This is a genomic window from Paraburkholderia adhaesiva (genome assembly GCF_021390575.1).
GTDB lineage: Bacteria > Pseudomonadota > Gammaproteobacteria > Burkholderiales > Burkholderiaceae > Paraburkholderia > Paraburkholderia adhaesiva.
Map to the genome: position 1 here is coordinate 1,545,624 of NZ_JAJEJQ010000002.1, position 57,671 is coordinate 1,603,294.

The 57,671-nt window shown below is 61.5% G+C and carries 45 protein-coding genes and 2 pseudogenes (2 of these 47 cut by a window edge); 23 read left to right on the top strand and 24 right to left on the bottom strand.

Going from position 1 to position 57,671, the window contains the following annotated elements; genetic code table 11:
* Positions 1 to 1,469: the 5' portion of an NADP-dependent malic enzyme gene (locus tag L0U80_RS22585; protein WP_233870360.1), read on the bottom strand. It extends 817 nt beyond the left edge of the window; the window shows 1,469 of its 2,286 coding nt (coding positions 1-1,469); its start codon is at positions 1,467 to 1,469; the stop codon falls past the left edge of the window.
* 227 nt (positions 1,470 to 1,696) lie between these two features.
* Between L0U80_RS22585 and L0U80_RS22590 the strand changes: the two genes are divergently transcribed.
* A complete protein-coding gene (locus L0U80_RS22590) occupies positions 1,697 to 2,614 on the top strand; it encodes a LysR family transcriptional regulator (RefSeq protein WP_233871527.1) in 918 nt (305 codons plus the stop codon).
* A 244-nt stretch (positions 2,615 to 2,858) separates the two neighbouring features.
* Here the strand turns inward: L0U80_RS22590 and cyoD are convergent, their stop codons facing one another.
* From cyoD to L0U80_RS22610, 4 genes are read right to left on the bottom strand one after another with little or no spacing between them, the layout of a single operon-like run.
* Positions 2,859 to 3,239, bottom strand: coding sequence for a cytochrome o ubiquinol oxidase subunit IV (gene cyoD / locus L0U80_RS22595; RefSeq protein ID WP_233870363.1), 381 nt, complete (start codon positions 3,237 to 3,239; stop codon positions 2,859 to 2,861).
* Positions 3,236 to 3,844 carry a cytochrome o ubiquinol oxidase subunit III gene (cyoC, locus tag L0U80_RS22600; protein WP_233870366.1) on the bottom strand — a complete coding sequence of 203 codons (609 nt, stop codon included), beginning with the start codon at positions 3,842 to 3,844 and terminating at the stop codon, positions 3,236 to 3,238. The genes cyoD and cyoC overlap by 4 nt, the downstream gene beginning before the upstream one ends.
* 3 nt (positions 3,845 to 3,847) lie before the next feature.
* Positions 3,848 to 5,857, bottom strand: a complete 2,010-nt coding sequence (gene cyoB, locus L0U80_RS22605; protein WP_233870369.1) for a cytochrome o ubiquinol oxidase subunit I — start codon at positions 5,855 to 5,857, stop codon at positions 3,848 to 3,850.
* Positions 5,858 to 5,859: 2 nt separating this feature from the next.
* Positions 5,860 to 6,234 carry a COX aromatic rich motif-containing protein gene (locus tag L0U80_RS22610; RefSeq protein ID WP_373322255.1) on the bottom strand — a complete coding sequence of 125 codons (375 nt, stop codon included), beginning with the start codon at positions 6,232 to 6,234 and terminating at the stop codon, positions 5,860 to 5,862.
* Positions 6,235 to 6,346: 112 nt separating this feature from the next.
* Here L0U80_RS22610 and L0U80_RS22615 point away from each other — a divergent pair.
* Positions 6,347 to 7,434, top strand: a protein-coding gene (locus L0U80_RS22615) for an IS3 family transposase (protein WP_233862864.1) whose coding sequence is annotated in 2 segments (ribosomal slippage) — positions 6,347 to 6,596 and positions 6,596 to 7,434 — 1,089 coding nt in all. Because the reading frame shifts where the segments join, the coding sequence is not laid out codon by codon here.
* Positions 7,435 to 7,473: 39 nt separating this feature from the next.
* Here L0U80_RS22615 and L0U80_RS22620 read toward each other — a convergent pair.
* A pseudogene (locus L0U80_RS22620) lies at positions 7,474 to 7,938 on the bottom strand (cytochrome ubiquinol oxidase subunit II family protein); the annotation flags it as partial.
* Between the two features lie 353 nt (positions 7,939 to 8,291).
* On the opposite strand from L0U80_RS22620, the gene L0U80_RS22625 reads away from it, so the two are divergent.
* On the top strand, positions 8,292 to 9,650 hold the full coding sequence (locus L0U80_RS22625; RefSeq protein ID WP_233870372.1) for an aminotransferase-like domain-containing protein: 1,359 nt from the start codon (positions 8,292 to 8,294) through the stop codon (positions 9,648 to 9,650).
* A 32-nt stretch (positions 9,651 to 9,682) separates the two neighbouring features.
* Complete coding sequence (locus tag L0U80_RS22630; RefSeq protein ID WP_233870375.1) at positions 9,683 to 9,976, top strand: YciI family protein; 294 nt, start codon at positions 9,683 to 9,685, stop codon at positions 9,974 to 9,976.
* Positions 9,977 to 9,994: 18 nt separating this feature from the next.
* Here L0U80_RS22630 and L0U80_RS22635 read toward each other — a convergent pair whose 3' ends face one another.
* Both L0U80_RS22635 and L0U80_RS22640 read right to left on the bottom strand, forming a co-directional pair.
* A complete protein-coding gene (locus L0U80_RS22635) occupies positions 9,995 to 10,486 on the bottom strand; it encodes a flavodoxin family protein (RefSeq protein WP_233870378.1) in 492 nt (163 codons plus the stop codon).
* A gap of 947 nt (positions 10,487 to 11,433) precedes the next feature.
* Positions 11,434 to 12,321 carry a glycosyltransferase family 9 protein gene (locus L0U80_RS22640; protein WP_233870381.1) on the bottom strand — a complete coding sequence of 296 codons (888 nt, stop codon included), beginning with the start codon at positions 12,319 to 12,321 and terminating at the stop codon, positions 11,434 to 11,436.
* Between the two features lie 558 nt (positions 12,322 to 12,879).
* Here L0U80_RS22640 and L0U80_RS22645 point away from each other — a divergent pair.
* A complete protein-coding gene (locus tag L0U80_RS22645; RefSeq protein WP_233870384.1) occupies positions 12,880 to 13,302 on the top strand; it encodes a hemerythrin domain-containing protein in 423 nt (140 codons plus the stop codon).
* Between the two features lie 161 nt (positions 13,303 to 13,463).
* Positions 13,464 to 14,660, top strand: coding sequence for a 5-demethoxyubiquinol-8 5-hydroxylase UbiM (gene ubiM, locus L0U80_RS22650; protein WP_233870387.1), 1,197 nt, complete (start codon positions 13,464 to 13,466; stop codon positions 14,658 to 14,660).
* 137 nt (positions 14,661 to 14,797) lie between these two features.
* Here the strand turns inward: ubiM and L0U80_RS22655 are convergent, their stop codons facing one another.
* Both L0U80_RS22655 and L0U80_RS22660 read right to left on the bottom strand, forming a co-directional pair.
* A complete protein-coding gene (locus tag L0U80_RS22655; protein ID WP_233870390.1) occupies positions 14,798 to 15,259 on the bottom strand; it encodes a hypothetical protein in 462 nt (153 codons plus the stop codon).
* 414 nt (positions 15,260 to 15,673) lie between these two features.
* Positions 15,674 to 17,653 (bottom strand): sigma-54-dependent Fis family transcriptional regulator, encoded by a 1,980-nt coding sequence (locus L0U80_RS22660; protein ID WP_233870393.1) that lies wholly within the window; start codon positions 17,651 to 17,653, stop codon positions 15,674 to 15,676.
* Between the two features lie 636 nt (positions 17,654 to 18,289).
* Here L0U80_RS22660 and L0U80_RS22665 point away from each other — a divergent pair.
* The 8 genes from L0U80_RS22665 to L0U80_RS22700 all read left to right on the top strand — a co-directional run bounded on the left by L0U80_RS22665 (position 18,290) and on the right by L0U80_RS22700 (position 25,846).
* The gene (locus L0U80_RS22665; RefSeq protein WP_233870396.1) at positions 18,290 to 20,017 is read left to right on the top strand and encodes a methanol/ethanol family PQQ-dependent dehydrogenase; all 1,728 of its coding nucleotides are present in this window, start codon (positions 18,290 to 18,292) and stop codon (positions 20,015 to 20,017) included.
* An 83-nt stretch (positions 20,018 to 20,100) separates the two neighbouring features.
* Positions 20,101 to 21,351, top strand: coding sequence for a c-type cytochrome (locus L0U80_RS22670; protein ID WP_233870399.1), 1,251 nt, complete (start codon positions 20,101 to 20,103; stop codon positions 21,349 to 21,351).
* A 76-nt stretch (positions 21,352 to 21,427) separates the two neighbouring features.
* Positions 21,428 to 21,742: a high-potential iron-sulfur protein gene (locus L0U80_RS22675; protein ID WP_233870402.1), complete on the top strand. Its 315-nt coding sequence runs from the start codon at positions 21,428 to 21,430 to the stop codon at positions 21,740 to 21,742.
* A gap of 195 nt (positions 21,743 to 21,937) precedes the next feature.
* Positions 21,938 to 23,350: an MBL fold metallo-hydrolase RNA specificity domain-containing protein gene (locus L0U80_RS22680; protein WP_233870405.1), complete on the top strand. Its 1,413-nt coding sequence runs from the start codon at positions 21,938 to 21,940 to the stop codon at positions 23,348 to 23,350.
* Positions 23,351 to 23,490: 140 nt separating this feature from the next.
* Positions 23,491 to 24,327, top strand: a complete 837-nt coding sequence (locus L0U80_RS22685; RefSeq protein ID WP_233870409.1) for a universal stress protein — start codon at positions 23,491 to 23,493, stop codon at positions 24,325 to 24,327.
* Positions 24,328 to 24,438: 111 nt separating this feature from the next.
* Positions 24,439 to 24,921: a universal stress protein gene (locus L0U80_RS22690; protein ID WP_233870411.1), complete on the top strand. Its 483-nt coding sequence runs from the start codon at positions 24,439 to 24,441 to the stop codon at positions 24,919 to 24,921.
* Between the two features lie 130 nt (positions 24,922 to 25,051).
* Positions 25,052 to 25,444: a c-type cytochrome gene (locus L0U80_RS22695; RefSeq protein WP_373322275.1), complete on the top strand. Its 393-nt coding sequence runs from the start codon at positions 25,052 to 25,054 to the stop codon at positions 25,442 to 25,444.
* Between the two features lie 30 nt (positions 25,445 to 25,474).
* The gene (locus L0U80_RS22700) at positions 25,475 to 25,846 is read left to right on the top strand and encodes a DUF3564 family protein (protein WP_233870414.1); all 372 of its coding nucleotides are present in this window, start codon (positions 25,475 to 25,477) and stop codon (positions 25,844 to 25,846) included.
* Positions 25,847 to 25,889: 43 nt separating this feature from the next.
* Here the strand turns inward: L0U80_RS22700 and L0U80_RS22705 are convergent, their stop codons facing one another.
* Positions 25,890 to 26,129: a hypothetical protein gene (locus L0U80_RS22705; RefSeq protein ID WP_233870417.1), complete on the bottom strand. Its 240-nt coding sequence runs from the start codon at positions 26,127 to 26,129 to the stop codon at positions 25,890 to 25,892.
* A 254-nt stretch (positions 26,130 to 26,383) separates the two neighbouring features.
* Here L0U80_RS22705 and L0U80_RS22710 point away from each other — a divergent pair, with 254 nt between their 5' ends.
* The 3 genes from L0U80_RS22710 to L0U80_RS22720 all read left to right on the top strand — a co-directional run bounded on the left by L0U80_RS22710 (position 26,384) and on the right by L0U80_RS22720 (position 28,575).
* A complete protein-coding gene (locus L0U80_RS22710) occupies positions 26,384 to 26,839 on the top strand; it encodes a hypothetical protein (protein ID WP_233870420.1) in 456 nt (151 codons plus the stop codon).
* Positions 26,840 to 26,889: 50 nt separating this feature from the next.
* Positions 26,890 to 27,393, top strand: coding sequence for a hypothetical protein (locus L0U80_RS22715; protein ID WP_233870423.1), 504 nt, complete (start codon positions 26,890 to 26,892; stop codon positions 27,391 to 27,393).
* Between the two features lie 58 nt (positions 27,394 to 27,451).
* Positions 27,452 to 28,575, top strand: a protein-coding gene (locus L0U80_RS22720) for an IS3 family transposase (RefSeq protein WP_373322135.1) whose coding sequence is annotated in 2 segments (ribosomal slippage) — positions 27,452 to 27,710 and positions 27,710 to 28,575 — 1,125 coding nt in all. Because the reading frame shifts where the segments join, the coding sequence is not laid out codon by codon here.
* Positions 28,576 to 29,827: 1,252 nt separating this feature from the next.
* Here the strand turns inward: L0U80_RS22720 and L0U80_RS22725 are convergent.
* The 6 genes from L0U80_RS22725 to glcD form a co-directional block, all read right to left on the bottom strand.
* Positions 29,828 to 31,471 (bottom strand): L-lactate permease, encoded by a 1,644-nt coding sequence (locus tag L0U80_RS22725; RefSeq protein WP_233870425.1) that lies wholly within the window; start codon positions 31,469 to 31,471, stop codon positions 29,828 to 29,830.
* A 136-nt stretch (positions 31,472 to 31,607) separates the two neighbouring features.
* Complete coding sequence (locus tag L0U80_RS22730; protein WP_233870428.1) at positions 31,608 to 33,782, bottom strand: malate synthase G; 2,175 nt, start codon at positions 33,780 to 33,782, stop codon at positions 31,608 to 31,610.
* A gap of 38 nt (positions 33,783 to 33,820) precedes the next feature.
* Complete coding sequence (locus L0U80_RS22735) at positions 33,821 to 34,225, bottom strand: GlcG/HbpS family heme-binding protein (RefSeq protein WP_233870431.1); 405 nt, start codon at positions 34,223 to 34,225, stop codon at positions 33,821 to 33,823.
* Between the two features lies 1 nt (position 34,226).
* Positions 34,227 to 35,462 (bottom strand): glycolate oxidase subunit GlcF, encoded by a 1,236-nt coding sequence (glcF, locus tag L0U80_RS22740; RefSeq protein WP_233870434.1) that lies wholly within the window; start codon positions 35,460 to 35,462, stop codon positions 34,227 to 34,229.
* A gap of 18 nt (positions 35,463 to 35,480) precedes the next feature.
* Positions 35,481 to 36,548: a glycolate oxidase subunit GlcE gene (gene glcE / locus L0U80_RS22745; protein WP_233870437.1), complete on the bottom strand. Its 1,068-nt coding sequence runs from the start codon at positions 36,546 to 36,548 to the stop codon at positions 35,481 to 35,483.
* The gene (gene glcD, locus L0U80_RS22750) at positions 36,548 to 38,047 is read right to left on the bottom strand and encodes a glycolate oxidase subunit GlcD (protein WP_233870440.1); all 1,500 of its coding nucleotides are present in this window, start codon (positions 38,045 to 38,047) and stop codon (positions 36,548 to 36,550) included. The genes glcE and glcD overlap by 1 nt, the downstream gene beginning before the upstream one ends.
* Before the next feature lie 222 nt (positions 38,048 to 38,269).
* Here glcD and glcC point away from each other — a divergent pair, with 222 nt between their 5' ends.
* On the top strand, positions 38,270 to 39,034 hold the full coding sequence (gene glcC, locus L0U80_RS22755) for a transcriptional regulator GlcC (RefSeq protein WP_233870442.1): 765 nt from the start codon (positions 38,270 to 38,272) through the stop codon (positions 39,032 to 39,034).
* Positions 39,035 to 39,136: 102 nt separating this feature from the next.
* Here glcC and L0U80_RS22760 read toward each other — a convergent pair whose 3' ends face one another.
* The 4 genes from L0U80_RS22760 to L0U80_RS22775 form a co-directional block, all read right to left on the bottom strand.
* A complete protein-coding gene (locus L0U80_RS22760; protein ID WP_233870445.1) occupies positions 39,137 to 40,687 on the bottom strand; it encodes a methyl-accepting chemotaxis protein in 1,551 nt (516 codons plus the stop codon).
* A 491-nt stretch (positions 40,688 to 41,178) separates the two neighbouring features.
* Positions 41,179 to 41,487 carry a hypothetical protein gene (locus L0U80_RS22765; protein ID WP_233870448.1) on the bottom strand — a complete coding sequence of 103 codons (309 nt, stop codon included), beginning with the start codon at positions 41,485 to 41,487 and terminating at the stop codon, positions 41,179 to 41,181.
* 986 nt (positions 41,488 to 42,473) lie between these two features.
* The gene (locus L0U80_RS22770) at positions 42,474 to 42,866 is read right to left on the bottom strand and encodes a hypothetical protein (RefSeq protein ID WP_233870451.1); all 393 of its coding nucleotides are present in this window, start codon (positions 42,864 to 42,866) and stop codon (positions 42,474 to 42,476) included.
* A 461-nt stretch (positions 42,867 to 43,327) separates the two neighbouring features.
* A complete protein-coding gene (locus L0U80_RS22775; protein WP_233870454.1) occupies positions 43,328 to 46,447 on the bottom strand; it encodes a diguanylate cyclase in 3,120 nt (1,039 codons plus the stop codon).
* A gap of 852 nt (positions 46,448 to 47,299) precedes the next feature.
* Here L0U80_RS22775 and L0U80_RS22780 point away from each other — a divergent pair.
* The 3 genes and pseudogenes from L0U80_RS22780 to L0U80_RS22790 all read left to right on the top strand — a co-directional run.
* Complete coding sequence (locus tag L0U80_RS22780) at positions 47,300 to 48,865, top strand: c-type cytochrome (RefSeq protein ID WP_373322257.1); 1,566 nt, start codon at positions 47,300 to 47,302, stop codon at positions 48,863 to 48,865.
* 33 nt (positions 48,866 to 48,898) lie between these two features.
* Positions 48,899 to 50,034 (top strand): IS3 family transposase gene (locus tag L0U80_RS22785; protein ID WP_373322092.1). Its coding sequence is split into 2 segments (ribosomal slippage): positions 48,899 to 49,154 and positions 49,154 to 50,034, totalling 1,137 coding nucleotides; the frame shifts between segments, so codons are not numbered across the junction.
* Between the two features lie 64 nt (positions 50,035 to 50,098).
* A pseudogene (locus tag L0U80_RS22790) lies at positions 50,099 to 50,662 on the top strand (c-type cytochrome); the annotation flags it as partial.
* Between the two features lie 76 nt (positions 50,663 to 50,738).
* Here L0U80_RS22790 and L0U80_RS22795 read toward each other — a convergent pair.
* Positions 50,739 to 51,389 (bottom strand): BON domain-containing protein, encoded by a 651-nt coding sequence (locus L0U80_RS22795; protein ID WP_233870457.1) that lies wholly within the window; start codon positions 51,387 to 51,389, stop codon positions 50,739 to 50,741.
* Between the two features lie 390 nt (positions 51,390 to 51,779).
* Positions 51,780 to 52,361, bottom strand: a complete 582-nt coding sequence (locus L0U80_RS22800) for a hemerythrin domain-containing protein (RefSeq protein ID WP_233870460.1) — start codon at positions 52,359 to 52,361, stop codon at positions 51,780 to 51,782.
* 399 nt (positions 52,362 to 52,760) lie between these two features.
* Between L0U80_RS22800 and L0U80_RS22805 the strand changes: the two genes are divergently transcribed.
* Positions 52,761 to 55,310: an EAL domain-containing protein gene (locus tag L0U80_RS22805; RefSeq protein WP_233870463.1), complete on the top strand. Its 2,550-nt coding sequence runs from the start codon at positions 52,761 to 52,763 to the stop codon at positions 55,308 to 55,310.
* 197 nt (positions 55,311 to 55,507) lie between these two features.
* Here the strand turns inward: L0U80_RS22805 and L0U80_RS22810 are convergent, their stop codons facing one another.
* Complete coding sequence (locus L0U80_RS22810) at positions 55,508 to 56,107, bottom strand: tetratricopeptide repeat protein (RefSeq protein WP_233870466.1); 600 nt, start codon at positions 56,105 to 56,107, stop codon at positions 55,508 to 55,510.
* 1,224 nt (positions 56,108 to 57,331) lie between these two features.
* On the opposite strand from L0U80_RS22810, the gene L0U80_RS22815 reads away from it, so the two are divergent.
* Positions 57,332 to 57,671: the 5' end (the start) of an efflux RND transporter periplasmic adaptor subunit gene (locus L0U80_RS22815; RefSeq protein WP_233870468.1), read on the top strand. It continues 821 nt past the right edge of the window; the window shows 340 of its 1,161 coding nt (coding positions 1-340); its start codon is at positions 57,332 to 57,334; the stop codon falls past the right edge of the window.

Genomic DNA, 57,671 nt, shown 5'->3' on the forward strand with positions numbered 1-57,671 from the left:
AATTTCTCGATGCGCGCGAGCAGCACTTCGGGGCGGCCGATCAGGATCGGACGCGCGAGCTTTTCATCGACGATCACCTGAACCGCGCGCAGCACGCGCTCTTCTTCACCCTCGGCGAACACGATGCGCGACTTGCCGCCCTCACGAACGAACTGCTTCGCCGTCGAGTACACCGGCTTCATGAACGCGCCCGAGTGGTAGACGAACTGCTGCAGCTCGTTCGTGTAGGCCTCGAAGTCGTCGATGGCGCGCGTCGCCACGCCGTCTTCCATCGCGGCCTTCGCCACCGCCGGCGCGATGCGCAGAATAAGACGCGAATCGAAGGGCTTCGGAATCAGGTACGTCGGGCCGAAGCGCAGGTCGTACGCGCCATACGCGGCGGCAACCGAATCATTCGGCTCTTCTTGCGCGAGCTTCGCGATCGCGCGCACCGCCGCGATCTCCATGTTGCGCGTGATGGTCGTCGCGCCCACGTCCAGGGCGCCGCGGAAAATATACGGGAAGCACAGGACGTTGTTCACCTGGTTCGGGAAGTCCGAACGTCCCGTCGCCATGACGACGTCCTCGCGCGCGGCGAGCGCCACTTCCGGGAAGATCTCGGGCGTCGGGTTCGCGAGCGCGAGGATCAGCGGCTTGGCCGCCATCTTCTTCACCATCTCGGGCTTGAGCACGCCGCCCGCCGAGAGGCCGAGGAACACATCGGCACCTTCGATCACGTCGGACAGCGAGCGCGCGGACGTGTCCTGTGCGAAGCGTGCCTTGTCCGGGTCCATCAGTTCTTTGCGGCCCTTGTAGACCACGCCTTCGATGTCGGTGACCCAGACGTTTTCGATGGGCAGCCCCAGATCGAGCATCAGGTCGAGACACGCCAGCGCCGCGGCGCCCGCGCCCGAGGTCACAACCTTCACTTCGCGGATATCCTTCCCGACCACCGTCAGGCCGTTGAGGAACGCCGCCGACACGGTGATTGCCGTACCGTGCTGGTCATCGTGGAAGACGGGAATCTTCATGCGATCGCGCAGCTTGCGCTCGACCGTGAAGCAGTCCGGCGCCTTGATGTCTTCGAGGTTGATGCCGCCGAAGGTCGCTTCGAGGCTCGCGATGATTTCAACGAGCTTGTCCGGGTCGGACTCGGTGATTTCGATGTCGAAGACGTCGATGCCCGCGAACTTCTTGAACAGCACGGCCTTGCCTTCCATCACCGGCTTGGACGCCAGTGCGCCGATGTTGCCGAGGCCCAGCACCGCCGTGCCGTTCGTGATGACGCCCACCAGGTTGCCGCGGCTCGTGTACTTGAACGCGTTTTGCGGGTCCGTGACGATCTCGCCGCAGGCCTCCGCGACGCCCGGCGTATAGGCGAGCGCGAGGTCGCGCTGCGTAACGAGCGGCTTGCTCGCCGTCACCGAGATCTTTCCGGGGGTCGGGTACTGGTGGTAGTCGAGAGCGGCCTGGCGATCGATCTGGTTCATGTTTCTCACTCGTGTCGGGTGTTTCTGGCGCCGGGAGCGTCCCGGCGGGGTCGAATGAGGCGATTCTAGGCAGCCGCCATAATCCCATAATTTTGATTTAGTATAGGGGTATAACTTTCTTGTGATGTCGCAGCATGTCCGCAACCAAATATCCCGAAATTTGATCTGTCCCCGTGTCTACTTTAAGCACTGACGAAGTCACCCGGCGCCTGAGCACGCGCCTGAAAATGCGCCATCTGGTGCTATTGCTGCAGATCCGCGAGCATGGCTCGCTCACGCGCGTGGCCGGGCTCGTCGCCACGAGCCAGCCGGCCGTCACGAACGCGCTGGCGGAAATGGAGAGCATGTTCGGCGGCACGCTCTTCGAGCGTTCGTCGCGCGGCATGGTGCCTACGGTGCTCGGCAATGTTGTGCTCGCGCGCGCCGAGGCCATGCTGCACGACCTCGACCATCTCGCCCGCGATATCGAGGCGGTGGTCGCCGGCCACGCGACACGACTGCACATCGGCGTGATTCCGTTCATTTCCGGGCGCACGCTGGCCTCGGCGATCCAGCTCACGCAAGCGCGCCTGCCGCATCGGCTCACGATGACGATCCACGAAGGCACGAGCGACATGCTCATGCCGTTGTTGCGCGATCACACGCTCGATATCGTGATCGGGCGAGCATCGGCGACGGTCGATCTCGCGCAGTTGCGTTTCGAGGTGCTGCATCAGCAGAAGCCGCGGTTCATCGCGAGCCGGCGGCTAGCCGCGCGGCTCGCGCGCGCACGTCTCCCGTGGGACAAGCTCGTTGAACTCGACTGGATTCTTGGCGCCCCGCACACCCCCGTGCGCGAGCAGATCGCCGATATCTTTCTGCAGGCCGGCGTAGCGCCGCCTGTGCCGATCGTCGAGAGCTATTCGTCGCGTTTGATCGGCGAAATGATTGTCGCGAACGAAAACGCAGTGTCGATCGTGCCCGCGGATATCGCCGAGGAACTCGTGCATTTCGCGGGTGTGGCGATCGTGCCTTATACGCTCGACTGGACGTTGCCGCCCGTCGCCATGTTCACGCGCGCCGGCGTGACTCGTGACGTGGATGCCGCGTTTGGGCAGTCATTGCGGGATCTGTATTTGCAGGCGGAGAGTGGTCAGGTGGCGTGAATCGCCCTTTTGAATGGCAGTCCGGTATTCCGGACTCCCCCGGGGCAATTCACTCACTGCATGCTGCGCGTGAGTGCGCAGGCGCGAGTCACGACGCCGATGCTGATGTCGATTCAAACGGCAACGGCGTCGTAACTGGCCAGCGGCTTTATCAGTGGATTAATCAGCCGGACGCACCTTTGAAATCCGGATTCCCGATCCGGGCGTGCGCGCGAATTCCTTCACGTTCGGCTGATCCGCCCTGCTAGTCGTGCGCCATGGCGCGCTCGACGGACATGTGCGTCGGCATCATGTTCACGTTGGCGTTGTGCATGACCCAGAGCGAAAGCCCGACGATCACGACAATAAGAAACGCCGTGCAAAGAAAGATGCCGGTGTTCGAACGCTGATCGCGTGCCGTGCCGATATGCAGGAACCACACGAGCTGCACGATCAGTTGCGCCACGCACAGCACGACGATGACGACAAGCCTGACATCGTGCGGCAGGATATCGGCCATGACGGCGCCGAACGATGCGAGCGTCAGCAGCAGCGACAGCGCGAGACCGACCACATAGCTACGCAGACTGCCGTGCGCAGCCCCGTGCCCGGCCGTGTCGAGCGAATGAGAATGCGGCTTGCTCATAGAACCTCACGCAGATAAACGAAAGTAAATACACAGATCCAGACGAGATCGAGGAAGTGCCAGAAGAGGCTGAGGCACGCGAGCCGCCGGCGCACGAAGCCGTTCATGCCGAACTTCGAGACCTGATGGATCATGATCGCAATCCAGAGCAACCCGACCGTGACGTGCAGCCCGTGCGTTCCGACCAGCGTGAAGTACGCTGAAAGAAATGCGCTCGTACTGGGTCCCGCTCCATCGGCGATGAGCTTGGCGAATTCGTTCACTTCCATCGCAATGAAAGCGGCGCCGAAAAGGAACGTTACAGCGAGCCAGGCCATCACGTTGTTGCGCCGGTTGGCCTGCAACGAGAGCATCGCGAGGCCAAAGGTGAAGCTGCTCGCGAGCAGCAACAGCGTTTCGCCCAGCACGTACCGCAGATCGAATAGTTCGCGGCCGTTCGGGCCATTCGCCGTCGCATTGGCGAGTACGCCGAACGTCGCAAACAGCGTGGCGAAGATGAGGCAGTCGCTCATCAGGTAGATCCAGAACCCCAGCGTGGTTTTGGTTCCGCCATCGTCGTGGCCGTGATCGTGTGCGTGGTGGTGAGTAGTAGCAGCGTGAGCCATGGTTTAAGCCATCTCCTCGATTTGCTCGCGTTGTTCAACGCGCTTGATGCCGAGCAGCGCGAAGCGTGCGTTTTCGATCCGAGCGACCTCGGACGCCGGGACGTAGTAGTCGACATCGGTGTCATAGCTCCGTGCGATGAACGTCACGATCATGCCGACGAGACCGACCGCCGCGAACAGCCACATGTGCCAGACCAGCGCAAACGAGAACAGCAGGCCGAACGCCGAAATCACGAAGCCTGCGCCCGTATTGCGCGGCATGTGAATGTCCTCGTACGACTTGGGCTGAACATAGGCTCGGCCCGATTCCTTGTTCGTCCAGTGCTGCTCCATCGACGTGATGACGGGCAGGTGCGCGAAGTTGTAGAACGGCGCGGGCGATGCCGTCGACCATTCGAGGCTGCGCGCATCCCACGGATCGCCGGTCAGGTCGCGGTGTGCATCGCGCGCACGGACGCTGACCACGATCTGCACGACGAACGAGAGAATGCCGAGACCCACGAACACCGCGCCGATCAGCGCGACCACGAGCCACGGATGCCAGCTCGCCACGTCGTAATGGTTCATGCGGCGCGTCATGCCGTCGAAACCGAGGATGTAGAGCGGCGTGAAGGCGAGCCAGTAACCGATCAGCCAGCACCAGAACGAGACCTTGCCCCAGAATTCGTTGAGCGTGAAGCCGAACACCTTCGGGAACCAGAACGTGACGCCCGCAAGACAGCCGAACACCACACCGCCGATGATCACGTTGTGAAAGTGCGCGACGAGAAAGAGACTGTTGTGCAGCACGAAGTCCGCGCCGGGCACCGCGAGCAGCACGCCGGTCATGCCGCCCACCGCGAACGTGACCATGAAACCGATGGTCCAGAGCGTGGGCGTGGTGTAGCGGATCCGTCCGCGATACATCGTGAAGAGCCAGTTGAAGAGCTTCACGCCCGTCGGGATCGAAATCACCGACGTCATGATCCCGAAGAACGCATTGACGTTCGCGCCCGAGCCCATCGTGAAGAAGTGATGCAGCCACACGAAGAACGAGAGGATACCGATCGACGAAGTCGCGTAGACCATCGACTTGTAGCCGAAAAGCAGCTTGCCCGAGAACGTCGCGATGATCTCCGAGTACGCGCCGAACGCCGGCAGAATCAGGATGTACACCTCGGGGTGACCCCATACCCAGATGAGGTTGATGTACATCATCGCGTTGCCGCCGAGCTCGTTCGTGAAGAAGTGCATGTCGAGATAGCGGTCCATCGTGAGCAGCGCGAGCGTGCCCGTGAGGACGGGGAACACGGCGACGATCAGGATGTTCGTGATGAGCGCGGTCCAGACGAACACCGGCATCTTCATGAGATTCATGCCCGGCGCGCGCATGCGCAGGATCGTCACGATGAAGTTGATGCCGGAGAGCGTCGTGCCGAGACCCGACACCTGTAGCGCCCATATGTAGTAGTCCACACCGACTGTCGGGCTATAGCCGAGTTCGGACAGCGGCGGATACGCGACCCAGCCCACCGCCGCGAAATCGCCGACGAACATCGACGCCATCACGAGCACCGCGCCCACGACGGAGAGCCAGAAGCTCAGCGAGTTGACGAACGGATACGCAACGTCGCGCGCGCCGATCTGCAGCGGCACGACCACGTTCATCAGGCCGAGAATCAGCGGCGTGGCGACGAAGAAGATCATGATGACGCCGTGCGCCGTGAAGATCTGGTCGTAGTGATGCGGCGGCAGATAGCCGGCCGCGTCGCCGAACGCGATGGCCTGCTGGGCGCGCATCATGATGGCGTCTGCGAAACCGCGCAGCAGCATCACGATGGCGAGAATGATGTACATGACGCCGATGCGCTTGTGGTCGACCGACGTGATCCACTCGCGCCACAGATACGTCCACTTGCCTGCCAGCGTAATGGCGGCGAGCAGCACGAGGCCGCCGAGCGCCACCATTGCGCCGGTGCCCATGATGATCGGCTCGTGCCATGGAATGGCATCGAGGGTAAGTTTTCCAAACATGACTACTCCGCAGCCAGAGTGGCGGACGCTTGCCCGCCGGTAGATTCGAGAGAGAGTGCGGGCGCACGGGTCCCGCACATCGGATCGCGGGCGGTGCCGCGCATGTAGCGTTGAACGACGTCGTCGAAGAGATGAGGCGTTACGTCCGAATACAGCGTGACGGGCACTTTCGGGCCAGGCTGCGAGAGCGCCGCATACGTTGCGGTATCGAGCGTGCGCGGCGTGGCCTTCGCACGTGCGATCCACGCGTCGAAGTCGCTGCGGCTCGTGGCAAGCGTGTCGAAATGCATGTCCGCGAAGCCCGGGCCGCTGAACGCCGCTGAACGCCCCTCATACGTGCCAGGTGCGTTCGCGATCAGATGCAGTTGTGTCTCCATGGCGGGCATCGCGTAGACCTGACTGCCCAGTTGCGGGATGAAGAACGGTAATGCCCCCGCAAATCCATCGTCGGGAGAAGTAGAATTTTCTCGTTAAGAGGGAGTTCTGCAGATGAAGAAGTCGAGATTCACGGACAGCCAGATACTGGAGGCGCTCAAGCGCGCGGAGGCCGGACTGGCGGTGCCGGAGCTGTGCCGGGAGCTGGGCATCAGTTCGGCGACGTTTTATAAATGGCGCTCGAAGTACGGCGGCATGGACGCGTCGATGATGTCGCGCATGAAGGAACTGGAGGCGGAGAATGCCCGGCTTCGCAAGATGTACATCGAGGAGAAGCTCAAGGCTGAGATTGCCTCGGAGGCACTGCAAAAAAAGTTCTGAAGCCATCTCGTCGGCGCGAGATGGCAAAGCGGGTTGTGCAACAGCGGCGCGTGTCAATTCGTGTGGCGTGCGCGGCGTTTGGCATCAGCGAGTCGTGCTACCGGTACGAGGCGAAGTTGAACACGGAGAACGAAGAGATTGCCAACTGGCTGCTGCGTATCACGGGTTGCCATCGCAACTGGGGTTTTCTGCTGTGCTACTTCTACCTGCGTAACGTGAAGGGATTCGGCTGGAACCATAAGCGCATTTACCGGATTTACCGCGAGCTGGAGCTGAACCTGCGCATCAAGCCGAAAAAGCGGCTGGTGCGGGAAACGCCGCAGCCGCTATCGGTACCGGAGGCCATCAATGAAGTGTGGTCGATGGACTTCATGCATGACCAGCTGGTTGACGGGCGCAGTATCCGGACGCTGAACGTGATTGATGATTTCAACCGCGAGGCGCTGGGCATCGAGGTGGATTTCTCGTTGCCATCCGAGCGGGTGATTCGCACGCTGAAGCAGCATATGGAATGGCGAGGCAAGCCGAAGGTCATCCGGTGCGACAACGGCCCGGAATATCTGAGCGCGGCCATCGTGACGTGGACGCAGAAGCAAGGCATCCGGTTGGAATACATCGAGCCGGGCAAGCCGCAGCAGAATGCGTATATCGAACGGTTCAACCGGACTGCTCGGTACGAATGGTTGTCGCAGTATCTGTGGGAAGACCTGGAGCAGGTTCGCGAAGCGGCGGCCGACTGGATGTGGATTTACAATCACGAGCGCCCGAATATGGCATTGGGCGGTTTTACCCCGAAGCAGCGGCTGGCCATGGCCGCTTAGTTTCTACTTCTGCCCACCGTGGAAAACGGGGGCATTACCGAACGAGTTCATCAGCGATTCGGCGGTCAGCCGGAATTCGACCGGCGTATCGACGGGAATCGCAAGTTCGTTCACGGAGGCAACACCATAGTCGCGATAGATGAAGTGCCACTTCCAGTTCAGCGCGACCACGTCCACGCGCAGCGGTTTCTGCTGCGACTCGATCGGCTTGTACGGATCGAGCGTATGGGTTGTCTTCCAGATCAGCACGCCGAGCGTGATGATGATCACGCAGGGTATCGACCACACCACTACTTCGATCGCGGTGGAATGCGCCCACTTCGGCGCGTAGGTCGCGCGCGTGTTCGAAGCGCGGTAGCGCCACGCGAAGAAGAGCGTCAGCACGATCACGGGGATCACAACGAGCAGCATCAAGCCGAGCGCGACGAGGATGAGGTGCTTCTCCTGAGCGCCGATGTCACCCTTGGGGTCGAGCAACGCGGAACTGCAGCCGCCGAGCAGCATCAGCGCGCCAGTGGCGACGGTGCTTGCGACACGGCGCACACTACCGCGTGGTTGCGGTGAATCGGGTGGAATGGAGGAAAGCGGCCGCTTTAGCGAGGCGGCCAGAGTCTGAAATAGTGGATGGCGCATGTCGGGTTCCTGATGGGACAAGCGCATGAATCCATCCATACGACGAGGCACGCGGAAACTTCCCCGAACCACCCCAACCCGCCGCCCAGCCTACCCTGCGACGATATACATACAATTTACTTATGTATGGATTGATGCGCTTGGAGTGGCATGCTATTGTAAGACATCATCCATACAAGTGCGACAAAATGACACCGCAACGCACATCCAGCCCCGAGACCCAGATGGCCGCCTGGCAGTCGGCACTCAGCACGGAGTCAGGCCCGCGTTACATCCAGATCGCCGAGTTCATCGAACGCAGCGTCGCCGCCGGCAGCCTGCGCCCAGGCGACCGGTTGCCGGCGCAACGCCAACTCGCGGCGTGGCTGGGCGTCGATCTGACCACCATCACGCGCGGCCTGAACGAAGCGCGCCGGCGACGGCTGGTCGATGCGCGCGGTGCGCTCGGCACGTTCATCGCCGCGCCGGAAGCCGAACTGCGGCAGCGCGTGGACCTCAGCATGAACATTCCGCCGCCGCCCGCCGGCATCGACATGGAAGCGCTGCTGCGCGAGGGCATGTCGCAAGTGCTCATGCGCAGCAACGTCGATCTGCTGATGACGTATCACGTGGGCGGCGGCAGCCCCGCCGATTGCGAAGCGGGCGCGGCATGGCTGAACCCGATACTGGGACGCGTCGCTCAATCGCGCGTGGCCATGTGCCCCGGCGGGCAGGCAGCGCTCGCCGCGATGATCCTCGCGTTCACCGAACCCGGCGACGCGATCCTGAGCGAGCCGCTCACTTACCCAGGCCTGCTGCACGCTGCGCCGCAACTCGGACGGCGCGTCGAGGCCGTCGCAACCGACGCGGACGGCATGTGTCCCGACGCGCTCGACGAGGCGTGCCTCGCGCATGGATCCCGCTTCATCTATCTGAACCCGACGCTGAATAACCCGACGACCGTCACGATGCCCGAAGCCCGGCGGCGCGAGATCATTGCGGTCGCGGCGCGTCACGGCGCGCGCATCGTGGAGGACGATCCGTACTGGCTCTTTGCGCGCCACGCACCGCCGCCACTCGCGCGGCTCGCACCCACCGAGACCTGTTACATCGGCACGCTGTCGAAATGCCTGTCGCCGGGTCTGCGGACCGCGTTCGTCGCATTGCCCGACGAGGCATCGCGCGCGCGTTTCATCACTGCGTTGCGCTCGTTTTCGCTGATGACCGCGCCGATCGCGAACGCGCTCATCACCCAGTGGATCGGCGACGGAACCGCGGTGCGCCTTTTCGAAGAGGTGCGGACCGAAGCGAGAGAACGTCAGCGCATTGCGGCGCAGACGCTCGGCGTGTCGGCAGGCGACGGCATCCATCTCTGGTACGAGTTGCCGCGCTACTGGGCACCGGGCGAACTGGCCGCGGTCGCCAGCGCCGAAGGCCTGGCGGTCGCGCCATCTACGGCGTTCAAGGTCGGTGAACACGGCGGCGCCGCCATCCGGATTTCGCTCGGCACGACGACGAATCGTGGTCAACTGCAGGCGGCGTTGCGCAAACTCTCTGCCCTGCTGGCCGACGACCAGTCTGCGCGGCATGAGGTCCTCATCTGATCGACTCGCGCAAATTTATTCTGGAGTTCTGAATGTTTATCGTCCACCTCACTTACAAGGTATCGCTCGACCAGGTCGACGAGGCGCTCGAAGCCCACCGGCGTTTTCTCGACGAGCACTTCGCCGCCGGGATTTTCGTGGCCGCAGGACCGAAGGTACCGCGCGATGGCGGCGTGATCGTCGCGTCGAATGTCGAGCGCACGCAGCTCGACGCGATCCTCGCAAGTGACCCGTTTGCCACCCAGGGCATCGCGTCCTATGCCGTCACCGAGTTCAAAGTCACGCGCATCGGGCCGGGCATCAATCTGCATCCGCGCGTCGCGTAAGCACGCCGTGCGCTCACGTTAAAACACGCCGAGTGCAAGACCAGCAGCAAGGCCCGCGCCGAGTTCGGCGCAGCGCGCCAGATCGTCGGCGCCAATGGTCTTGTGCGCGAGGATCCGTTCCGGCGTTTGTGCGTGCGTGCAGACGATGATTCCCTGCGCCACGCTTTTGAGCCGCCAGCCTGTAGCGATGCGATCGATCTGGCGCAAGGCGTTTTGCCCGTCACTGCCGGCGCAGATCATCACCGCGTAGGGGCGCCCGTTTACGCGATCGAGCGCCGCGTAATAGGTGCGATCGAAAAAGTCCTTCATGATCCCGGACATCGCCGCGAGATTCTCGGGCGTCGCGAACAGATAGCCGTCTGCTGCGAGTACGTCATCGGGGCCCGTTGCGTCTGCGCGCTGCAACCGGACGTCGATTCCCGACTGCTCACGGGCCGCCTGCGCGGCCGCCTCGGCCATCTGCTGCGTTCCGCCGGTCATCGTGTGATAGACGATCAGCAGCGTCTTCATGTTTCAGTCTCTGTTTTCGCCAGGTACCGCAAAGATCTCAGCTGTGCGCTAAAACCGCTGTCTAATGGAGATTCTAACGGCTGTCTGATATATTGCCCGACGACAGGGCATTACGCCGACTTCTCGACCGGTACTGCAAGCCGCAGATTCGCCAATGACCCCTCGCGTTTCCCTCAGCTTTATTTCAGGAGCCGGTGCGTATCGAACAGCATTATCCGGCAGATAGATGTAGAACCCCGCTGTAACGCGCGCCCCAGGGGCCACGCTCAGTGCGAGAAATCCGGATTATTTTTTCTGAGAACCTGGGGCGAACGCGTGCAGTTCTAACGCGAGAGTTTCTGGCGCACCCCAGAAATCGCTCTCACTTTTCTATACTCGCCAGTGCTTCGCCAGTCGGCTCCAACTCGACCAGTTTTTGCACTTGATGTTTCCCTTCAGCGATACGCCGTAGACCAATCCTGGGTCGGATAAGTGGAATTCCAGTAGCCCGGATAGAGGCTCGATAGTAGACGTCCTCTCTGTCGCTTCCGTCTAAAGTCAGCGATAGTACAAGACCATCTTCGTCATCTGGTGACGCATTCCGAAGCCATCCACCGTGGTGACCTGTGGCAATTACGCGCTCAGCGATGACACGTTTCAGTCCTTTATCGAGTAGCGCAATTGCAAAAGACTCATTAAACGATTTACCACAAGACGTAATAAGAATAAAGAAAAGCCGCGTTTCGAACTGGTATCGAATTGAATTTCCGACTACGGCAAGACCAGTATCGCTATTGTCGATGAATAAGCGGGAGCGCTGCCGACCAGACACAACGTCCGAGTGATTCGGCTCCAGGTGGAAGCGCTCGATTGATCGCATCGTAGTTAAGAATATTTATGTAGTTGATATCCGTGAGCGCGGCGCTCACAGGTGGTAACGCACCGACCTCCCCGAGGACGGATCTGGCTCAAGAACTCTTTGCCGACGCACTCTCAGCCCGGAGAGCGTGGAACCTGGATAACACTCGACGGACCGATAGCAGCCGTTTCCACAGGAGCTCTTTCAGCGCGGAAGAAGGTACGAGATCAGGAGGCAGTGCCACTACTCCAGGCCCCCATCCCGGGCGCCAGGCGCGTGCCAGACCTCGCCGCATGAAGAGGCTAAGAGTCGGGACACCGATTGAAGACGCAATATGGCCGAGTCCGGAGTCGTTTCCGATAAACCAGCCGGATTCTGCAATAACCGTCGCTACATCGCTCAGGCTCGCGTGCGCTTTGATGTCGTGACCGGAGGCCGCGTGTTCGCTCCACGCGGACAACTCACCTGGAGCAACGAGAAAGCACGGTTGAAGGTTGGATGCAGAAAGCGATCGCGCCAGCGAAATAAATTTTCGCTGACTCCACATCTTTTCCGGATGGCTTCCCGTCGGGTGAATTGCAACTCGGTCCGGATAGCGACCGCGGCTGACACGCGACGGTATCGTGATCCCGTTTGATCGCGTGACGTCCCGAAGCTGGAAGAAGTTGCTTGCAACGTCCGCGACACGATCGATCATGTGCCTGGAGCGACCAAACTCGGCCAATTCGGGTATGCAGATCGTCCGGCCTGACTGGCTCAGCTCTTTCCCTTCACCGGTGGCCCTGAATTCGATCACCGTGTCGAACGACTTTCGATACGAGTCCAGTCGTCCAATCGTGACGTGCGGAAACCACTCCGACAATTGTTCTGCCACCCAACCGAAAACAATCGGATTGTGACCGTTCCGGATCAGATTGTTGACGAGAACCATGCCAATCAGGCTATCGCCAATAGGAGGGGCCAAAACCACCGCGATGGAATTCGTCTGCAATTTCATTTTCTTTACACTATTGGCTTTGCGCCTGAGCAACGGTGTCGGCTGGCAGGATGGGACAGTCCCCGAATCCTAATATTTTATGACAGTTCGTTACATGCAGCAATGCTCGTAAGGGCGGGCAAACGACAGAAAAGTGACCTTAAATCAAGCTGTTAGGGGCCAGAGCCCATGCCGTGGGAATTCCTGGAGCCTAGGCACGGACCGCATCGGCAGCGTGGGGCCGTCTCGCGCTTCGCGTTCCGGATCATCTGGCCACCGAAGCCACTGCGCCTTCTTTCCCCGTTTCTTCGGCTATTCGCTTGCCTGTACAGAATATGGCCCGATTGCGTGGCCGCCCACCGGCCACTGCCCGATCGCTGCCGGCCGACATCCTTTCGACAGACAACGAGGAAACGAGCGCTCCATGGTCAACCAGCCCCCCCTCCCGCGAAATCCCCAAATATCAAATAAATGTTCAATGACGAGACGTTTGCGCGAAATCAGCGAGAAAACCAGGTCATTTTGTTATCTTGATAATTTGCGTCAAGAAAGCCAAATCGGCTGCTTCGAGTTTCTGCCATGACCCTGTCCGTACCCCAATGCGCTCCCGCACTCGCTCCCGATCTGCAGTTGGGACACCCTGAGGTCGATACCATCCACGCTGAGTTTGTCCAGTTGCTCGACTTGACAGACAGTGCCACCGACGAAGCGTTTATTGCCGCGCTGGATGCCTGGATCGCTCACACCGAGCAGCACTTCGCGCAGGAAGAATCCTGGATGGAAGCGACGGACTTTGGCCCGCGTCACTGCCACGCTGGTCACCATCGCCATGTGCTGCAGGTGGCCGGCCTCGTGCGCACCAAAATCGTCGACGAGGGCCGCTTCGACCTGGGACGGCAACTGGTCCGCGAGGCGCGCGAGTGGTTCGCACATCATGTAGCGACAATGGACGCGATGATGGTCAATCACTTGCGAGAACACGGCATGGCTCATGTCGCGTGAATCGTCGAGTAGCCTGTCGATTCGAATCCACCGCCAGCCGCCGCGCCACGCAAATGACATGACGGCCCTCTTCACCGCCCGGTCTGCGATATGACTCAGCGTTTACGCGTGAGCCTTCACGGACTCCCACCACCCTCTTCTGGACAAGTCGTCCGCGCACCATGGAAACAGACATCGTTATAGTTGGCGCCGGGCCCGTCGGGCTGTGCCTCGCGCGATCACTGAGTGGATCTGGCCTTCGGATTGTCGTGGTCGAACAGCAATCGCTCGACGAAATCGAGAATCCGAAATTTGACGGCCGCGAGATCGCGCTCACCCAACGGTCAGCGCGAATCATGCAGCAAATGGGCCTCTGGGATCGAATCGAATCAGACGAGCGCTCGCCGCTTTCCGCCGCCAAGGTCTTCAACGGATCGTCGCCGAGCGCGCTGGAGATCGGACACGAACTGGGCGGCCACAACGAACTGGGCTGGCTCGTTTCCAATTGCGTGATCCGCAAGGCCGCCTATGATGCGCTACGCGGCGGCATGACCGAGAACGGTAACGTCACGCTGCTCACGTCGGAAACGGTAACCGGCATCAAAACCGACAGCGTTTCCGCCAACGTGACAACGGGACACGGACTGACCATCTCGGCCAGTTTGATCGTCGCGGCAGATAACCGTTTTTCTACTACGCGCAAAATGATGGGCATTGCGGCCGAAATGCGCGATTTCGGCAAATCCATGCTGGTCTGCCGCATGACGCACGACGAGCCCCATCATCACACGGCGTGGGAGTGGTTCGGATATGACCAGACGCTCGCGCTGCTTCCGTTGAATCCCGATCCATCGACGAATGCGCATCGGTCTTCTGTGGTGCTTACGCTACCTGGGCGCGAGATCGCGGAACTTGCACGTCTCGACCCGGAAGAATTCCGCTTGAACATCGAGCAGCGATTCGCGCGGCGGCTCGGGTCCATGGAGCTGGTGAGCACGCGTCACGTCTACCCTCTGGTTTCCGTCTATCCGGGACGGTTTGTCGGGCAACGTTTCGCGACAGTCGGCGATGCTGCAGTCGGCATGCATCCGGTGACCGCGCACGGGTTCAATTTCGGGCTCGTGGGTGTCGAAACGCTGAGCAAAGAAATCCTCGACGCGCGACTCAATGGCCTCGACATTGCAGCTGACTCTGTCCTGGCACGGTACGAAAGCCGGCACCGCCGCGCTACAAAGCCGCTCTATCTCGCGACCCGGTTCATCACCGACGTCTTCACAAACAGCACAGCTCCAGCACGGTTGGCGCGAGACATCATGTTGCGTGCTGCGTCACACTTCATGCCGTTCAGGAAGGCCGTGGCGGCTTCCTTGACCGGCTAGTGAAGCAGATTCAGCCCGCAGCTGACCCACGTCGGTTCGACGAACCGGCTATTCGAACGGCTGCCAGGTTCGGAAACCTGCGGGACATGCAAGAACCCCTGCCGCCAACGGGTTCCCGGCAGACGAGCGCCTGACGCTCAGGTCCCTGGTGGCCGGGGCGGCACTCGCTCCCATCCGCCAGGACAGGACCTGACATTCGGGTAGTAGCCTTCCGGCATCGCGCAGTAGTACCAGTAACCCGGTTCCGGCACCCCGCCGCCACCGGATTGCTGCGGCTCGAGCGGCTCCCGCTCGACGTACTGAACCGGCTCCTGCTCAGACGCGCCGACGACCACGGGCCAGCCGGCCACCGGATAGCCGTACCAGGGCCACGGATAGCCCCAGACGAAGCTCGGGCCAAAAAAGACCCCGCCAAACGAGACGCAGCAACCGTGACCGTGGTGAAAACCGCCGTGGTGAAAACTGCCCCAGCCGTCACTGCCGCCGCCGTGGTAAAAACCGCCACCGCTATAGCCTCCAGGCCCCCTTCCCATCGCCGCGCCACTGAAAGCTACGGCCGCCAGTATCAGCAATAGCTGGCACACCTTGCGCCCATTCATGATGATTACCTCGAGAATCCTGACCGGTCCGGATTAGCGCCCTCGGGTCGATGAAAGCTTGCCCGGACCAAGGCTGCCCTTGATCCGGACCGGCTGCATCAAGTTTATGAAGTTCTGGGGGGTTTTGCCTGGCTGGTTTCTGGCGATTGCGCCGCGGGACGCCGGCGACATCGAGTATCCGGCTCACCCATTCCGACTCCCGGAGTAGCTAACGCAGGCCACGCATCTCGCACTTGCAGTCGTCCGGATTTAGCCCGTTATTGCCGCTCAGTCGCGGCCGTGGTCAGCGGCGCGCCGGATGCGAAAACGCTGCCGAATAACGACACAGGGGGTGTTGCAGCATGCAACACCCCCTGTGATGAGCGGCAAGTTGGGAAACGCCGACGCGGTTACGCAAGCAAACGAAGTCGCACGTCAATCATCGTCGCGTAAAGGCGTGGCAGCCGGCATCCTGCGATAGATCGTGTTTCGCGACACCCCAAGCGAACGCGCCACGGCAGACACGTTGCCGCCGTGGCGCGCGAGGGCGGCCGCGATAACCGAAGTGGCGACGTCCTGCAGACTTCCGCCTTGCGGGACCGGCACGCCGCCTGCATGCAGTTCATTCGCCACTGCATCCGCCGCATCGTCGCCACGCAGGTCTTCGAAGAAGTCTTCTGGCAAATGCTCGCGCCGGATCTCGCCATCGTCGTCGACCATCGCCGCCGCCGTGCGCAGCAGGTTGCCGAGCTGCCGGAAATTTCCCGGCCACGTGCAGCGCTCGAACAGCGCCATCACATCAGGCGCGACGCTGAGCGGCCGATGGCCCGCGCCAGCAGCCGATTCGTGCTGCAACATCTTCTGGATCACGATGGAAAGGTCGGTGCGATCGCGCAGGGGCGGCAGCCGAACTACGAGGCCGTTGAGCCGGTAGTAGAGATCCTCGCGGAAACGGTGCTGCGCAATCAACTCGCGCAGATCACGGTGCGTCGCGCAAATGATGGCAATGTCGACAGGGATGGTCTTTGCCGAACCGAGCGGATTGACGACCCGCTCCTGCAGCACGCGCAACAGGCGCACCTGCAGCGGATACGGCATGTCGCCGATCTCGTCGAGAAAGAGCGTGCCGCCATTGGCCTGGAGCAACTTGCCAACGGCGCCCTTTCGCCGCGCGCCGGTAAACGCGCCCTCTTCGTAGCCGAACAATTCGGATTCGATCAGCGTCTCCGGAATCGAGGCGCAGTTGACCGCGACGAACGGCCCGTCGCGGCGCGGCGAATCATTGTGCGTCGCCTGGGCGAGCAGTTCCTTGCCGGTACCGGTTTCGCCGGTGATCAGAATCGGGATGTCCTTACCGATCACCTTGCGGACCTTCGCGATGACCGATGCCACCTGAACGTCACCCGTGTCGAGGTACCCGAGCCGCGACAGGCCCGCGGCCGGTTGCGGGGCACTCGTGCGGACGGGTCGCCGTGCATTGTCGTGCACGTCGGCGGGACGGCTGCCTTCCGCGGCCGACGCTCGCCTGAATTGCACGCGCGCGCAGACGACGGTGCCGTTGCTCAGATTCAGCATGGTGTACGGGTCGAGACTCGCACGGACGCGATCGATCAGTTGCGTGGTCGTGAGCTGGAACAGCGACGACAACGTGTGCGCTCGCAATCCGGCAAGCGGGATCCCGAGCTGAAACTGCGCGCTGCGGTTCGCCGACAGGAAGCGCCCATCGTTTGTAAACGCGACGATGCCTTCCATCAGTGTCCCGAGAAACTCAGGACGACTATGAAACGACACTTGCAGCGTCTCGTGAAAGGTCGTTGTGAACAGATGATTCTCAATCATCTGCACGGACATCTTCGCGAGCGCCATCGTGTGCGGGTGATAGCTGCGATGATCGCCCGTCACGTCGAGCACGCCGATCACATCGCCATACGGATCGATAATCGGCACGCTCGAGCATGTCAGGAACTGGTTTGCCGACAGATAGTGCTGGTTGCCGTGGACCACCATCGCGCAGCCTTCGGCAAGCGCCGTGCCGATCGCATTCGTGCCTTGCCGGTTCTCGGACCAGTTCGCGCCAGGACGTAACGCCACTTTCTCCGCACGCTGCAGGAAATCGTCGTCGCCGACGGAGTGGAGTATCAGGCCTTCGGCATTCGTCAGCACAATCATGCTCTGCGTGTTGATGATCTGCTCGTGCAGCGTTTCCATCACTGGCATCGCATGCGCGCACAACACGCGGTTCTGTTCGCGCTTGAGCGTGAGTCCGGCACCCGTGAGGACGTCATAGTCCGGCCGCGCCGACGCCCTCAGTCCGAACGTTTCCGAACGTTCGTGCGCCTTCCGGAGCGACGGCGCGGGCCAGCCAACGGCCCGCACGGCCGCCTCAGCGTCGGCCGGTTGAACGTCATTGCGCATTGTCTTCTCCAGGTGGTCCGCTGTCCGGCCGGATGTATGTTGTCGATACACGCAAGGTCCACGTCACACAATCGTCGGACCCGATGATCGGCGCCGGGCGTGCGCGGCGCACAGCGCCCGGTAAAAGCGATCGCGATGCCGGTTCGTATCGGCAATCGCGCAGCCGGAACTCTCGGCTGGCTGCGTCTTTATTACTTGAATCGCCCTCATCTCGATATTCGGACTCACCCCAAGGCATCAGCCGTCAAGCGCTGCCCTGCGTGCTGCTCAGCCAGTAACTGCGTGCAAAACCGCACGTCCGCAGAAATCCCTGCCAACACGCTCTTTCGATCTAGATCAATAGCGGGCGATGTGCCGGGGGAAGTGTCGGCGCGAGCACGCTCGATGTCCGGAGCGCAACCACTGTCATGTTCGGCAACACCATGCGAGTCGAGGTGTACCGGAATGAAACAGATCGATCACACCGAACACATGACGGACGAATCCGCGTTTTCGACTGGAAGCCATGTCTGCTGTGCTTCCCGGGCGAGTGGCATACGACTTGCGTAAATGCGCACGCTCGCGGCACGGCGCCGTCCGGACGCACGACAACGCGCGCATAGCGGCAGTGCAAACACAAATATCAAGGAGACAACTATGAAGCGACGTTCGAGAACGGGCAGCCGGTTGGCGGCATGCGGCATCGGCATGGCGGCCGTGTTGACGCTAACCACTGTTTCGGTGAATGCAGCCGCCGACTATCCACCCGTGACCTACGACCGCCTCGCCAACGCGCAAAGCGATCCCGGCTGGCTCACTTACTATCGGACTTACAGCGGCCAGTCACACTCGCCGCTCAAACAGATCGACGCTTCCAATGTCGCCCAACTGAAGCAGACATGGAGCTACAAGTTTCCCGCCGAACTGAAGCAGGGATTCGAGGCGACACCGATCGTCAACGGCAATTATCTTTTCGTAAGCACGCCGAAAGATAATGTCTATGCGTTCGACGCGAAGACGGGCGAGCAGCTCTGGAAATATGAGCCGAAGCTCGGCGCGGAATCGTTCAAGACGGCTTGTTGCGATGTCGTGAACCGCGGTGTCGCCCTGTACGGCAAGAACGTGTACGTCGCCATGTTGAGCGGCGAAGTTGCCGCACTCGATGCACAGTCCGGCAACCTGCTCTGGAAGAAGCAGATGTTCGAACCGGGCCTCGGCTACGCGTTCTCCCTCGCGCCACTCGCGCTTGACGGAGCGATCATCGTCGGTACGTCGGGTGGTGAATACGGAATCCGCGGTTACATCGCTGCCCTCGATCCAAAGAACGGTTCGATCTTGTGGAAGCGCTACACGATTCCCGGCTCCGGAGAGAAAGGCGCAGAGACCTGGCCCGACGGCATGCAGGCACACGGCGGCGGCGCCGCGTGGCTGACCGGCACCTACGATGCCGCAACCCAGACGCTGTACTGGGGCGTCGGCAATCCGGGCCCGTGGCTCGCTGCGCTGCGTCCCGGCGACAATCTCTACTCCGATTCGCTGCTCGCACTGGATCCAAAAAACGGCAATCTGAAGTGGCATTACCAGTACACGCGTAACGACACCTGGGACTATGACGGTGTGAACACGCCGATTCTCGCCAAGATCAAGCACAACGGTAAGGATTACGAAGCGATTATTCATGCAGACCGCAACGGCTTCTTCCACGCCATCGATCGCGAAACCGGCAAGCTGATCTACGCCGAGCCATTCGTGAAGGCAACGTCGGTGACCGGTTACACGGCGGACGGCGCCCCGGTTCAGGACGAAAGCAAGTTTCCGAAGGCTGGCACGACGATCGATACTTGCCCGAGCTTCCTCGGTGGAAAGAACTGGTGGTCGGTCTCGTATGACCCCGAACGCCACATTGCTGTCGTGCCGGCACTGCACGCGTGCATGAGCCTTTCGGGCAAGTCGGTCAGCTACATGGAAGGTTTGCCTTATCTCGGCGAAGGCTTCGAGATCAAGCCCGAACCGGGCAGTCAGGGCTATGGCGAACTGCAGGCCATCGACGTGGACACCGGCAAGAAGCTGTGGGGCCACTGGACGAAGATGCCGTGGAATGGCGGCGTCGCAACGACTGCGAGCGGCATCGCGTTCAGCGGCTCGCTTGATGGCCATCTGTACGCGTTCGACATCTCGACAGGCAAGGTCCTCTGGGAAAGCCCGCAACTCGCGAGCGGCATCGTCGCGCAACCCTCGGTGTTCGAAATCGACGGCAAGGAGTACGTCGCGGTGCTCGCGGGATATGGCGGCGCCAATCCGATCTGGGGTGGCCCGATGGCCGAAGTCGCCAAGGACGTCCCGCGCGGCGGCACGCTCTACGTGTTCGCGCTCGATCGCAGCTGATCGCGACTTCCCTGCTCTACCGCGTCGCGCCCTTGCACTTCGTGCCGGGCGCGACACCCCAGCCTTTCCCGGAACGCAAGACCATGAATACTCGACTCACCCAGATCGCCGCAGCGGGCGCGTTCGCGGCAAGCGTTGCGTTGGTGCCGGTGCACGCGTCGGCCGGCGTGCGCGTCTGCACGATGCCCGGCAGCCCCTCGACAGCGCTCGATCAAGCCGTCGCACGTGCCGTGTTCCGCACGGCGGGCATCAATGCCACGTTCGTTGCGCACGGCATCGACGACGGCAATGACGACGACGGCATCTCCGCCCGTGAGCTTATGAAATCACTCGGACGCAACTGCGATGTGATTGCCGGCTTTCCGCGCTCGGCTCAAGCCGATGCGTCGGACGCGCATTTGAGCTTCTCACAGGGCTATCTGCGCTCCGGATACGTCAACGTCACACTGCGCGATGCCCGCCCGGTTGCGACAGTCGATGGCAAGGAGACCGTCGCCGCCACCTGGTCGAGCCCGTCGCAACTGATTGCGGTCCAGCAGAAGAACGCCCGTTTCGATCTGGAGAACACGTCCGCGATGACCGTCGAAGCCGTCGCGAAGCGCCGCGCGCAGCGTGCGATCGTGTGGTATCCGGCGGTGGTCGCGTATCAACGCGCGCATCCGCAATTGCACTTCAACGTTGCGCCCGTGCAGTCCGACTATGCCGACTGGAGCCTCGTGTTCGCGTCCGGCCCGGATACCGACGACCTGCAGACGCGGATCAATCGTGCGCTATCGAAAATGACCGCCGACGGTCGCCTCGCTTCGCTCACGCGTAGCTGGGAACTGCCCGACTCCGTCCTGCATGCAGCCGCCGCGCCCGTTCACGCCCGCAATCCCCTCATCATGAACGCGGTGTGGACGAACACGTCGGAGCGGCCCGTAAACGGCACACAGCACGCCGCGCACCAAGGCGGTGGCTTCATCAAGGTCTCGGCAAGCAGTAGCGGCGCGGCGCCTTCTTTCAACGATGTGCAGGTGGCACACGGCAAGGATATCTACGCCGGCGCGTGCGCGAAATGCCACGGCGTGGAACTCGATGGCGTCACGGGACCCGCGCTGAGCGGCCCGGCATTTGCGCCGGCGTCAAACTCACATCTGACGATCGGCGCCATCTATCAATACATGTCGACGAACATGCCCGCCGACCGTCCCGGAAAATTGTCCGATGACGAATACGCCGACGTCATGGCATTCCTCCTCTACACGAACGGCTACGAGTCCGGCGGTGCGAAGCTGACCGCCTCGGACGCGGCTGCTTCGACGACGCCGCTGAACGCCGGACCTCGCCATTAGCATAGGCAACGCGCCCCCTTCCACGGGGGGCGCGTGGTGCAAACCGACCGCCTTTTAAATCACTAAGGAATACATAATGTTTTCCAGCAATCGCAGAACATTCATCATCCACGCTGCGAGTCTTTGCGCGGCGCTCGCAACTGCGGACCGGGCATTCGCTACTGCGCCGCTCGTCGACGAAAACGACGCCGCCGTGAAGCCGCTTGGCTATCGCGCGAAGGCCAGCACCGTCGATTCCGCGCAGTTCCCGAAATTTCACGCTGGCCAGCATTGCGCAAACTGCCGCTTCTACACCGGCGGCGCACAAGATGCCGCGGGACCGTGCCCAATGTTTCCGGGCAAGTCGGTTTCGGCCGACGGCTGGTGCAACGTCTACGCACCACGTGCCTGAGCGCTTGCGCCGTCTCCACTCAAAAACAATCGTCGCTTCTCCCCCGGTTTTCCTCAGACAATAAATATCGGGAGATCACCAACGTGCACAAAGCGCCACGTAGTCTGTCAGACTGATCCACGTCAAACGACCCGCGCCGATACATGCTCCAATTCATGTCGTGGCGCGGTGACTGCGCGGGTCGTGGAGACGACGATGAAGCTCACTTTTCTGGGCGGGGCGGAGACTGTGACAGGGTCCCGTTTTCTGCTGGAAGCGGCCGGCAAGCGCGTGCTGATCGACTGCGGGCTGTTTCAGGGCACGAAGAACCTGCGCCGGCGCAATTGGGAAACGCTGCCGGTCCCCGCCGCGTCGATCGACGCCGTGATCCTCACGCACGCGCACATCGACCACTGCGGCTACTTGCCCGTCCTCGCACGCGACGGCTTTCGCGGCCCGGTCTACTGCACGCCCGGAACGGCGGATCTGTGTGAAGTGATGCTGCGCGACAGCGCGCGGCTGCAGGAAGAGGAAGCGGCGTTCGCCAATGCTCACGGCTACTCGAAACATCATCCGGCGTTGCCGCTCTATACGCTCCAGGATGCGGAACGCGCGCTCCGCCTCATCGGTCCGCGCGAATTCGATGCGCCCGCGTGGCTCAATAGCCAGTTCGGCTTCCGGCTCCTGCCCGCCGGGCACATTCTCGGAGCCGCCAGCGTGGTGCTGTCCTGCAACCACACGCTGGTCGCGTTCTCGGGTGACCTTGGCCGCCCCGACGATCCGCTGATGCGTGCACCCGCACCGCCCGCGCACGCCGACTATCTCGTCATCGAGTCAACCTACGGCGACCGCCTGCACAAGGCGCTCAATCCCGAGGACGAACTGGCCGAGGTGTTCGCACGCACCTTCGCGCGAGAAGGCGTCGTGGTGATGCCGTGCTTCGCCGTGGGACGCGCCCAGGAGATTCTGTACTACATCGCGCGGCGCAAGGAGGCCGGACGCATGCCTGCCATCCCGGTCTATCTCGACAGCCCGATGGCGATCAGCGTCACCGACCTGTACCGCCGCCATATGCGCGAGCACCGGCTCACGCTCTCGCAGTTGCATGCCATCGACCACACCGCCTTCATGACGCGCACGATCGACGAATCGAAGGCCATCGCCGGACGGCGCGGACCGAAGGTGATCATCGCAGGCAGTGGCATGGCGACCGGCGGCCGCGTGCTGCATCACCTCGCGCTCTACGCGCCCGATCCGCGCAACACGATTGCGCTCGTCGGCTATCAGGCCGCAGGGACACGCGGTGCGGCGCTCGAAGCACGCGAGCCGAGCATCAAGCTACTCGGCGAATATGTGCCGGTGTGCGCCGAAGTCGCGTCGATTTCATCGCTGTCCGCACACGCGGATTACACCGAGACGCTGCGCTGGCTCGACGGCATGACCTGTCCGCCGGAGCGCACCATCGTCACGCACGGCGAACCAGCAGCTGCGGACGCGCTGCGGCGACGCATCGCCGAAAAGCTGGGCTGGCGCTGCGATGTGCCGACCTGGCTGGAATCGTTCGACCTGCCGGAGCGTGGCGAGCTGAATCGTCCCTATCCCGCAGGCGAGCCGATGCCCGCCGCCTGAACTCGCAGGCAGCCCCGCTCGCCCTTCAAATATTGATCTACATCAATATTTGAAGGGCGAGCGTTTCTAGACTCGAATCACGTGACGGCGCGTTGAGCGCCCTTTCGCCCGTTTCGGGCACTTCCGGAGACGTTGCAGCGATGAGTTACAAAACCCTGCTTGTCCACCTCGACACGAGCAATCGCGTGCAAGCGCGGCTGGAACTCGCGTTGCGCCTCGCACGCCGGTTCGACGCACACCTCACGGGACTGTTCGCGACTTTCGTGCCCGATCCTCGCGAGTTCCGCGTCATGGCCGGCTCCGCCAGCTGGTTCGAAACCCATCGCAAGCTGCGCGAAGAGCAGCGCGGCGCGGCCGAGCGCATCTTTCGCGCCGAGTTGCTGCGCGCCGGGGTGGAGGGCGAGTGGATCGCAGCGTCGCAAAACGCCGAGCAATCGGTCATTACGCACAGCCGTTACGCCGATCTCATCATCGTCGGACAGAGCGACCCGGACGACCCCGAAACCTATGTCGCAGACCGTTTTCCTGAGACTGTCGTGTTGACGTCGGGCCGTCCGGTGCTGGTCGTGCCCTACGCGGGACGCCACGAAGCAGTGGGCTCGCGGGCGCTGGTTGCCTGGAACGGCAGCCGCGAGGCGTCGCGGGCGGTCCACGACGCGATGCCGTTCCTCGCCCGCGCGGAACGGGTCACGGTCGTGCGCATCAACACTCCCAGTTCGCCAGCGCCGGTTCGCGCACCGGGCACCGACATCGCACTGACGATTGCACGGCACGGCGCGCATGTCGATATCGTCGAAATTTCGAACGATATCGACGAAACCTGCGGCGACGCGCTGCTCTCCCTCGCCGCCGATGAAGCCTACGACCTCGTCGTGATGGGCGCCTATGGCCACGCGCGCTGGAAAGAGCAGGTGGTAGGCGGCGTGACCCGCACGATGTTCGACTCCGCGACGCTCCCGGTCCTCATGTCGCATTAAAATCAGGGGCAGTGCGCGCACAATCAAAACCAGGCTAACAAGAAGCCACGCCACCGTCGACGACACGCCGACGGGCCTGAGCGCAAAACAATCTTGTCGGAGAAATACATCGTGTACACACGCATACTCGTTCCGCTGGACGGCAGCGAAACCGCCTCGAGCGCGCTTGAGACCGCCTTGCAGCTTGCCGTCGACATGAAGGCTGAGGTTCGGCCGATCTACGTCGTCGACGTGCCGGTGTTGGCGTTCGATTCCCCCGGCTTCGACCCGACGATCATTCGCGACGCCTTCGCGGAAGAAGGACGGCGCGTGACAGCACAGGCCGAGGCACGCATGAAAGAGCGCGGCGTAGCCGGCACCACACGGATCGAAGAAGTCGCCGGGCCCGGCGAGGACGTCGCTGAGCGCATTCTGCTCGCCGCTGCGGACTGCAAGGCAGACGTCATCGTGATGGGCACGCACGGGCGTCGCGGGCTGCGGCGCCTCGTGCTCGGCAGTGTCGCCGAGCGCGTGGTGCGTAGCGCGACGTTGCCAGTGCTGCTCGTGCCTTCGCGTGCGCAGGACGCCGCGCTCGAAGCAGGCGGCGCCAGCTAACAACGCGCCGACGCATAGCGGCATGTTCCCTGCCGCGCAGACGATCGGCGAAATAACACAGAAACTTTGCGGTCGCATGGGGCCCCTCAGCCCCAACGAGATCCGCATCCTCGAAAAACGGAGAACCCAGATGCACCGAGCCGCTTCCGAGATCGACCGCTCACTGACTCGCCTGAAGGCACCGTCTGCGAATGGCAGGCTGGCGCTCGCCGCCGCAGCACTTGCCGCGGCCCTCGGATCCCCCTTCGTTCATGCGCAGTTGCCCGAGCCGACCCAACTCGTCGACGCGCAGCACTGCATGTTCTGCCACACCACCGACGCGCCCTTCCTCGCGCCATCGTTCCATCAGATTGCCGAGCGCTATCGCAATACGCCGCACGCAGACGCCATGCTGGAAAAGAAGCTGCGACTCGGCGGCCCGGCACACTGGGGCGACACGCCGATGCCGCTGGCCGCGGACCGGGGCGGCCCGCTCTCCCGCGAGGACGCCCACGTGCTTGTCCAGTGGGTTTTGAGTCAGTAAGCTGAAACTTCTCCCTTCAGGAGTGCCGCCATGCGCATCACCGCTCATCTCGACCACTACGATCCGCTCGACCCCAACGCGTGCGCCATCATCTGGCTCGACAAGCAGGCTGGAAAGTGGTCGCGGGAAGCTCACGTTGGTGCCGGTGTACCGCCATGGGGACTTGCCGGCCAAACGCTGGACGGCACTTGCCTGCTAGCGGGCGACGACCGGCAACCGCTGTGTCTCCTCGAAGGACTCGACCTCGCGTCCCCGGACGGTCCGTTCGAAGGCGAAACAGGCGCCGTTCGCTGGCTGGCGCAAGACAGGGCAGCGTCGACGGAAGGACGATGGCATGTTCAGTGTGTCGACGCGACCGAGTCCAATCCCGCCGACAGCCTGTTCGCCGACGAAGGCCGATAGACGACGCGCGTGCACATCACCGCATCGCAACGCCGGATTTCGTTCACATGTGGAACGCGCGACGGGTCTTGAGTTCGACCCACAGGGCTCCCTCGCGCAAGCCCTCGATAACCGCCGCCGTTTCGCTTTCGAACGTGCTGTGGTGGGTGAATTCGCGAGTGAACTCCGCTTCGGGCGGCGCGTACGAGACGTGAATATTGCAACCGTACCCGCCCAGTGGTGCTGGCACGGTTTCCGCAATCACCGTCCACGTAGCCCCGTTGATGGTTCCCTTCAGTGACATGATCGACGCTCCGTAGCAGACAACTCGACTTGATCGCGGGGCGTTCCGGCATCCTGTCTGTAGGAACACCCTTGAATGGAGAATAGCCGCGTCGGGAAGCGTACGATTGACATATATCAAATCAGCCAATCAAGGTACGCAGAACTCGCAGCTGACCTCTATCGAGTGAACAGCGTTCGCGCGGGCAACACGCCGCAATTGCAGGAAGTGTGCCGCCGCGGGCGATTCTGTTTTCGACGGAAGGAGCCAACGCCATGACCATGCATGTTGATCTGAGCGGCGTGCAAAACCGATATCGACTCTGCTTCGTACGTGACACATGGGCGTTCTTCACCAGGCTCGCGCTCGATCGCCAATGGGGTGACAACTGGGAACGCACGCCCTACGAACGGTATGCCGGCGCACCGTACGCCGGCGAACCTGACCAGATTCTGAAACTGGCATTTGACGGCCCCCTGTTGCGGCCCGAGGCAGGCACGCACGGCGCAGCGTACAGCGTGGAAGAAATCAACAACGGCCGCGTCCCGTGGCTACGCACGGAAAGCTATCTCGGGACGAAGCAGGTATTCATCATGGCTGGCGTTACGCTGGAGAAATTTGTCCCATCGGTGGAGCTGGCTGGTGGCACGGTCTACGTGCCGCTTGGCTGGGGCGACCTGATTCGCCGTACAGGCGCGATTGCCCCGGAAACGCCGGAGCGGTCGCCTTGACGTCGTCCGCGTGCTCGGTGCTGCAACGTAGTCTCGATCCGGATAACAGCATGTCGACGGCCTTTCGTCGCTATGTGGGAATCGACTATTCGGGCGCCCGAACTCCAGATGACAGCTTGAAGGGCTTGCGCGTGTATATCGCGCCTACCCCAAACGATGTATCCGTCGAAGCGCTTTCCCCGCCCAGTCCGCGCAAATACTGGACGCGACGCGGCGTAGCACTGTGGTTGACCGAACTTCTGAGCGACGATGTACCGACGATCATCGGCATTGACCATAGCTTCTCTTTTCCCCTGCGCTACTTCAAAGCCCATCAACTCGCGCAAGACTGGTATGCGTTCCTGGAGGACTTCCGCGAACACTGGCCGACAGATGAGCCAGATGTCTATGTCGATTTCGTGCGCGACGGCAGGGTCGGCAATGGCAAGGCGCGCCAGGGTAACCCGAGATGGCGTCGCATGGCCGAAGAATGCTGCAGAGCAAAGTCCGTATTCCACTTTGATGTGCAGGGCTCAGTCGCCAAGTCGACGCATTCCGGTATTCCGTGGCTCTGACCTGCCCCCCGAGATTAGTACGCTGACGGTGTAGAGTCCGTTCCGACAAGGAGCGGTCATGAAGAAGCGATTCACCGAAGAACAGATTATTGGCGTGCTGAAGGAAGGCGAGGCGGGCCTGAAGCCAGCAGAGCTGTGCCGCAAGCACGGCATCTCGGAAGCGACCTACTACAACTGGAAGGCGAAATTCGGCGGCATGACGGTTTCCGATGCGCAGCGCCTGAAGGAGCTGGAGCAGGAGAACAGCAAGCTCAAGCGTCTGCTGGCCGAGTCGATGCTCGACAATTCTGCGTTGAAGGACCTTCTGTCGCGAAAATAGCAAGCCCGCAGGCCAAACGCGAAGCGGTCCAGATATTGATGACCGAACGCGCCATGGGTGTCACCCGGGCCTGCGGGCTGGTAGGGATTTCGCGCTCGCTGTTTCAGTATGAGTCGCGCCGCCGGGTCGACGACGAAGTGCTGACTGGCCGGATGATGGCCATCGCCGCGCAAAAGCGTCGCTACGGCTATCGCCGGATTCATGTTCTGTTGCAGCGCGAGGGCTGGCTGGCAAACCATAAACGCATCTGGCGGCTGTATAGCAAGGCTGGACTGAGCGTGCGCAAGCGGCGACGCAAGCGCATAGCCGCTGTCGAGCGCAAACCGCTGCCGGTGCCAACGGGGCCGAACCAGAGCTGGTCGATGGACTTCGTCAGCGACGGGCTGGCTTATGGTCGGCGCTTTCGCTGCCTGAACGTGGTCGACGATTACACGCGTGAGTGCCTGGCTATCGAGGTCGATACCTCATTGCCGGGTCAACGGGTCAAGCAGGTGCTTGAACGGTTAAGCGAGATGCGCGGCTTGCCCGGGTCCATCACGGTGGACAACGGCCCGGAGTTCGCTGGTAAGGTGCTGGATGCATGGGCTTACGAAGTGGGCGTAACGCTGTCGTTCATCCGGCCCGGCAGGCCGGTGGAAAACGCCTACATCGAGAGCTTCAACGGGCGATTCCGGGACGAATGCCTGAACGAGCACTGGTTCGTTTCCATGCGTCACGCCAGGCGGTTGATTGAAGATTGGCGTATCGAGTACAACACCGAGCGCCCTCACAGTTCGCTCGGGTATCTGGCGCCAGCGCAGTTCGCGCAGGCGCACGAAACGAAGGAATTATTAACCTCGGACTCTAACGGCGCTTCGTACTAATACCGGGGGCAGGTCAGCTCCTCTACCTGCATCGACAGCTCGGCGACAAGGTTCACTTCTGGCCATTCGACGGCTGGGACATTCCGGTGGGACGCTCGGCGATTGTGGAAGCGTATCCGTCGATGTGGAGGCGCGGATGTGTCGCACCCGCCGGCATGACTGATGACCAGTTTGATGCGTACACGATTGCCGAGTGGCTGCGGCATGCTGATCTGGAACAGCGCCTTTGTATGGCGTTGCATCCATCGTTGAGCGCATCGGATCGCGCGGTGGCTCTAGTCGAGGGATGGATAATCGGTGTGGATGCCGTCCGGGACGCTTGATCCGCGAGGCTGCGGTCAACCCTTCCTGTGTAGGAAGGTCACTCAATCGCGCTCTACGCTCTATCTCTACGGAAAAAAGCCGCACCAGTTAGGACTGGTGCGGCGAACACGCTATTGCAAAGAGGCAGATGCTAACCACGACATCTACCCGCTTGTTTAACGGCCCCGCTCGCGAAAAATTGAGGTTCTTCAGACAAATAGGTCGCGCCGGCGTGATCCGAAACATCAAGGCTCCTTTGCAGAGCCTCAACTTGCAATTGGAGGGGCTTCGGGAGCCTGCACGCTAATACCGATCGTCGCAGGTTCATCGCTTAAAGACGAAAAGCCTATCGCAGAAGGGCCGCGAGTTCGAGCTTTCTGGACCTAAGCGCACCAGGAACGGGATATTGTCGACCGTTGAACGCGCAACATCATGCGCCGGTCGCAACTAACAAACGCGGCGGTGACGCACTCATTTCCGTTGTAGTCGTCATTGTCTCGCCCGTGATTGCCCAAGAAACTCTGGGCGGTGCAAGCAAATTCGCGCGTCTTCACGCACTATAGAAACACTATGCATTCCTAACATCAATTTTTACGCAGATTCAGCAAGCCTCAGCGCACGTGGCACGATTACTAAGCTACCCATCCTGCCATCTACCTGAGCAATTATCAGGAATCGAAATTTAAATTGCTCTGCAACAAACCCATCAAGGATCTCACATGCCAACACCCGCCCATATCAGCATCGCCGGCACGGAAGCCGCTGACGACTGGCGCAAACCGCTGGAGTCCTGATCGACTGAACCTGCTGCGGCACACCGCAGCAGGCTCTCTCCGCTCAGTAATGACAAAGGGCCTCGCTACATCTCTGTAGCGAGGCCCTTTTCATCGAACCAGGCAGCCGGACAACCCAACCATCCGGCCGCTCCCGGCAACCGCCGGGATCTAGATCAATGCGGCAGCGCCGGGATCATCCAGCTCAGCCAGTGTTGCTGCGCGAACACGAGCACGCCGAGCAGCAGCGTCAGGAACACGCTGTGCCAGAACGTCCGGGCGAACACGACGCCCTCTTGCCCCTTCAGGTCCGTCGTCGCGACGCCCGTTGCAATGTTCTGCGGCGAGATCATCTTGCCCATCACACCGCCCGACGAGTTGGTCGCTGCCATCAGCACCGGATCCAGCCCGAGTTGCTTCGCAGCCACGACCTGCAGGTTGCCGAAGAGCGCGTTACCCGACGTATCGCTGCCCGACAGGAACACGGCGATCCAGCCAAGCGATGCCGACACGAGCGGGAAAAGCGCACCCGTCGATGCAACACCCATCCCGAGGGTGTAGCTCATGCCCGAGTAGTTCAGCAGGTACGCGAGCGCGACGATCATCATCACGGTAGCGATTGCGATACGCGTTTGCTTCCAGGTCTGCGCAACGCAGCAGAAGAAGCCGCCGAAGCCGACACGCGTCCAGAGCCCCGTGACCACGGCGGCGAGAAGAATGGCCGTGCCGGTGCCGAGCGGCTGGAAAGTCCAGACCGCCGCATAGGACTTGTTATAGAGCGTCATGTACACGGCATTGTGCAGGCCGGGCCACTTGATGTTCGCCTGACCGATCGATGCGATGTTCGCATGAACCCAGACGATCACGATGATCGACACGAGAATCCACGGCAACCAGCCGCCGTAGCCGACGCGTTCCGAGTGATTCGTCGCGCGCTTCTCCGTGCGGGAAAGCGAGAACGCGGGATCGAACTCCGGCTTCCAGACCTTCAGGAAGCCGATCGTGATGATCAGCGAAGCCATCGACGAAAGAACGTCCGTCAACTGGTAGCCAAGGAAGTTCGACGTGATGAACTGCGCAAGCGCGAAGCTGCCGCCCGACACCACGAGTGCGGGCCATAGCTTGCCGATCGAGCGAACGCCACCGTAGATGCCGACGACATAGAACGGCAGCAGGAACGCGAAGAACGGCAACTGACGGCCGACCATCGCGGCAAGCGTCTCGGTATGCAGCGACGTGACGGCGCCGAGCACCGTAATCGGCACACCGAGCGCGCCGAATGCGACAGGCGCCGTGTTGAAGATCAGCGTGAAGGTAAGTGCTTCGAGGGCCGGGAATCCGAGCCCGATCAGGAGCGCGCTCGTAATCGCCACCGGCGTGCCGAAGCCGGAAATCCCCTCGAGCAGACAGCCGAACGAGAACGCGACGACGAGCAGCACGAGGCGCCGGTCATCGGGCAAGTGGTCGAGCATCCATTGACGGAACTGGTCGAAGCGTCCCGTCTTCACCGCGATGTTGTACAGCAGCAGCGCGTTGACGACGATCCACATCACCGGAACCAGCGCGAGCGTCATGCCGGCGGCGACGGAGTCGAACGCGAGCGTGGCCGGCATGCCCCAGACGGCGATCGCAATCACGAGGCCAGAGACAAGTCCTGCGAGCGACGCCTGCCAGGCCGGCCGGCGCAGCACGCCGAGCATCACGAGCGCGACGGCGATCGGAATGGCTGCAACGAGAAACGAAAGGGCAAGCGAGTTGCCCACCGGCGTCAGCGGCTGGGCAAATAGCGTACCGGCTGGTAGCTGTATTACGGGGTTCATCTAGTCTCCATTGTCCCGTAGACGGGATTTATTTCCACACGCTGCCGTATCGAAGCCAGGCGCCGCACGCAGCACGCGCGGCCCATCGTCGAAGCGACAAAAAAAAGGCGGGCGCCGTGGCGCCCGCCTTCGATAATCAGCCTGCTCGCTGGTGTTTCTTGAACGCGAGTCGATACTGATGCAGCAGCGGCTCGGTGTAGCCGCTCGGCTGTTCCTTGCCTTCGAACGCGAGTGCGCACGCTGCCTTGAATGCGTAAGACGCATCGAAGTTCGGCGCCATCGGAACGTAATTCGCGTCGCCGGCGTTCTGCTGGTCGACGACGGCCGCCATGCGCTTGAACACGTCGAGCACGAACTCACGCGTGATCACGCCGTGGCGCAACCAGTTCGCGATGTGCTGGCTCGAGATGCGCAGCGTCGCGCGATCTTCCATCAGGCCGATGTTGTTGATATCGGGCACCTTGGAGCAGCCGACACCTTGTTCGACCCAGCGCACGACATAGCCGAGAATGCCCTGCGCGTTGTTCTCGACTTCGCGGCGGATTTCCTCTTCGCTCCACTGCGCACGCTCGACAACAGGTACCGTGAGCAGCCCGTCGAGCAGCGCATCGCGTTCCTGCGCGTAGTCGATTTTTTCGAGTTCCTGCTGGACGGCCTGAACGTCGACATCGTGATAGTGCATTGCGTGCAGCGTCGCCGCAGTCGGGGACGGCACCCACGCCGTGTTCGCGCCCGCGCGCGGATGCGCGATCTTCTGTTCGAGCATCGCGTGCATGAGGTCCGGCATCGCCCACATGCCCTTGCCGATCTGCGCGCGGCCACGCAGGCCTGCGGACAGGCCGGCGAGCACGTTGCTGCGTTCATACGCGGTGATCCACGCCGACGACTTCATGTCGCCCTTGCGGAGCATCGGGCCCGCTTCCATCGCGGTGTGCATTTCGTCGCCGGTGCGGTCGAGGAAGCCGGTGTTGATGAACGCGACGCGCGACGACGCAGCCGCGATACACGCCGACAGGTTCACGCTCGTACGGCGCTCCTCGTCCATGATGCCCATCTTGATCGTCTCGCGCGGCAGGCCGAGCAGGTCTTCGACGCGCGAGAACAGATCGGCGGCAAAGGCCACTTCGACCGGGCCGTGCATCTTCGGCTTCACGATGTAGATCGAGCCCTTGCGCGAATTGCGCTTCGCTTTCAGGTCGTGCATCGAGCAGAGCGTCGTGATGACGCCGTCGAGAACGCCTTCCGGGATCTCGTTGCCGTCGCGGTCGAGCACGGCGGGCGTCGTCATCAGATGGCCGACGTTGCGCACGAAGAGCAGCGAGCGGCCATGCAGCGTAACCGTCGATCCGTCCGGTGCGTGGTATTCGCGGTCGGCATTCAGACGACGCGTGAACGAGCGGCCACCCTTCGAGACTTCCTCAACCAGCGTGCCCTGCATGAGGCCAAGCCAGTTGCGGTAGAGCTCGACCTTGTCGCTGGCGTCGACGGCCGCGACCGAATCTTCGCAGTCGATGATCGTCGTGACGGCCGCTTCGAGGATCACGTCCTTCACGTGGGCCGGATCGCTCGCGCCGATCGGCGTCGAAGCGTCGATCTGGATCTCGACGTGCAGGCCGTGGTGCTTGAGCAGGATCGCGGTCGGTGCGGCAGCGTCGCCCTGATAGCCGACGAATTGCGCCGGGTCGGCGAGTTGCGTGGAGCCCGAAGCGGTCTTGACCGACAGCTTGCCGCCTTCCACCGTGTAGCCCGTCGAGGCGCGGTGCGAGCCGCTCGCGAGCGGTGCGGCGCGATCGAGGAAGTCACGCGCGAACGCGATCACACGCTCGCCGCGCACGGGGTTATACGCGCCATCGCGCGTTGCGCCGCCGTCTTCCGGCAGCGCATCGGTGCCGTACAGCGCGTCGTACAGGCTGCCCCAGCGTGCGTTTGCGGCGTTGAGCGCATAGCGCGCGTTCGACAGCGGCACGACGAGTTGCGGACCCGCTTGCGACGCGATCTCGCTATCGACGTTTGCGGTCGTTGCAACGACGCGCTCCGGCGCCGGCACGATATAGCCGATTTGCGTCAGATGTGCGCGGTAGGCGCGCAGGTCGCGCACCGGGCCCGGATTCGCGCGATGCCATGCGTCGAGTTCGAGTTGCATGCGGTCGCGCTCGGCGAGCAGCGCGCGGTTACGCGGCGCGAGCTCGTGCACGAGCGCCGAGAAACCGCTCCAGAACGCGCCGGTGTCGACGCCAGTACCGGGCAATGCTTCCGTTTCGATGAACCGGGCAAGCCCTTCGTCGACCTTAAGTCCGTGGTGTTCGATCATTTCGCTTCCTTCGTGCTTAACTGAATACGCTGTTGCGCTTACGCGGCGATGCTGTTTGCGCCGGCCTTTGCGACCTGCGCGTCCTGGTCGGACTTCACGCCCGAGACGCCGACGGCGCCAATCACCTGCCCATCGACGATGACCGGTACACCGCCTTCGAGCGTCGCGACAAGCGGCGCGCTCAGGAACGCAGTGCGGCCGCCGTTGATCATATCTTCATAGGCCTTCGACTCGCGACGGCCAAGCGCGGCGGTACGTGCCTTCTCCTGCGAGATGTACGAACTCACCGGCGCCGTGCCATCGAGGCGTGCGAGCGCGAGCGGATGGCCACCGTCGTCGACCACTGCGATTGCGACGGCCCAGCCGTTACGCTCGGCTTCGGCGCGTGCTGCATCGAGGATTCGGGTCGCTTCGGCAATGCCGAGTACGGGTTTCATCTGCATCTCAGTTTTTCTCCAGGTCGGGGTTCAGCATTGAATCGACAAGCTCGATCCAGTGCGTGATGTGCGTGCGGCCCGCGCTGTTCAGGTGCGACTGACAGCCGACATTCGCCGTCACGATCGCATCCGGCTTGCCGGCTTCGAGCGCATCCAGCTTATTGTCGCGCAATTGTTTCGCAATTTCAGGTTGCGTGAGCGAATACGTCCCCGCCGAGCCGCAGCACAGATGGGAATTCGCCACGCTGGTCAGATCGAAGCCAAGGCGCGTGAGCACGCCTTCGACTGCGCCGCCGAGGCGCTGCGCATGCTGCAGCGTGCACGGGCAGTGGAATGCGATCCGCTTGCTGGTAACGGGCGCAAGTGCTTCGAGCGGCTCGGCAGTAATCACTTCGACGAGGTCGCGCGCAAGCGCGCTCACGCGCCGTGCCTTGTCCGCATAGGCCTTATCGAAACGCAGCAGGTCGCCGTATTCCTTCACGAACGCGCCGCAGCCGCTCGCCGAAATCACGATCGCCTCGGCGCCTGCCTCGATGGCGGGCCACCACGCGTCGATGTTACGCCGGGCGCGATTGAGACCCGCATCCTGCGCGTTCATGTGGTATTCGGTGGCGCCGCAGCAGCCGGCCTGCGGCGCGGGCGTCACGCTGATCCCGAGCCGGTCGAGCACGCGCGCGGCGGCGCCGTTCGTGTTCGGCGCGAGCGACGGCTGCACGCAGCCTTCGAGCATCAACACGCGACGTGCGTGCCGCGCACGCGGACGCGGGCTCGCTGCCGGCGCCTTTGCTGGAATCTTGTCGCGCAGCGACTCGGGCAACAGACCGCGCACGGCGCGGCCCGCGCCGAGCAGCGCAGCGAATGTTTTCGGCCGCGGCACGGTGTGGCGCAGCCCCGCGCGCAGCAAGCGGTCGCCAAGCGGCCGCGTCGTGCGGCGCTCGACCTCGGCGCGCCCGATGTCGAGCAGCGAGTGATACCGAACGCCCGACGGACACGTCGTTTCGCAGTTGCGGCAGGAGAGGCAGCGGTCGAGATGCAGCTGCGTCTTTTCGGTGACGGGCTGCCCTTCGAGCATCTGCTTGATCAGATAGATCCGGCCGCGCGGCCCGTCGAGTTCGTTGCCGAGCAACTGGTAAGTCGGGCAGGTCGCGTTACAGAACCCGCAGTGCACGCAGGCGCGCAGGATCGATTCCGCCTCTTCGGCGCGTTCGAGGGCCTGCGCCGCTTCGCTAAGATTGGTTTGCATCGGATTAGGCAGTCAGCGTCAGAGATCCGCGTACATGCGGCCCGGGTTGAAGATCCCCAGCGGGTCGAGTTGCGCTTTCAGGCGCCGGTGCAATTGCATCAGCGGATCGGGCAGCGGCTGGAACGGCGTATCGGTCGCGCCCGGCGTGAACGCGCTTGCGTGGCCGCCGAGCTCGCGCGCAATGCGGCGAACTTCGCTCGCATCCGCATCGGTCTTGAGCCAGCGTTGCGCGCCGCCCCAGTCGAGCAGCGCGTCGCCCGGCAATGCCGAATTGGGCGCCGCGACGGGCAGAGACAGGCGCCACAGCGGGCGTGCATCGGCGAAGAACGGGAGCGTGAAGTCGCGCAGTTGGGTCCAGAACGATTCGTCGGCATCGGCGCCGCCGATCGCTTCACGCGCGCCGCGCACCGAGCCCACACCGCCTTCGAGACGCACTTGCAGTACGCCATCGGCGTGGCATGCGCCAGTGACGGGCAGCCCCGTGCGGCGCCAGGCGGTGAGCCGCTCGCGCGCAGCGTCCGGCGTGAGTTCGAGCGCAACGTAACGCGACGCACGCGGCTTCGGCAGCACCTTGAACGACACTTCGGTCACGAGCCCGAGGCAGCCGAAGCTCCCGACCATCAGTCGCGAAACGTCATAGCCCGCGACGTTCTTCATCACTTCGCCGCCGAAACGCAGGTGCTGGGCATCGCCGGTAATCACACGGCAACCGAGCGCAAAGTCGCGCACCGCGCCAACCCACGGACGCCGTGCACCGGACACGCCGGCTGCGAACATGCCGCCCATCGTGGCCAGGCCGTCGAACGCGGGCGCCTCGAAAGGCAGCATCTGGCCGGCTTCGTCGAGCACGGCTTCGACATCGGCGAGCGGCGTGCCCGCGCGCGCGGTCACGACGAGTTCGGTCGGGTCGTACTGAACAATGCCGCGATGACGGCGTGTGTCGATTTCAGGCGCATCAACCACGCGCCCGATGAATGCCTTGCTGTCGCCGCCGCGGATACGCAACGGCGTGCGTGCGGCGCGCGCCGCCTCAACCTGCGCGATCAATGCGGCGCTGTCGTCCATCGAATCCAGTTCGCGTCGCATCAAAACCGCTCCAGTTCGGGAAATTTAAGTTGACCCATGTGGACGTGCATCTTGCCGAATTCGGCGCAGCGACGCAGCGTCGGAATGTTCTTGCCGGGGTTCAGCAGGGACGATGGATCGAACGCAGCCTTGACCGCGTGGAAAAACTCGATCTCGGCTTGCTTGAACTGCACGCACATCTGGTTGATCTTCTCGCGACCCACACCATGCTCGCCCGTGATGCTGCCGCCCACCTCGACGCACAGTTCGAGGATCCGGCCGCCGAGCGCCTCGGCGCGGTCCATCTCGCCAGGCTTGTTTGCGTCGAAGAGGATGAGCGGATGCAGATTGCCGTCGCCCGCATGAAACACGTTCGCGACCCGCAGGCCGAACTGGTCGGACAGCGCGGCGATCCCCGTCAGCACGCGCGGCAGCTCGCGCCGCGGAATCGTGCCGTCCATGCAGTAGTAGTCCGGCGTGATGCGGCCCACAGCCGGAAACGCGTTCTTGCGCCCGGCCCAGAAGCGCTGCCGCTCGGCCTCGTCGCGTGCAACGCGCAAGTCCGACGCGCCCGCCGCCTGCAGCAGTGCGCCAACGCGCTCGACGTCCTCGTCGACGTCATCGCACGAACCATCCAGTTCGCAGAGCAGGATCGCCTCGGCGTCGACCGGGTAGCCGGCGTGAATGAAGTCCTCGGCCGCACGGATCGACAGGTTATCCATCATCTCGAGGCCGCCGGGAATCACGCCCTCGCCGATGATCTTCGCGACCGCCTGGCCCGCGACAACCACGTCGTCGAAGCTCGCCATCAGCACCTTGACGCTCGGCGGTTTCGGCAGCAGCTTCACGGTCACCTCCACGACGATGCCCAGCATCCCCTCCGAGCCCGTGAACAGCGCGAGCAGGTCGAAGCCGGGGCTGTCGAAGGCATCGCTGCCCAGCGTGATCAGCTCGCCGTCGATCGTCAGAATCTCGACCTTCAGAACGTTGTGGACGGTGAGACCGTACTTGAGGCAGTGCACGCCGCCCGCGTTCTCGGCGATATTGCCGCCGATCGAGCAGGCGATCTGCGACGAGGGGTCCGGCGCGTAGTAGAGACCGTGCTGGGCGACAGCCTGCGAGATCGCGAGGTTGCGCACGCCAGGCTGCACGCGCGCGATGCACGCGTCCGTATCGACTTCGAGAATCTGCGTGAATTTCGCCATGACGAGCAGGATGCCCTTCTCGAGCGGCATCGCGCCGCCGGACAGGCCCGTGCCCGCACCACGCGCCACGACCGGCACACCGCGTGCGGCTGCGATCTTCAGCACGGCGCGGACCTCGTCGACCGTCGACGGCAGCACCACGAGGAGCGGCACCGCGCGATAGGCGGCGAGGCCGTCGCATTCGAACGGCCGCAGGTCCTCACGATCCGTCAGGATTTCAAGCCTGGGTGCGCCCGCGCGCAGCGCAGCCGCGAGTTCTGCGCGATCGACCGTCGGCAGCGGGCCGTCGATCGCTTCGTCGTACATGAAGCTCATTGCCTTGTCTCCACCATGCGAGCGACGCATGGCGCCCTTTTCCATGAATCCGGCGATTTTTCTGGGTGTGCGACCTGTTGTCCAGTGCCTGCAGCCGTGGTCATACCAGTTTTTTATAGAGGCTCTTCCCTGGGGGCTTTGCGCGCCCGCAAAAGCCAATGAATTCAACGGTTCATGCGACAATCACGCATGTCGCGCAAAAGTGGTCATACCAGTATGAAAATGCATGCAGAACCGCCTCTCTCGCGGCGCGTCGCCGACGTGGCGGCCGAGCGCATCGAGAAGCTCATTGTCGAGGGCATCCTCAAGGTCGGTCAGGCGCTGCCGTCCGAGCGGCGCCTGACGGAAAAGCTTGGCGTGTCGCGCACCGCGCTGCGCGAGGGGATGAAACTGCTGCGCGCACGCGGCGTTATCGACACCGTGCACGGCAAAGGCTCGTTCGTCGCGGACCTGACCGAGCAAGGGCAGATCACGCCGATGATGCACCTGCTCGCATCGCAGCCGCGCACGCTCTACGACCTGTTCGAGGTGCGCGGGATGCTCGAGGCCGAGGCGGCCCGTCTCGCGGCACGGCGCGGTACCGATGCCGATTTCGTCCTGATCACCCGGCGCTATGAGGAGATGATCGCGCCCGAAGCGCAGGACCTGCCGCCGGAAGCACGTGCGAAGCTCGACCACGCGTTTCATCGCGCGATCTGCGAGGCATCGCACAACCCGGTGCTCGTCAACACGCTGCAGTCGCTGACCGACCTGCTGCTGAGTTCGGTCTTCGCATCCGTCAACAACCTCTACCACCGCGAGCCGCTCAAGAAGCAGATCGACCGGCAGCACGCGCGCCTCTACAACGCCGTCACCGGACGGTTGCCCGAGCAGGCACGCAAGGCGGCGAGCGAGCATATCCGCAACGTCATTGAATATCTGCGCGAGATCGAAAGCGAAGAGCAGCGCCTCGTGCGGGCCACCCTTCGGCTCGAAGGGTGGAAGTAAGCGCCTCGATCGCGGTGGCGCTCAAGGCGGCACGTCGTCGATCAAGCGGGATTTCACCGCACGGATTCTCTGGTCGACGAAATAGCCGCCTTTAGGGCGAGATTAGGCGAGCCTGAACTGGTCAACGTTCGACCGAAGGTCCTGAGCCTGAGCTTGCAGCGAATGCGCAGCAGCAGCAGCCTGCTCGACGAGCGCGGCATTTTGCTGGGTCACCGAGTCCATCTGGGTCACCGCTTCGCTGACCTGCGAAATGCCCTTGCTCTGCTCCGCCGACGCCGCCGAAATCTCATTCACGATGTCCGTGACGCGCTTCACGGCCTCGACAATCTCGCCCATCGTGGTACCCGCCGAATCGACGTACTCGGCGCCCGACTTCACGCGACCGACCGAGTCCTGAATCAGGTCCTTGATTTCCCGCGATGCAGACGCAGCACGCTGTGCAAGCGAGCGCACCTCGGCAGCAACGACCGCGAAACCACGCCCTTGCTCTCCGGCACGCGCAGCCTCCACAGCGGCGTTGAGCGCGAGGATGTTGGTCTGGAACGCGATGCTTTCGATCGTGCCGACAATGCTGGCAATCTGGTCCGAACTCGCGTTGATGCCGTTCATGGTTTCGACCACCTGCTGCACGACGCCGCCACCACGCTTTGCAGCGTCCAACGCGTGCGAAGCGATATTGCTCGCCTGACGCGCGTTGTCCGCATTGTGGTTGACGGTGGAGGTCAGCTCCTCCATGCTCGCGGCGGTTTCCTCAAGCGATGCGGCCTGCTCTTCCGTGCGCTGCGACAGATCCTGATTGCCGGCGGCGATCTGCCCCGTTGCGGACGCAATCGATTCGCTCGAACTGCGAATCGTCCGGATCATCGTGCTCAACTGCTCCTGCATTTGCTTCATCGAATGCATGAGACTGCTGCGGTCGTTCGGAGCCGTGTGAACAACGACAGACAGGTCGTTATTCGCAATACGGCTGGCAATCTCGACCGCCTCGGCCGGATCGCCGCCAAGCGTGCCCAGGATGCTCCGGTTCAGCCAGATCACAACGGCAGCCAGCACCGCGGCGGCAATAACGAGGCCACCGAGGCTCTGATAGAGGGAGGTGCGGAATGCGGCGTCGATGTCATCGGTGTAAGCGCCGGTCTGCAGAATCCAGTCCCACGGTTCGTATGGAGCCGCAAACGACACCTTCGGGCCGATCTCATTGGTACCGGGCTTCGGGAACGAATAGCGAACGAAGCCGCGGCCATCCCTCTTCACGACGTCAACGGTGTCGCGATACAAGGCAACCCCGTTCGGATCCTTGTAGTCGTTCATGTTGCGCCCTTGCATTTCCGGATGGATCGGGTGCATCAGAATGACGGGTTCGGAATTCATCAGCGTGAAATATCCGGTCCCGCCTTGCCCATAACGCAGTCCGCGGATCGCTGCCAGCGCCTGCTTTTTGGCTTCGTCGACAGTGATGGTTCCGGCTGTCGCCTGCTCTGCATACGCCTTGGTCGTCGCGATTGCCAGTTCCGTCGCGTGAATCAGATCCGTCTTTCGCTCGTCGTAGCGAACTTCCCGAATCCGGTAAGCATCGACAACCGACATCACGACAAAGAACGCAAGGCTAAGGATAAGAGGCGTCCAAAGCTTCTGGGAAAAGGAAAGTTTCACGATCACTCCGTCTGTAATTCGATCTTGCGAGTACGCAGGCTGCCTACGTTTACGGCACGGTCGCACTATTTCTTTAGGCTTTTGATGAGTACCGTTTAGCCCGCCGGAAATCATGGGTGGACGAAATTCCTCCTCGCCTGCCGACTGGCCGCGGCACTCGTATCCCGCGTACGTCTTTTGAATTAATCCACGTTCACTCTATGGATATTTATTCAAGCAATGGCGAACAAGATATTTCCAGATCGAGTTCGGGCCACGCAGGAGACGTGATCACCCTGTCTATCTACGACACTCAACTTTCGAGCGTGTCACCCGAAAATCGATGACGATCAGAATGTCTCGCAGTCGTCGCCCGACTGAGCACAGAATTGCGAAATCCGCTTCCACGAACGGCAACGTCCGATGCGTTCGCCGTCAGTATGCTGGCCCGCTTCGCACTTTGCGACTTCAGGCAGACCGTGCCCGTCAACGATCGCCCATCAAAGCTGTCTCTATTCCTTCTGAGCGTCACGACTACTTCCAGACGGACTTTCCCCCTGCATCCGGTCGATCGTTATCAACATGCGTTCGATTTCCTCGAAGAAAACATCAGCGTCGGCGGGAAACTCCACGCGCACTGTGGCGGCCAGTTTTTCGTTGAGCACGGACTGCCTGACGCTTTCGAGTGCATCGCCGTTCGCGGCATCGGCTGCCTCGCAAGCCTTCACAATCGCATGATGAGCCAGCATCCTGAGCGCTGCCCGGGCTAACCTCGTCTCTGGTTGCGACTCTTTATCAACCACCGCGCCATTCCCGATCATGCGGCGCCTTCTCGAACACTTCTCATAAACAACGTCCTGCCTCATGGCCTCAGTGGAATACCTCGACAGCATCAACCAGTAGTGTCGCCTGCTGTTGCCGGTTTTTCGACACTGCCGTGTTTTGCTCGACCAGAACAACATCCGAATACGGACCGTAGATTGGCACATCCTTACCTGTGAGGCGAAGGTTCGTGCTAGTTACGCGACTCACGATTGCTTTTTTGCGTCGATACCGTTGCCACTCAACGTGACGATGGCCGCCCCGAGGGCACCGTGAACGAATACAACGCTGCGGGCAAATAGCGTGTCAAAGCATCGACATAGCGCGCCTGTGCGGTACTTCATGAGTTGGCGTGTCATTTTGTATTGGGGAGTGCACCGGTCGAGCACACGGTCGCATCAACTTTTTTTAGCGGGCTAAAGCGTCCGCACCTGTTCTAGATCTCATTTCGGCCCGCGCAAAGAAATCTTTAGGTGTTTCACCTATATATTTTCAATTTCCTTCTATTTCGTTACTGCGTAACGCTTGTGCGCGTTTTTTTATGCAAGACGAAAAAAGGCAATTAGCCGTCCTTTCAACCCGCCGAATCCGACAGACAGAGTTGTCGCAGCGCTTCGGTATAACCGGTTATCTACGGCGTAGATTAGACGGTCAGCAAAATGCCGAATGCCGTCGTGTGGATGCGAGTCCACGACGTGACGGTCAAGATCATTGCTGGTATGTGGTTAAGCGAGATCGGTTTTTTTATACGGTGAACCACCGACCCTTTCGGACCTATTCCTTGTCGGCCTCGACATTTCCGGGTGGAAACGTTCCATCAATAGCAGTATTTTGGAACCGCGGCATACATTCCCGCTCCCAAACCAGAATATGCGAGACACACCCAGGGCGGGCGTATTCGCTTATGCCAGGTTTTCCGGCGACATCACGATCTGACTCGCTTGCCGGTGTGAATTCAACACAACCGGATCGAAGATCCAATCGCTCAAATGCGGACCAATTCGATCGGGCCGAACCACGTCACGGCGAAGAATCCAGTATGCGTGGAAAACTTTCCCTCGGCCCAGCCGGCTGGCACCATGAAAACCGCTGCGACGCCACCCCTCAGCCCCGTCACGCTGTTTCTCACCGGGCGGTGGACCAATTGCTCCAGATCGGCCTTCGTGGCGACGTACATGTACTCGCTCGCCCGGTACCAGTGCCCGTTGGCGTTTGTGTAGAGTACATAACGCCCGCTGGTCTTCTCGATCTTCAACAAGGGATAGGTTTGTCCCTGAATCGACTCTCCCCAGGTGCCAACCAGATTGTCCGGACCATCATGCGAGCACGCTGCCATCAATCCGGCGAGGCTAATAATGCAGAGCAACCGTTTTAACATCGAGACGATAGGGCACGTCACGTGCCGCTGAGTATTCCAACCCGTCGCCGGGACTGGCCGTTAGTTATTCACGGAATGTGTCACCTGACACAACCTCGCACGAGATCGCCGGAGTTCTGAAGGTGATCACGGGTGCCTTGACGGCAGGCACCCGGGATTTTAAAGGAGAACAACAAGATGAAGGCGATTGCCCGATCTGTTTTGAGCCCGCGCCCGACTCAGGACGCCAACTGGCGGCGATCCATCGAGGAATAACGACCGTACGAGCGCTTTCTTGAGCGGCAGCTTTGGTGTGGAAGTGCAGTATTTGCCAACGCCGTGGGAATCCTGGCCGGGCGCGGCCAATTCGTGGCATTCGAAGCACTACACCGACGCTCTGAATCGAAGCTACGCGCTCCGCAAATCCGAACCTGAGGCGTGAGGCTGATATGACATGCCGACACGCGGCGCCGTCGTCATCGTCACATCAATGCCGCAATCAACCTTTCGCGAGCAGCCAGATACTCTGGGGCAAACGTGCCGTGATGCCTCGCGGCGTCCAGTAGCGACATCTGTAAAGCCGCATCGACCGATTCGAACGGCAGGATCGGCACATCTGCAGGTTGAATTTCAAATACCCGTGAACGCGACGATCCAAATAGCAATCGCAGATGAGTTTCCCAGATTAGCAGCTTCGCGAGCCTCGCAAGGTGCCCTTCCGGATTCGCCCGATCGGGAGCTTCCCAAGCCTCGCAATGCTGTCGCATCCATTCCGTGAGTCCGGCTGCGGGCATGGGACGCGCAATTGCGTAACCCTGAGCCGCGTCCGCACCCAGCAGCGCGATCGCATCGATCAGGTCGACGCTCTCAACACCTTCCACCACGACAGTTTTGCCGAGCGCATGGCACAGATTGGTCAGCTGGTAGATCGAACTCAGCACGTCGATGGGGGTTCGTTCGACGCCCAGCACCAGACTGCGGTCAAGCTTGATCACATCGAATGGCTGCGAACGCAGACGATCGAGGCTGCTGTGTCCGGCGCCCAGGTCGTCCTCCGCGAGCTTGATGCCGAGCGCCCTGAATTGATCGAGCCCGTGGCGCAAACTCTGGCCCGAGACCATATCCGACGTCTCAAGCACTTCAAGCATCAATCGCTGCGGCTGGTTGCCATATCGGCGCAACGCCTCACGCGTAATTTCGTAAAAGCGCGGATCGTGAATGGCTTCGGCGGGAAGATTGATGGACAACTCCATGTCGAGCCCGTCGCTCAACCAGCGATTCTGCTGCTCGAGTACCTGATGAAGTCCCCGGGTATAGACCACGACGAAGTCCTCACGTGACAGGCAGGGAAAGAACTTGCCGGGCGCCAGTACTTCGTCGCCGTCCCGTAACCGGGCCAGCGCCTCGGCTCGCTTCACCCGGCCAGACACCAGATGCCTGATCGGCTGATAGTGCATTTCGAGCGCGGACGTCCCGATCAGGCTCGCCCAGCGCTGTCGCGTCGACCACGGCAAGGCATGCACCGTTCGCGAGCCACTCTCCAGACGCGCAATGGCGAACGTCAGCAAGGCCTGCATCTGCCGGATGAAGCCAACCTGCTCCGCGGACGCATAGCCCCCCGGCAGCTTGCTGTACAACGTCAGCACCGTGCCCGGCGTGCGATTCGGCGGAGACAGCGGAATCGCGACGCTGGAGCGAATTCCGTATCGCCGCGCGATTTCGAGCCACGGCCCCATCCGGTAGTCTGTTTCGACATTCATGCAGCGCTCGACTTGCCCGCCTGTCCACGCGCGCCCTGTCGGCCCCTGCCCCTGCGGCTGCTCCCCTTTGGTAATTACGCTGAGTTCTTTGGCCTCGATATCGGCCAGATAGGCCCTCAACCGCTCGCCGGACACTGACTCGAAGCGAAAAGCGCCGTCAATCGCCGGACGCCCAAACGAGCAGCCGGCGCAGCCGTCCAACGCGCCGATGATAGATGCCGCTTTGACGATCAGATCGGCGTGGCTCGTTGCGCTCCATGCCAGTTCGGTGATGCGAAGCAGTACATCCTGGGACGTTTCATGAACCAGTCTCGCCGCTTCGATCTGCCAGGTGAGCTCGCGGGTCAAGCGGCGGGACAGCGTCGCCAGCGCGGCATGATGCGCCGTCGCATCGACATGTCGGCTCACCACGGCGTGCAGGATTTCCTGAGCATGCGCGAGATCCCGGGAACTCACGCCAAAGATGGCATAAACGCGTCCTGCTTTCAGGCTAACGGTACGATGCCTGGCGGAGGTCAAATCGGGCGAAGCCACCAGCATCAGGTTCTCTATCTGACGCCTTTTAAGGTCATACAACTCGGGATCCGCCAGGTTCCGCATAAACTTGCCCACGCCCGGCAGACCCTGAATGTATTCATGGAACTCATCAACAACCTTACCGGCGATGGGTCTCAGTACATCGGTCAACGCGGCCATCTCGGGCGCCAGATCGTCGCCATACAGATGGGCAAGTTCTTCGAGCTTGACGACCCCTGGCGTCACCAGATTGTCGCGTGAACCCGTTGTGCTGGACGGGCCTCGCGAATCGTCGCCAGCACAGGGCTGGGGCGCAACCACCCTGTTTCGTCCTGTACGCTTGGCCTCGTACAGACACTGATCTGCCCGTCCGATCAGATCCTCGAACGAATCATCGGAACGCCCGTCGAACGTCGATACGCCAACGCTGACCGTCAACCCACCCTGCACGCCCGCGACACTCGCGCCGGGTACTTCCTCGACCAAACGCCGGATGGCCTGTGCGACCTCGATGGCCTGGCGCTGGCCGGCATCCTGGAGCACCACGCAGAATTCTTCGCCGCCGTAGCGACCCGCTATACCCTCGGAGCGCAGCAGGCTGTCCGCGATGCAGTTCGCGATAACGCGCAGCGCCTTGTCGCCGGCCAGATGTCCGAGGGTATCGTTGTGTTGCTTGAAATGGTCGACATCGAGCATCAAAACGGAAACGCTCGAACCCGCCCGGCGTGCCCGAGCCAGAATGCGATCAGCTTCCCTTTCGAGCATGGCGCGGTTCGGCAGTCCGGTCAGCGAGTCGAACCAGGCGAGGCGCTGCAGACTGCTATGTGCTTCCTCATGTTCGAAAGCGAGCACACACAGGCGAAGACACGCTTCGGCGAGCCTTCCGTGGAAGTCGGTCGGCTCCGTGGGTTGCCTGAAATAGAACGCCAGACTGCCGAGCACCCGCCCGGTTCGATCCTTGATCGGATGCGACCAGCAAGCACGCATACCCAGCAGCTTCGCCAGATGCATCAGCGCATGCCAGTTCGGGTCGTCGTGAATATCGCGCGTAAGGACGGGGCGGCCAAACATCATCGCGGGACCGCAGGTTCCGAAGTCGGGCGCGACCTGCTTGCCATCGATCGCCTCGTTATAGCCGGACGGCAAACCAGGGGCCGCGAGCGTATGAATCACACCGTCGCTGTCCAGCCTGAGTGTGGATACGACGATTTCGGGCGCGATACGGTGCACTTCGCAGCACAGCGCGGACATCGTCTCCGACAGAGACAAATTGGCGGTCATCGCCGAGAGCATGACGTCCTGTAACGCCAGCAAGGTCAATTCCACTTCGCCTGATCCTCCCGGATTATTGCCGGACGACCTTTTCCCCAATACCCGGGAACTCGTCGCGTCACGCCCTTATCTTCGCGCACAGCTTCTTCTCAATCACGGCACTTTCCCCGGGCGTGCTTTTCTTGCTGCGACGCCATTCAAATGATTGTCTTGCTGGGCGGCCTCAACGAAACACGACGAGCGCATTCACCGCCAACGTCAGATTTTCCGATTCCACAGCAATTTGCCCAAGCCGTGCGGCACCGCTCTGCGTGCTTTTAATGCCACACCGGCTCTCTCACTGTCCCAGGGAGCAATTATTCATTGATTGATTCACCGCGGCGGCAGCAAATTCATTTTTTTGTTCGACAGCCAGGCTATCGCCCCGCGTGCCCGCGATGGCCGATTCAATCTATGCACCTTTCATTTGGTTGCATGCGCAACTTTATCTGCGGATTCGTATCGATACCCGGTCTGCTAAAAATTATCTCATATTCGACCGACGCACTCCATCATTGCGACATGCTTATGCATTGTCGCTTCTACATTCACGACCCGGAAACGTAATCATCCAAGCTATGCAAGATTAATAGCCAAAGCTGACACATGACGGTTTGACGCGGCTTTCAGCTCACCTGGACAATCACGTTTACGACCGCGTCCAGAATTAACTCCAATCCGCAGTTTGTTTTTTTGATATTGAGCAAATTGAATAGCTACTTGTCCAGAACAGCAAAGCTACTATCAGCATCGGCCTGATCCACACTATTACTCCCCATCTCGAATATTGAATCCATCTTCGTTAGCCGCAGCGAATTAGTGTTTCAGCGACGTACGTACCCGGAAAATTTCGCATCATTTCCCACCATGAATCATCAATTGAAGAACTGGTTCAACCGGAATCAGAGGAAGTTCCAGATCTGGATTCTGGCTGCCCTGACGATACCCGGACAATGGGCCGCTGCCGCTGTCCCGGCCGCAAGCACTGACGCCGATCTCGTCGCCCATGGCGCGTATGTCGCCCGCGTGGGTGATTGCGTCGCCTGCCACACTGCTCCCGAAGGCAAACCGATGGCGGGCGGGCTTGCATTGAACACACCGTTCGGCGCGGTCTATTCGACCAACATCACGCCGGATGAGACAACCGGCATTGGGCGATATACGTTTGCGGAATTCGATCGGGTCATGCGCAAAGGGGTGGCCGCCGACGGGCACAACCTTTATCCCGCCATGCCTTACCCGTCGTACGCGAAGATCAGCGACGAGGATTTGCATGCGCTGTTTGCCTACCTGAAGCATGGCGTCCAGCCGGTTCAGCAGGCCAACAAGGCGCTCGGCATCAGCTGGCCTTTCAACATGCGCTGGGGTCTCGCCGTCTGGAACGGGCTTTTCCTCGATGACACACCTTTCACGCCCAGTCCAGCTCATGACGCGACCTGGAATCGAGGCGCCTATCTCACGCAGAGTCTCGGTCACTGCGGCGCGTGTCATACGCCTCGGGGCATCTGGTTCCAGGAAAAGGCCATGTCCGATGCAGGCCACTACGGCGGCCTCTATCTGTCCGGCGCGAAGGTTGAATCATGGCACGCGCCCGATCTGCGCAATCTGTGGACAGTGGATGATCTGGTCACGTTGCTGAAGACCGGACAAAACCGCTATGCGTCGGCGGCCGGCGGCATGACCGACGTGATTCACCACAGCACGCAATACATGACCGACGACGACCTGAAAGCAATGGCGGTCTACATGAAGTCGCTGCCTGCGGGAAAGCGCAGTCCGGCTGCAGCGCACACGCAAGCGGTAACGACTACTGCCGCTGCCGAGCCGGCCGGGCTCTTCACGTCGAAGGGCGGGCTCGGATACGCGCAGTTTTGTGCTTCCTGTCACCAGACGGACGGCCGAGGTGTCTCGTCGGCCTTCCCGCCGCTTGCTGAAAATCCGGCCGTGATTGCGGACAATACCGAGTCGCTGATCCACATCGCGCTGACCGGCTGGAAGTCCGCGCAAACCGCAACATATCCGCGGGTCTATACCATGCCGTCCTTCGACGCGTTATCCGATCGGGAGCTGGCCGACATTCTGACGTTCGTGCGCAAGACCTGGGGCGGTCACAACGATGCAATTACCGCGTCGCAAGTGGGCAAGCTGCGCCGTGAACTTGTGGCTAATCAGCCCCGCACACCACCGTTCGAAACGCCGCGTTTCGCCGCGATGCTCGATCAGCCGAATGCGGAGCAACTCGTGCACGGAATGCGCCTGAACATGCAGACAAAGGCACTCCTGCCGTTCAACGTCGGCGATTCGCTGAACTGCGCGAGTTGTCACCTGAACGGCGGGACCGTTGCGTTTGCATCGCCCTACGTTGGACTTTCGTCGCAAAGAGGTGGCCGCGCAAATTCGGACAGTCGGATAAGTGGTTTGGCCGGGGCCTGAGCCAGCGATAATGCTGGCAAAGGAACCGAGGAAATGACGAAGAGAACCCGACGGACGCACTCAGCGGCGTTCAAAGCGAAAGTGGCACTGGCAGCGGTCAAAGGTGAGCGCACGCTGGCCGAACTGGCACAGCAGTTTGATGTACATCCGAACCAGATCACGGAATGGAAGCGGCAGTTGCAGGAGCGTGCGGCAGACGTGTTTGGTGCGACAGGTGCACCGTCGAGCGATCCGCCGGTGGACGTGAAAACGCTGCACGCGAAGATCGGGCAGTTGACGCTGGAGAACGATTTTTTGTCAGGAGCGCTCGGCAAAGCCGGACTGCTGAGCGCAAAGCGATGATTGACTGTACGCATGCGCTGCCGGTTTCGCGACAGACGCGACTGGTTGGCATCGCGAGATCGAGCGCATATTACCGGGCGCAGCCGGTCAGCGAGGTCGATCAGTTGCTGATGCGGCGAATCGACGAACTGCACATGGAGTTCCCATTTGCAGGGGCGCGGATGCTGGCGCGCCTGTTGCGCCGGGAAGGCCATGAGGTGGGTCGCCGTCGCGTACGCACGCTGATGAAGCGCATGGGCGTCGAGGCGCTGTACTGCAAGCCGAACACGAGCCGCCGCAACGCGCAGCACAAGATCTGGCCGTACCTGCTGCGCGGCATGAAGATCGAGCGTGCCAATCAGGTGTTCGCCCTCGACACGACGTACATTCCGATGGCGCGCGGCTTCGTGTACCTGACGGCAGTGGTGGACTGGGCGAGCCGCAAGATTCTCGCGTACCGGGTCGCCATCACGCTGGAAGCCACGCACGCCGTCGAGGCGCTGGAAGAGGCGTTCGCCCGCTACGGACTGCCCGACATCGTGAACACCGATCAGGGTAGCCAGTTCACGGCGGGCGCGTTCACCGAGGCGGTGCTGAGCCGGGGCGTGCGGCTGTCGATGGACGGCAAAGGGGCCTGGCGCGACAACGTGTTCGTCGAACGGGTGTGGCGCAGCATCAAGTACGAAGAGGTCTACCTGAAAGCGTACGAGTCGGTCAGCCATGCCCGGCGCTCCATCGGCGAATACGTCGAGCTGTACAACCGGAAACGGCCCCATTCGAGCCTGGCGGATCAGACCCCGGATGAGGCATACTTCGCGACGCTGCCTGCGATCAAATCGGCAGCATGATTGCCTCGGACGTTCCACTTAAAAATCTCAGATGACTGTCCGAACGAGTGAGGCCACCTCTCAATTCCCGAGTTACGCAGCACGTGCGGGCAAAGTGATCTCACTGGCGGACCGGATCAATGGCTGTTTCCTGCGTTCGATGAATGGCAAGGCGCTGCCTGTCGATTCGGCTGACATGAAGGCGATGGTGGCCTACTTCAACTGGATGGAAAAGGGTTGCCACCTGAACGACAAGATCCCCGGACGCGGCACTGGCAAGATCGACAACACCTTCAAGCCGAACCTCACCCACGGCAAGGATATTTACGCGGCGCAGTGCGCATCGTGCCACGGTGCCAATGGGGAGGGCACGAAACGTGCCGATAGTTCGTATATATATCCACCGCTGTGGGGCAATCAGTCGTTCAACATCGGGGCGGGGATGGCGCGGCTCTATACTGCGGCGGCCTTCGTGAAGAACAACATGCCGATTGGGGCGCAGAATCGCTTCCCGCTTGCGCAGGGCGGATTGAGCGATCAGGATGCTGTCGACGTGGCTGGCTACTTCACGACGCAATGGCGTTCGGATTTTCCGGCCAAGATCCACGACTGGCCGAATGGTGGAAAACCGAAGGACGCGCGGTATTGATATGGAGCGGGTGACAGTTATTTTCCTGCGCGCAAAGTCGTTGCCTTAATGTCGCGCCACGCTGTCGCCCTCTCCTTCATTCCACAATCAGATCGTCGATCACGGCGCGCACGCCTGGCGCCGACCATGCCGCGCCACGCGCTACCGCGCGCTCTGCGGACGAATGGACCTTGCCCGTGAGCCTGACCGTGCCATCGTGCACCGTCACGCGAATATGGCTCGCCTCGCGCTCGGCGTGCCGCTGCATCGCATTGTGAATCTGCCTGCCGATGGTCTCAGGCTCGAGGGTATGGCGCACGTCGATGTGGTTCACCACACCGGTCACACCGCGCAACTGCCCAATCACGCGTGCAGCCATCTGGCTTTGCCATGTCCAATCGACCGCGCCCGTCAACAGCACGTGGCCGCGATCGACCTGCAGGTCCACCGAATCCTCATGCAGACCGACCGTCCAGCGCAGTATCGAGCGCGCGATGTTCGTTATGTCCTCGTCCGTGCGCACATCGTGTCCGGCCAGACGCACCTGCATCTCGACGACGACCGCACGCACGCCGTCGACGCGGCGGGCAGCGTGCTCGGCAGCGAGCTTCGCCGCGTAGCTCGAAGGATGTCCCGATAGCGTCACCACGCGGTCCTTCACCTCGACACCGATATCGGACGCGGTGACCGCGGGCTCCCACTCCAGTTCTTCCTCGACGTCATGCTTCAGATCCAGATCGGTCTTCATCGTCCACTCCTGTTGAGAAGAGGCGAAGCACACTGCGCCAGCAACATGCCATCGAGCTTTGTGTTGTCGACCCGCGCCGCCATCGATCCACGCCAATAGCATTCGCGTGGATCAGACATTGAGGCGCCAACTGCGGTCACGGAGCGCTCGGGAGTTTCCGCCTAACATGATAGTCGTGCTCATCACGCTAAACAGCGCGTGAACGTCTGTACGTCAAAAATCGTTTGCCGATGCGCTCGACTTGCGGGAGCCGGTCACTACCGCACTTCTTATCGGCGTGGATTAAACGAATACAAAATTGGGTTTATCGAAGGCATACCGGCAAAATGTCCCCAATGAAAACCCAGCCCCCTCCAAGACCCCTCCTGCGCCAACTGCTCACTAACGTATTCAATCATCCGCCGACGGGATCGTATTCACGATCATCGCGTAGAGCCGGCCCAGATCCTCTTCGGCCTTCACGCCCTCCATGGGATCGCGATTAGCGCCAAAGGCCGCATCAATGTCGCGCCAGTCCTCCTTCGTCAGATAGCGGATAGCCGCCGGCAGGATGACTTCCTCCTCAAGTTTCCGGTGGGCGACATAGAACGCGGCATACGTCTCGACTTGCTGCTGCAGATCCGCAAGCGCCGGCCGCCCCTCTATTTCAAATCGCGTCAGCGCACGCTCGAGTTCGAGTACATGTGTTTCTCCGTCGACATGCTGTAGCCGCAATTCGTCGATCACGTCGTCGAGCGTATCGGTACGTTCCTGGAGATGAGCGAACAGATAGCGGTCCTCCTTGGGATGATGAATTTTCTCCGGAAATTCGCGGATGTAGTAAAGCATCGCGCGAAATAGCCCCGTACCCGGTGCGTGCTTTTCCGTACCGAGCAGGTGCACAAAGCTCAGCAGGCCGTCGACTACCATCGTGAGCTGCTGATGCTCGCGGACGATGATCTGGGTGGCGCGGCGCAACTCGAACGTATCCATGAGATGTCTCGCGAAAACCTGGGATGGGCGCGACGCAATACGGTCGCGCGTCGAGGCGCGAAGCGGTTGTGGTCGCTCTTACAGTCTGTACGCTGGAGCGCTGCCGCTATTGATTTGCGTCAAACGCATTCGGAGACGCGGAATCGTGGAGGCATCTGGATGTGCAAACGGAATTTGTCTGGAGATACTGGGGGGCGTCATTTATCGGTTCCCGCTTACCCGATCGCGAGTTTTGAATTCCTCATGCAATTGCGGCGAATCAGGATTCTCGCGCGGTGCGACAATTTGGCTCTCAAGACGAAGTCTGCGCTGACCGCTAAACCGATCTGGGATTAAAACACCGGCAAGCAACTTATCTCTAACAAATGCCGGGTTTCACCGCTCGGGGTCCGCGTACGAATGTATACAAGCAGCTACCACGTTCCCATTTCGAATCTGATTACACGGCCAATAGTCGCGTGCGCGCCGGACACCTCAGTACGTGAAGTCGTCCGGCGCATTCTTGTCGAAAGCTGCAGCTCGATCGTCGTGATGGATGACGTCACAGCGCTCGGCATCTGGACTGAAAAAGACGCGCTTTCCGCGGGCGAAGACCCCCGTGTGCTCGATCTTCCGATCAGCACCGCCATGAGCGCGCCACTGTTGACGCTGGATGCGCAAACCCCGCTCGGTGAAGCGGCAGTGCGCTTCAAGCAGTCGGGCGTGCGGCACTTTGGCGTCGTCAGCGATGGCGCGTGCATTGGCGTCATCACCCAGACAGACGTCGTCGTCAATCAGGGCGCGGAGTTTTTTCTGCGCCTGAAGTCACTGGCCTCGATACACCTGAACCCGCCCGTTGTCGTGCCGGAGCATCTCGCCCTGCATGATGCGATAGCAGGGATGCGCAGACAGAAGATCGACGCAATCGTCGTGAAATACGAGGATGGCGATCTCGGCATCCTGACCGAGCGCGACGTGGTGTGGTTGATCGCGAACGATGCGCTCGGCGGCACGGTCGGCGAGCATGCGAGTCGCCCCCTTCAGGCGCTTTCAGGAACGCAAAGCCTCTACGCTGCGCAGCGTTTCATGTTGCAGGAGCATATCCGGCATCTCGGCGTGCGCGACCGCGAAGGCAACCTCAACGGGTTGCTGAGTTTTGCGGACATTCTGCAGAACATCGAAGAGGAGTACGTTAGCGAGCTGCAGAGTGCGCTGATCGAGCGCGACGAAGCGCTCGCACGCGCGCGGTTCAGCCTGCGCATGGCGGATCTCGTCTTCGACTCCGCGCTCGAAGGCATCATGGTGACCGATCGAAGCGGGAAAATCGAACGCGTCAATCAGGCGTTTACGCGCCTCACCGGCTATGCGGAGGAGGAGGTAATCGGACGCAGTCCGAGCCTGCTCAACTCGGGCCATCAAGGCCCGGACTTCTACAAGGACATGTGGCGCTCGCTCGTGACCGACGGACACTGGCAAGGCGAGATCTGGAACCGCCGAAAAAGCGGCGAGCTTTATCTCGAGTACCTGACCATCACGAGCATTCACGATGGCGAAGGCAACATCTCGCACTACGCGGGCATCTTCTCGGACATCACGCAGCGACGACAAAACGAAGAGCGCCTACGCTACCTCGCAACACATGACGTGCTGACCGGGCTGGCCAATCGGGCGCTGTTCGAGGAGAGACTCGAACGAGCGATCGTTCACGCCAGCCAACGCAAACGCCAGGTCGCGGTCATGTATCTCGACCTCGACCGCTTCAAGCTCATCAACGATACGCTCGGGCACAACGCGGGCGACGAAGTATTAAAGGTAGTGGCTGCGCGGCTGCGGGAAAATATGCGCGACAGCGATACCGTCGCACGGCTCGGCGGCGACGAATTTGCATTCGTGGTGGAGGATTTCAGCGATGTCCGTGACGTAGGCCGTCTCGCGAAAGCGCTGCTCAACTCGGTCGGACAGCCCATCAATCTCGATGGCCACGATATCTTCACGACGCCAAGCATCGGCATCAGCGTCTATCCCGACGACGGAATCCAGGCCGGGCAACTGATGGCGCTCGCCGATCAGGCGATGTACGGCGCGAAGAGTCACGGACGCAACGCGTTCCAGTTCTTCGAGAGCAAAATGACATCGTCGGCCATGGCCCAGCTCGATCTGCTCGGCGAAGTACACCGCGCACTCGAACAGAACGAATATTGCCTGTTTTATCAGCCGCGGTATGACCTTTCGAGTGGGCAAGTCGTCGGAGTCGAAGCGCTGCTTCGCTGGCGTCACCCGCAGCGCGGGCTCCTCTCGCCGGACGCATTCATTTCCGTCGTCGAGCAGTCCGCGCTGATCGTGCCGCTCAGCCGCTGGGTCCTGCGCGAGGCTTGCCGACAAGCGCGAGACTGGCTCGACGCCGGGCTGGAATTTGGCCGCATCTCGGTCAACGTGTCGGCGCGGCTGTGCAACACCGAAGGGTTCCTCACCGGCTTGACCACGATTCTGAGCGAAACCGCATTGCCCGCCGATCGACTGCAGCTCGAGATCCTCGAAGGCATGACGATGAACAGCCGCGATGAAATTCGCGCGTTGCTTCGGGAGCTTGCGGCACGCGGTGTGAGCGTCACGATCGACGACTTCGGCACGGGCTACTCGTCGCTCGCGTATCTAAAGGATCTGCCAGTCCACACGCTGAAGATCGACCGGTTGTTTCTGAGCGGCGCCAACCCGCAAAGTCCGGATCGGGCGATCATTCGCGCGATCGTGGCGATGGGACGCGCACTTGAGCTATGTGTCGTGATGATAGGCGTAGAAACGCCGGATCAACTCGCGTTCCTGCGGGAAGCGGGTTGCCATCACGGGCAAGGGAATCTCCTGGCGGTTCCTGCTTCTGCGGAAGAGATGACCGAGCTTTTGCCGTACCCCTGTGAAGCGATCATCGCGCAGGCAGGCCACCAGAGCACGCACACGAATCCGGTAGCGTGAACGACCCGTCAGGTCTCGTCACGCTTCTGAGGCATTTGAATTGCCGATCGGCAATGGCCCTTGAGGCGCCCCGATATAGGGGCGCCTTATCATCGGCTAACGTAGTTAAACAACACGACGCTCGCTGCTCTGTTTCGATGGAGTCAGGCGCTTATGCGTTCTCCGAGTGCACGGTGCGCCGTCGCAGCGGAAAAACACTACTGGTTATCAGCGTCTGGCAAGGACGGATCAAAGGTCCGCGAAGCGTGCGCGCCCTGCTCGGCGATAGCGCGGGAAAGCAACGCCCGCGCTTCCTGACTCGATGCGTCGACAGTCAATGCCTGACCTGCGTTATGCCACGCGCAAACCCACTGTCCATTGCGCGCGCATAGCCGTGCGTAGCCAAGCAGGGAATCACGCTCCCCTTCTCGTGAAGCCAGTTCAGTCCGCATCTGCTGCGCCTCGCCGTTGGTGGGCTGCTCGGCAAGCGCGTTCATGAGCGACCGATGTGCCGGCGCCAGATCGTTCTTGTCGAGGCTTGCGCGTGCGATCGCCAGATTTCTCGCGACGTCGGCATGCACGCTCGCATCGGCTCGCCGGGCGATAACGCGTTCGTCGGCAACCCGTCGCTGCGAAGCCGTGTCGCGCTGAGCGGTATTGATGGGTGTTGCACCGGCCCCCCGCGGCTCCGGTTGCTTCGGCGGTGCATCCACAACTACGGTCTTTGTTGCGGGTGCTGCAGGTGTAACGGCCGTGACGGCGCCGTCGGGCGCGGCCGACGAGGCGACCGTTGCTGGTACTTCGGGCTGAACGGGCACGCTGATTACTGACGGCGTAGACCCATCGTGCGGAGCGGCATCCGCAGACGTATTCTGTGGCGCGAGCACTGATCCATGCGTCTGAACGCCTGCGGTCTGTTCCCGTTCACTGCGATGGAAGATCCCGTAAGCGGAGAACGCAATCGCAAACACCGCCACACTTGCGACCGCAAAGATCTGCGGACGCAAGTGACGCGTTGCCGTTTCCCTCGCATCTGCTGCGCGAGAAGCCGCGGACAACTGGTTCGCACCGCATTCGGGGCAAAATTTCATGGGTCCGTTGACCCAGGTCCCGCAGGCGGGACACTGACGCGGACGCCTGTCGAATTGGCCAGGTTCGTTGAGCATAGGGACACTACGGTTTTGATTGAACTAACAGACTGCGCCGCCAGAGTGCACGTCGCAGCAGGTGATGGGGAATTGCAAAACCCGTGCCGGATATTGCGGATCAATGGGCGGTGCACGAAAGCGTCCACTCGAATATGGACTGCCGTGGCATGAAGATCAATCTGCCGCTATGCCATGGCGGCCGGTCTGGAAAAGACTACCGACGAGCGTGAACGGAAACGGCGAGCAGGTGGTTTTGTACTGCAATTTCTACAATATCGATTTCGCCGCTTGCGACGGCAAACGCTTTGCAGCCCATCCCAACGCGGTGTGGGTTCAGGTTGTCGCGTACTGTTACAGGACCGCGTTGAACGCTGCATTTAAGCGCTACTTCCATCACCATCTGCCGCTTCAATGCAGACGCGGTTACGCAGATCACGAGATCCTTCGCACGGGCTAGATGTTTTCAAACGAGATATCGAATTCCAGACTGATTCACCGTTCGGAATTGCTATCACACGCGCTCGTTCGTCTGATGAAACAACTAATGCGGTAAGCCAGCGGCTATTCCGTTCGCATCGCCCTTATCTGATCGCATTTCATTGGTGCATTCATGCTACGTTCGCAACCTGAAAGGCGTGTAATGATCCCGATGATGCCAGCAGACGCCCGGTGAAACCGCCGTCACCCAATCCGATTGCGTCGCACGCGCCCGCTCCTCGTGCATCCGGCGGACTCGCCGCGACTGAATTGAGGATGTGGTAACTTTCCCTGGACCTGACGCTGCATCGATAGATCACCCGCGCCATGCCGCTCTGAACGAACGAACTGGCGGACCTCTCCTCGAACCGCACCCGGCTCCAGGAGCGAAAAGAACGCGTTATAGGGGAGGCTCGATTGCATCTCCGTGCAACCAGACAGCGCCACCGTCTCGCGTCGATTGCCACACTGGCATTGTCGCTGGCGTGCTTTGCCTGCCGCGAACGGCAGCAGACGTCGGCGGCGAGCCCGCCGCCTCTCCCCGTTCTCGTCACCACGGTCAGTTCTGAATCGATTCCGAAGGTCGTCGAACTCCCCGGCCGGATCGAAGCCATTCGCACGGCGGAAATACGTGCGCGCGTCGACGGCATCGTCGAGCGCCGGCTGTATGAAGAAGGCACCGATGTACCCGCCAACGCGCCCTTGTTCCTGATCGATTCGCGCGACTATCAAGCCCAGTTACAGCAGGCGCAGGCGG

Coding starts and splice junctions, on each gene's coding strand:
- L0U80_RS22590 (WP_233871527.1), top strand. CDS start 1,697: ATGCGCCATCTGGTGCTATTGCTGCAGATCCGCGAGCATGGCTCGCTC.
- cyoD (WP_233870363.1), bottom strand. CDS start 3,239: ATGAGCAAGCCGCATTCTCATTCGCTCGACACGGCCGGGCACGGGGCT.
- cyoC (WP_233870366.1), bottom strand. CDS start 3,844: ATGGCTCACGCTGCTACTACTCACCACCACGCACACGATCACGGCCAC.
- cyoB (WP_233870369.1), bottom strand. CDS start 5,857: ATGTTTGGAAAACTTACCCTCGATGCCATTCCATGGCACGAGCCGATC.
- L0U80_RS22610 (WP_373322255.1), bottom strand. CDS start 6,234: ATGGAGACACAACTGCATCTGATCGCGAACGCACCTGGCACGTATGAG.
- L0U80_RS22625 (WP_233870372.1), top strand. CDS start 8,292: ATGGCCGCCTGGCAGTCGGCACTCAGCACGGAGTCAGGCCCGCGTTAC.
- L0U80_RS22630 (WP_233870375.1), top strand. CDS start 9,683: ATGTTTATCGTCCACCTCACTTACAAGGTATCGCTCGACCAGGTCGAC.
- L0U80_RS22635 (WP_233870378.1), bottom strand. CDS start 10,486: ATGAAGACGCTGCTGATCGTCTATCACACGATGACCGGCGGAACGCAG.
- L0U80_RS22640 (WP_233870381.1), bottom strand. CDS start 12,321: ATGAAATTGCAGACGAATTCCATCGCGGTGGTTTTGGCCCCTCCTATT.
- L0U80_RS22645 (WP_233870384.1), top strand. CDS start 12,880: ATGACCCTGTCCGTACCCCAATGCGCTCCCGCACTCGCTCCCGATCTG.
- ubiM (WP_233870387.1), top strand. CDS start 13,464: ATGGAAACAGACATCGTTATAGTTGGCGCCGGGCCCGTCGGGCTGTGC.
- L0U80_RS22655 (WP_233870390.1), bottom strand. CDS start 15,259: ATGAATGGGCGCAAGGTGTGCCAGCTATTGCTGATACTGGCGGCCGTA.
- L0U80_RS22660 (WP_233870393.1), bottom strand. CDS start 17,653: ATGCGCAATGACGTTCAACCGGCCGACGCTGAGGCGGCCGTGCGGGCC.
- L0U80_RS22665 (WP_233870396.1), top strand. CDS start 18,290: ATGAAGCGACGTTCGAGAACGGGCAGCCGGTTGGCGGCATGCGGCATC.
- L0U80_RS22670 (WP_233870399.1), top strand. CDS start 20,101: ATGAATACTCGACTCACCCAGATCGCCGCAGCGGGCGCGTTCGCGGCA.
- L0U80_RS22675 (WP_233870402.1), top strand. CDS start 21,428: ATGTTTTCCAGCAATCGCAGAACATTCATCATCCACGCTGCGAGTCTT.
- L0U80_RS22680 (WP_233870405.1), top strand. CDS start 21,938: ATGAAGCTCACTTTTCTGGGCGGGGCGGAGACTGTGACAGGGTCCCGT.
- L0U80_RS22685 (WP_233870409.1), top strand. CDS start 23,491: ATGAGTTACAAAACCCTGCTTGTCCACCTCGACACGAGCAATCGCGTG.
- L0U80_RS22695 (WP_373322275.1), top strand. CDS start 25,052: ATGCACCGAGCCGCTTCCGAGATCGACCGCTCACTGACTCGCCTGAAG.
- L0U80_RS22700 (WP_233870414.1), top strand. CDS start 25,475: ATGCGCATCACCGCTCATCTCGACCACTACGATCCGCTCGACCCCAAC.
- L0U80_RS22705 (WP_233870417.1), bottom strand. CDS start 26,129: ATGTCACTGAAGGGAACCATCAACGGGGCTACGTGGACGGTGATTGCG.
- L0U80_RS22710 (WP_233870420.1), top strand. CDS start 26,384: ATGACCATGCATGTTGATCTGAGCGGCGTGCAAAACCGATATCGACTC.
- L0U80_RS22715 (WP_233870423.1), top strand. CDS start 26,890: ATGTCGACGGCCTTTCGTCGCTATGTGGGAATCGACTATTCGGGCGCC.
- L0U80_RS22725 (WP_233870425.1), bottom strand. CDS start 31,471: ATGAACCCCGTAATACAGCTACCAGCCGGTACGCTATTTGCCCAGCCG.
- L0U80_RS22730 (WP_233870428.1), bottom strand. CDS start 33,782: ATGATCGAACACCACGGACTTAAGGTCGACGAAGGGCTTGCCCGGTTC.
- L0U80_RS22735 (WP_233870431.1), bottom strand. CDS start 34,225: ATGCAGATGAAACCCGTACTCGGCATTGCCGAAGCGACCCGAATCCTC.
- glcF (WP_233870434.1), bottom strand. CDS start 35,462: ATGCAAACCAATCTTAGCGAAGCGGCGCAGGCCCTCGAACGCGCCGAA.
- glcE (WP_233870437.1), bottom strand. CDS start 36,548: ATGCGACGCGAACTGGATTCGATGGACGACAGCGCCGCATTGATCGCG.
- glcD (WP_233870440.1), bottom strand. CDS start 38,047: ATGAGCTTCATGTACGACGAAGCGATCGACGGCCCGCTGCCGACGGTC.
- glcC (WP_233870442.1), top strand. CDS start 38,270: ATGCATGCAGAACCGCCTCTCTCGCGGCGCGTCGCCGACGTGGCGGCC.
- L0U80_RS22765 (WP_233870448.1), bottom strand. CDS start 41,487: ATGATCGGGAATGGCGCGGTGGTTGATAAAGAGTCGCAACCAGAGACG.
- L0U80_RS22770 (WP_233870451.1), bottom strand. CDS start 42,866: ATGTTAAAACGGTTGCTCTGCATTATTAGCCTCGCCGGATTGATGGCA.
- L0U80_RS22780 (WP_373322257.1), top strand. CDS start 47,300: ATGAATCATCAATTGAAGAACTGGTTCAACCGGAATCAGAGGAAGTTC.
- L0U80_RS22795 (WP_233870457.1), bottom strand. CDS start 51,389: ATGAAGACCGATCTGGATCTGAAGCATGACGTCGAGGAAGAACTGGAG.
- L0U80_RS22800 (WP_233870460.1), bottom strand. CDS start 52,361: ATGGATACGTTCGAGTTGCGCCGCGCCACCCAGATCATCGTCCGCGAG.
- L0U80_RS22805 (WP_233870463.1), top strand. CDS start 52,761: ATGTATACAAGCAGCTACCACGTTCCCATTTCGAATCTGATTACACGG.